51 protein-coding genes and 1 pseudogene are annotated in these 56,091 nt (G+C 60.2%); 17 read left to right on the top strand and 35 right to left on the bottom strand.

Annotation, left to right across the window (positions count from 1 at the left end):
• Window positions 1-49 precede the first annotated feature (49 nt).
• Both trxB and BW43_RS28910 read right to left on the bottom strand, forming a co-directional pair.
• Window positions 50-1,012, bottom strand: coding sequence for a thioredoxin-disulfide reductase (gene trxB, locus BW43_RS19730; RefSeq protein ID WP_010206474.1), 963 nt, complete (start codon window positions 1,010-1,012; stop codon window positions 50-52).
• A gap of 142 nt (window positions 1,013-1,154) precedes the next feature.
• On the bottom strand, window positions 1,155-1,295 hold the full coding sequence (locus BW43_RS28910; RefSeq protein ID WP_163033189.1) for a hypothetical protein: 141 nt from the start codon (window positions 1,293-1,295) through the stop codon (window positions 1,155-1,157).
• Between BW43_RS28910 and cysZ the strand changes: the two genes are divergently transcribed.
• Together cysZ and BW43_RS19740 are read left to right on the top strand one after the other, a co-directional pair.
• Window positions 1,294-2,058 (top strand): sulfate transporter CysZ, encoded by a 765-nt coding sequence (gene cysZ / locus BW43_RS19735; protein WP_032885600.1) that lies wholly within the window; start codon window positions 1,294-1,296, stop codon window positions 2,056-2,058. The two genes, BW43_RS28910 and cysZ, sit on opposite strands and share 2 nt — an antisense overlap.
• A gap of 54 nt (window positions 2,059-2,112) precedes the next feature.
• Window positions 2,113-3,315, top strand: a complete 1,203-nt coding sequence (locus BW43_RS19740; protein ID WP_032885599.1) for a glycosyltransferase family 1 protein — start codon at window positions 2,113-2,115, stop codon at window positions 3,313-3,315.
• Here the strand turns inward: BW43_RS19740 and BW43_RS19745 are convergent.
• The 7 genes from BW43_RS19745 to rplU form a co-directional block, all read right to left on the bottom strand.
• Complete coding sequence (locus BW43_RS19745; RefSeq protein ID WP_032885598.1) at window positions 3,284-4,387, bottom strand: NADH:flavin oxidoreductase; 1,104 nt, start codon at window positions 4,385-4,387, stop codon at window positions 3,284-3,286. The two genes, BW43_RS19740 and BW43_RS19745, sit on opposite strands and share 32 nt — an antisense overlap.
• Window positions 4,388-4,551: 164 nt before the next feature.
• Entirely contained in the window at window positions 4,552-5,034 is a 483-nt protein-coding gene (locus BW43_RS19750; RefSeq protein ID WP_032885597.1) for a glutathione peroxidase, read from the bottom strand.
• 101 nt (window positions 5,035-5,135) lie between these two features.
• Complete coding sequence (locus BW43_RS19755) at window positions 5,136-5,600, bottom strand: CreA family protein (protein WP_032885596.1); 465 nt, start codon at window positions 5,598-5,600, stop codon at window positions 5,136-5,138.
• A gap of 15 nt (window positions 5,601-5,615) precedes the next feature.
• Window positions 5,616-6,734, bottom strand: a complete 1,119-nt coding sequence (proB, locus tag BW43_RS19760) for a glutamate 5-kinase (RefSeq protein ID WP_026013771.1) — start codon at window positions 6,732-6,734, stop codon at window positions 5,616-5,618.
• A gap of 124 nt (window positions 6,735-6,858) precedes the next feature.
• Complete coding sequence (cgtA, locus tag BW43_RS19765; protein ID WP_015885843.1) at window positions 6,859-8,082, bottom strand: Obg family GTPase CgtA; 1,224 nt, start codon at window positions 8,080-8,082, stop codon at window positions 6,859-6,861.
• A 193-nt stretch (window positions 8,083-8,275) separates the two neighbouring features.
• Window positions 8,276-8,533, bottom strand: coding sequence for a 50S ribosomal protein L27 (gene rpmA, locus BW43_RS19770; RefSeq protein WP_003176049.1), 258 nt, complete (start codon window positions 8,531-8,533; stop codon window positions 8,276-8,278).
• Window positions 8,534-8,567: 34 nt separating this feature from the next.
• The gene (gene rplU, locus BW43_RS19775; protein WP_003176051.1) at window positions 8,568-8,882 is read right to left on the bottom strand and encodes a 50S ribosomal protein L21; all 315 of its coding nucleotides are present in this window, start codon (window positions 8,880-8,882) and stop codon (window positions 8,568-8,570) included.
• 239 nt (window positions 8,883-9,121) lie between these two features.
• On the opposite strand from rplU, the gene BW43_RS19780 reads away from it, so the two are divergent.
• The 3 genes from BW43_RS19780 to BW43_RS19790 all read left to right on the top strand — a co-directional run bounded on the left by BW43_RS19780 (window position 9,122) and on the right by BW43_RS19790 (window position 11,040).
• Window positions 9,122-10,090 carry a polyprenyl synthetase family protein gene (locus BW43_RS19780; RefSeq protein ID WP_032885595.1) on the top strand — a complete coding sequence of 323 codons (969 nt, stop codon included), beginning with the start codon at window positions 9,122-9,124 and terminating at the stop codon, window positions 10,088-10,090.
• A gap of 192 nt (window positions 10,091-10,282) precedes the next feature.
• Complete coding sequence (locus BW43_RS19785) at window positions 10,283-10,624, top strand: zinc ribbon domain-containing protein YjdM (RefSeq protein ID WP_003230858.1); 342 nt, start codon at window positions 10,283-10,285, stop codon at window positions 10,622-10,624.
• Between the two features lie 158 nt (window positions 10,625-10,782).
• Window positions 10,783-11,040 (top strand): hypothetical protein, encoded by a 258-nt coding sequence (locus BW43_RS19790; RefSeq protein ID WP_003194088.1) that lies wholly within the window; start codon window positions 10,783-10,785, stop codon window positions 11,038-11,040.
• Between the two features lie 60 nt (window positions 11,041-11,100).
• Here the strand turns inward: BW43_RS19790 and BW43_RS19795 are convergent, their stop codons facing one another.
• A complete protein-coding gene (locus BW43_RS19795; protein WP_032885594.1) occupies window positions 11,101-11,718 on the bottom strand; it encodes an FKBP-type peptidyl-prolyl cis-trans isomerase in 618 nt (205 codons plus the stop codon).
• A 249-nt stretch (window positions 11,719-11,967) separates the two neighbouring features.
• Between BW43_RS19795 and BW43_RS29535 the strand changes: the two are divergent.
• Window positions 11,968-13,032: pseudogene (locus BW43_RS29535) on the top strand (methyl-accepting chemotaxis protein); the annotation flags it as partial.
• On the top strand, window positions 13,024-13,887 hold the full coding sequence (locus BW43_RS29530) for a methyl-accepting chemotaxis protein (protein ID WP_371260691.1): 864 nt from the start codon (window positions 13,024-13,026) through the stop codon (window positions 13,885-13,887). The pseudogene BW43_RS29535 and the gene BW43_RS29530, both read left to right, overlap by 9 nt.
• Before the next feature lie 110 nt (window positions 13,888-13,997).
• On the opposite strand, the gene BW43_RS19805 is transcribed toward BW43_RS29530, so the two are convergent.
• The 4 genes from BW43_RS19805 to BW43_RS19820 are packed head-to-tail and all read right to left on the bottom strand — an operon-like array spanning window position 13,998 to window position 18,137.
• Window positions 13,998-14,366: a glyoxalase superfamily protein gene (locus tag BW43_RS19805; protein WP_032885592.1), complete on the bottom strand. Its 369-nt coding sequence runs from the start codon at window positions 14,364-14,366 to the stop codon at window positions 13,998-14,000.
• Between the two features lie 29 nt (window positions 14,367-14,395).
• Window positions 14,396-15,859 (bottom strand): amidohydrolase family protein, encoded by a 1,464-nt coding sequence (locus tag BW43_RS19810; protein WP_032885591.1) that lies wholly within the window; start codon window positions 15,857-15,859, stop codon window positions 14,396-14,398.
• A 1-nt stretch (window position 15,860) separates the two neighbouring features.
• On the bottom strand, window positions 15,861-16,721 hold the full coding sequence (locus tag BW43_RS19815; RefSeq protein WP_032885590.1) for a MurR/RpiR family transcriptional regulator: 861 nt from the start codon (window positions 16,719-16,721) through the stop codon (window positions 15,861-15,863).
• Between the two features lie 12 nt (window positions 16,722-16,733).
• Entirely contained in the window at window positions 16,734-18,137 is a 1,404-nt protein-coding gene (locus tag BW43_RS19820; protein ID WP_032885589.1) for a gluconate:H+ symporter, read from the bottom strand.
• 193 nt (window positions 18,138-18,330) lie between these two features.
• On the opposite strand from BW43_RS19820, the gene BW43_RS19825 reads away from it, so the two are divergent.
• Window positions 18,331-18,711 (top strand): lysozyme inhibitor LprI family protein, encoded by a 381-nt coding sequence (locus BW43_RS19825; protein ID WP_032885588.1) that lies wholly within the window; start codon window positions 18,331-18,333, stop codon window positions 18,709-18,711.
• A gap of 84 nt (window positions 18,712-18,795) precedes the next feature.
• Here the strand turns inward: BW43_RS19825 and BW43_RS19830 are convergent, their stop codons facing one another.
• The 5 genes from BW43_RS19830 to BW43_RS19850 form a co-directional block, all read right to left on the bottom strand.
• A complete protein-coding gene (locus BW43_RS19830; protein WP_032885587.1) occupies window positions 18,796-20,241 on the bottom strand; it encodes a SulP family inorganic anion transporter in 1,446 nt (481 codons plus the stop codon).
• Between the two features lie 193 nt (window positions 20,242-20,434).
• A complete protein-coding gene (locus BW43_RS19835) occupies window positions 20,435-21,328 on the bottom strand; it encodes an NAD-dependent epimerase/dehydratase family protein (protein ID WP_032885586.1) in 894 nt (297 codons plus the stop codon).
• Between the two features lie 103 nt (window positions 21,329-21,431).
• On the bottom strand, window positions 21,432-22,328 hold the full coding sequence (locus BW43_RS19840) for a LysR family transcriptional regulator (RefSeq protein WP_032885585.1): 897 nt from the start codon (window positions 22,326-22,328) through the stop codon (window positions 21,432-21,434).
• Window positions 22,329-22,361: 33 nt separating this feature from the next.
• A complete protein-coding gene (locus BW43_RS19845) occupies window positions 22,362-22,952 on the bottom strand; it encodes an NAD(P)H-dependent oxidoreductase (protein ID WP_032885584.1) in 591 nt (196 codons plus the stop codon).
• Window positions 22,953-23,071: 119 nt separating this feature from the next.
• Window positions 23,072-23,836: a sulfite exporter TauE/SafE family protein gene (locus tag BW43_RS19850; protein WP_032885583.1), complete on the bottom strand. Its 765-nt coding sequence runs from the start codon at window positions 23,834-23,836 to the stop codon at window positions 23,072-23,074.
• Between the two features lie 188 nt (window positions 23,837-24,024).
• Between BW43_RS19850 and BW43_RS19855 the strand changes: the two genes are divergently transcribed.
• A complete protein-coding gene (locus tag BW43_RS19855; RefSeq protein WP_032885582.1) occupies window positions 24,025-24,921 on the top strand; it encodes a LysR substrate-binding domain-containing protein in 897 nt (298 codons plus the stop codon).
• Here BW43_RS19855 and BW43_RS19860 read toward each other — a convergent pair.
• Complete coding sequence (locus BW43_RS19860) at window positions 24,867-26,273, bottom strand: amino acid permease (RefSeq protein WP_032885581.1); 1,407 nt, start codon at window positions 26,271-26,273, stop codon at window positions 24,867-24,869. The two genes, BW43_RS19855 and BW43_RS19860, sit on opposite strands and share 55 nt — an antisense overlap.
• A gap of 215 nt (window positions 26,274-26,488) precedes the next feature.
• On the bottom strand, window positions 26,489-27,739 hold the full coding sequence (kynU, locus tag BW43_RS19865) for a kynureninase (RefSeq protein ID WP_032885580.1): 1,251 nt from the start codon (window positions 27,737-27,739) through the stop codon (window positions 26,489-26,491).
• 144 nt (window positions 27,740-27,883) lie between these two features.
• Here kynU and BW43_RS19870 point away from each other — a divergent pair, with 144 nt between their 5' ends.
• Window positions 27,884-28,357, top strand: coding sequence for an Lrp/AsnC family transcriptional regulator (locus BW43_RS19870; RefSeq protein WP_032885579.1), 474 nt, complete (start codon window positions 27,884-27,886; stop codon window positions 28,355-28,357).
• Window positions 28,358-28,480: 123 nt separating this feature from the next.
• Here BW43_RS19870 and catA read toward each other — a convergent pair whose 3' ends face one another.
• From catA to BW43_RS19885, 3 genes are read right to left on the bottom strand one after another with little or no spacing between them, the layout of a single operon-like run.
• The gene (gene catA / locus BW43_RS19875; RefSeq protein WP_032885578.1) at window positions 28,481-29,410 is read right to left on the bottom strand and encodes a catechol 1,2-dioxygenase; all 930 of its coding nucleotides are present in this window, start codon (window positions 29,408-29,410) and stop codon (window positions 28,481-28,483) included.
• Between the two features lie 41 nt (window positions 29,411-29,451).
• Window positions 29,452-29,742 carry a muconolactone Delta-isomerase gene (gene catC, locus BW43_RS19880; RefSeq protein ID WP_032885577.1) on the bottom strand — a complete coding sequence of 97 codons (291 nt, stop codon included), beginning with the start codon at window positions 29,740-29,742 and terminating at the stop codon, window positions 29,452-29,454.
• 12 nt (window positions 29,743-29,754) lie between these two features.
• Window positions 29,755-30,882, bottom strand: coding sequence for a muconate cycloisomerase family protein (locus tag BW43_RS19885; protein ID WP_032885576.1), 1,128 nt, complete (start codon window positions 30,880-30,882; stop codon window positions 29,755-29,757).
• Between the two features lie 114 nt (window positions 30,883-30,996).
• Here BW43_RS19885 and BW43_RS19890 point away from each other — a divergent pair, with 114 nt between their 5' ends.
• Entirely contained in the window at window positions 30,997-31,872 is an 876-nt protein-coding gene (locus BW43_RS19890) for a LysR family transcriptional regulator (protein ID WP_032885575.1), read from the top strand.
• Window positions 31,873-32,005: 133 nt separating this feature from the next.
• Here BW43_RS19890 and BW43_RS19895 read toward each other — a convergent pair whose 3' ends face one another.
• Entirely contained in the window at window positions 32,006-32,998 is a 993-nt protein-coding gene (locus BW43_RS19895) for a helix-turn-helix domain-containing protein (RefSeq protein WP_032885652.1), read from the bottom strand.
• Window positions 32,999-33,313: 315 nt separating this feature from the next.
• Here BW43_RS19895 and antA point away from each other — a divergent pair, with 315 nt between their 5' ends.
• The 4 genes from antA (at window position 33,314) to BW43_RS19915 (ending at window position 37,876) form a co-directional block, all read left to right on the top strand.
• Window positions 33,314-34,705 carry an anthranilate 1,2-dioxygenase large subunit gene (gene antA, locus BW43_RS19900; protein ID WP_032885574.1) on the top strand — a complete coding sequence of 464 codons (1,392 nt, stop codon included), beginning with the start codon at window positions 33,314-33,316 and terminating at the stop codon, window positions 34,703-34,705.
• Window positions 34,705-35,196, top strand: a complete 492-nt coding sequence (gene antB / locus BW43_RS19905; protein WP_032885573.1) for an anthranilate 1,2-dioxygenase small subunit — start codon at window positions 34,705-34,707, stop codon at window positions 35,194-35,196. Before antA ends, antB begins: the two co-directional genes overlap by 1 nt.
• Before the next feature lie 196 nt (window positions 35,197-35,392).
• A complete protein-coding gene (gene antC, locus BW43_RS19910; RefSeq protein ID WP_032885572.1) occupies window positions 35,393-36,400 on the top strand; it encodes an anthranilate 1,2-dioxygenase electron transfer component AntC in 1,008 nt (335 codons plus the stop codon).
• A gap of 72 nt (window positions 36,401-36,472) precedes the next feature.
• Entirely contained in the window at window positions 36,473-37,876 is a 1,404-nt protein-coding gene (locus BW43_RS19915) for an amino acid permease (protein WP_032885571.1), read from the top strand.
• A gap of 143 nt (window positions 37,877-38,019) precedes the next feature.
• Here the strand turns inward: BW43_RS19915 and kynA are convergent, their stop codons facing one another.
• Entirely contained in the window at window positions 38,020-38,877 is an 858-nt protein-coding gene (kynA, locus tag BW43_RS19920) for a tryptophan 2,3-dioxygenase (RefSeq protein WP_032885570.1), read from the bottom strand.
• Window positions 38,874-39,524 carry an arylformamidase gene (gene kynB / locus BW43_RS19925; RefSeq protein ID WP_032885569.1) on the bottom strand — a complete coding sequence of 217 codons (651 nt, stop codon included), beginning with the start codon at window positions 39,522-39,524 and terminating at the stop codon, window positions 38,874-38,876. Before kynB ends, kynA begins: the two co-directional genes overlap by 4 nt.
• A 385-nt stretch (window positions 39,525-39,909) precedes the next feature.
• On the opposite strand from kynB, the gene BW43_RS19930 reads away from it, so the two are divergent.
• Window positions 39,910-40,254, top strand: coding sequence for a cupin domain-containing protein (locus BW43_RS19930; protein WP_032885568.1), 345 nt, complete (start codon window positions 39,910-39,912; stop codon window positions 40,252-40,254).
• 195 nt (window positions 40,255-40,449) lie between these two features.
• On the opposite strand, the gene mmsB is transcribed toward BW43_RS19930, so the two are convergent.
• Both mmsB and BW43_RS19940 read right to left on the bottom strand, forming a co-directional pair.
• A complete protein-coding gene (mmsB, locus tag BW43_RS19935; protein ID WP_032885567.1) occupies window positions 40,450-41,337 on the bottom strand; it encodes a 3-hydroxyisobutyrate dehydrogenase in 888 nt (295 codons plus the stop codon).
• A 14-nt stretch (window positions 41,338-41,351) separates the two neighbouring features.
• The gene (locus BW43_RS19940) at window positions 41,352-42,869 is read right to left on the bottom strand and encodes a CoA-acylating methylmalonate-semialdehyde dehydrogenase (protein WP_032885566.1); all 1,518 of its coding nucleotides are present in this window, start codon (window positions 42,867-42,869) and stop codon (window positions 41,352-41,354) included.
• A gap of 133 nt (window positions 42,870-43,002) precedes the next feature.
• On the opposite strand from BW43_RS19940, the gene BW43_RS19945 reads away from it, so the two are divergent.
• On the top strand, window positions 43,003-43,950 hold the full coding sequence (locus tag BW43_RS19945) for a LysR family transcriptional regulator (protein WP_032885565.1): 948 nt from the start codon (window positions 43,003-43,005) through the stop codon (window positions 43,948-43,950).
• Window positions 43,951-44,365: 415 nt separating this feature from the next.
• Here BW43_RS19945 and BW43_RS19950 read toward each other — a convergent pair whose 3' ends face one another.
• From BW43_RS19950 to recC, 6 genes are read right to left on the bottom strand one after another with little or no spacing between them, the layout of a single operon-like run.
• Window positions 44,366-44,857, bottom strand: coding sequence for an OmpA family protein (locus BW43_RS19950; protein ID WP_032885564.1), 492 nt, complete (start codon window positions 44,855-44,857; stop codon window positions 44,366-44,368).
• Between the two features lie 4 nt (window positions 44,858-44,861).
• On the bottom strand, window positions 44,862-46,124 hold the full coding sequence (locus BW43_RS19955) for a diguanylate cyclase domain-containing protein (RefSeq protein WP_032885563.1): 1,263 nt from the start codon (window positions 46,122-46,124) through the stop codon (window positions 44,862-44,864).
• Entirely contained in the window at window positions 46,121-46,687 is a 567-nt protein-coding gene (locus BW43_RS19960) for a YfiR family protein (protein WP_032885562.1), read from the bottom strand. The genes BW43_RS19955 and BW43_RS19960 overlap by 4 nt, the downstream gene beginning before the upstream one ends.
• A gap of 12 nt (window positions 46,688-46,699) precedes the next feature.
• Window positions 46,700-48,805, bottom strand: coding sequence for an exodeoxyribonuclease V subunit alpha (gene recD / locus BW43_RS19965; RefSeq protein ID WP_032885561.1), 2,106 nt, complete (start codon window positions 48,803-48,805; stop codon window positions 46,700-46,702).
• Window positions 48,802-52,476 (bottom strand): exodeoxyribonuclease V subunit beta, encoded by a 3,675-nt coding sequence (gene recB / locus BW43_RS19970; RefSeq protein ID WP_032885560.1) that lies wholly within the window; start codon window positions 52,474-52,476, stop codon window positions 48,802-48,804. The genes recD and recB overlap by 4 nt, the downstream gene beginning before the upstream one ends.
• Window positions 52,473-55,925: an exodeoxyribonuclease V subunit gamma gene (gene recC, locus BW43_RS19975; RefSeq protein WP_032885559.1), complete on the bottom strand. Its 3,453-nt coding sequence runs from the start codon at window positions 55,923-55,925 to the stop codon at window positions 52,473-52,475. The genes recB and recC overlap by 4 nt, the downstream gene beginning before the upstream one ends.
• Window positions 55,926-56,091 lie beyond the last annotated feature (166 nt).

Raw genomic sequence — 56,091 nt, 5'->3', positions numbered from 1 at the left:
GCACTCATAAAAAAACCGGCCTCGCAGCCGGTTTTTTTATTCCAACGATTTAGAACGAAGCGTCCTTCAAACCGTCGAGGTAACGCTCGGCATCCAGTGCTGCCATGCAACCGGCACCAGCCGAGGTAATGGCCTGGCGGTACACGTGGTCAGCCACATCACCGGCAGCAAAGATGCCTTCGATATTGGTGGCAGTCGCATTGCCTTCACGGCCGCCCTGCACCACCAGATAACCGTCTTTGGCTTCCAGCACGCCTTCGAACAACGAGGTGTTCGGAGTGTGGCCGATGGCGATGAACACGCCGTCGACTTTCAGCTCGTCGAAGCTGCCGTCGTTGTTTTTCAGGCGAGCACCGGTCACGCCCATGTTGTCGCCCAGGACTTCGTCCAGGGTGGCGTTGAGCTTGAGGATGATCTTGCCTTCAGCGACACGGGCGTGCAGCTTGTCGATCAGGATCTTCTCGGCGCGGAAAGTCTCGCGGCGGTGAACCAGGGTCACGGTACTGGCGATGTTGGCCAGGTACAGCGCCTCTTCAACGGCAGTGTTACCGCCGCCGACTACAGCGACCGGCTTATTGCGGTAGAAGAAACCGTCGCAGGTCGCGCAGGCGGAAACGCCCTTGCCCATGAACGCTTCTTCCGATGGCAGGCCCAGGTAACGGGCGCTGGCGCCAGTGGCGATGATCAGCGCGTCACAGGTGTAGACGCCGCTGTCGCCGGTCAGGCTGTAAGGCTTTTTCGAGAAGTCGACTTGGTTGATGTGATCAAAAACGATCTCGGTTTCAAAGCGCTCGGCGTGTTCTTTCATACGCTCCATCAGCACCGGGCCAGTCAGGCCGTGGACGTCGCCAGGCCAGTTGTCGACTTCCGTGGTGGTGGTCAACTGACCGCCCGCCTGCATGCCGGTGATCAGCAGCGGCTTGAGGTTGGCCCGGGCAGCATAGACAGCAGCGCTGTAACCGGCAGGGCCGGAACCGAGAATAATCACTCGCGAATGACGGGTATCAGACATGACTCACTCCTATCGACCGCCCGGACTACAAGGCGGCTGGAATAAAAAAGGACTGCGAAGCACTTGGGGAAGGCTTTAACTCGCAGATCCTGAAAATAATGGGTGCAGCGTATATAGGGGGGCAAGATTAAGGAAATACGGTTTAACAATCCAGCTCATAGGCGGTCTCTATGCTGTCAGCCCAGCTAATCGAGGCGTTTGTTACTGTTGATGTCGCCGCTTTCGCCTCGGATACAAAGTCGGTAAGGTCGGCGCGTTCGTCATCCTGCTCGGAGTTCTCCATGCCTGCCCCTGTTCTTTCCGGCCCGCAATACCTGCGTGAAGGCCTCAAACTGGTGTTGAGCCCTGGCCTACGCCTGTTTGTGCTGCTGCCGCTGATGATCAACCTGGTGCTGTTCGTCGGATTGATTTACTTCGCCGGCCACCAGTTCAGCTTGTGGGTCGAGCACTTAATGCCGACGCTGCCGAGTTGGCTGAGCTTTTTGAATTACCTGCTATGGCCGCTCTTTGTAGTGCTGGTGGTGCTGATGGTGTTTTTCACCTTCACCATGCTCGCCAATATCATCGCGGCGCCGTTCAATGGCTTTCTCTCAGAGAAGGTAGAAGTGGTGGTGCGCGGTACCGATGACTTCCCGGCCTTCAGTTGGGGCGAGTTGATCGCCATGGTCCCCCGCACCCTGGCCCGAGAAATGCGCAAGCTCGGCTACTTCCTGCCACGGGCGATCGGCCTGTTTATCCTTTCGTTTATTCCCGTGGTCAACCTGATCGCCGCGCCACTGTGGCTGCTGTTTGGCGTATGGATGATGGCAATCCAATACATCGACTACCCGGCAGACAACCACAAACTGGGCTGGAACGAAATGCTCGCCTGGTTACGCCAGAAACGCTGGCAGAGCATGAGCTTTGGCGGGATCGTCTATCTGGTGCTGCTGGTGCCGGTGGTCAACCTGCTGATGATGCCGGCAGCGGTGGCTGGCGCCACCTTGTTCTGGGTGCGCGAGCAAGGCGCCGAGGCGATGGCGAACCCCAAGGTCACCAAGTCATAAATCCATCATCTGGATGACACAATGGCGACATGGCCCACACGGACACTGTGGGTCATGACGACAGCCTCGCTTCATATCACCCTCATCACCGAAACCTTCCCGCCAGAGATCAACGGGGTGGCCAATACCCTTGGTCGCCTGTGCGAGGGTTTGCGCGCGCGCGGCCATCAAGTCGAACTGGTACGCCCACGCCAAGGCGTCGATCAGAGCCGGCTCAGCGACGACGAACTCCTGCTGTGCCGCGGCTGGCCACTGCCGGGTTATCCGGGCCTGCAGTGGGGTCAGTCGTCGATGCACAAGTTGCTGCGCCGCTGGACACGCCAACGCCCGGACGTGCTCTACATCGCCACTGAAGGCCCGCTGGGCTTGTCGGCACTGCGTGCAGCACGGCGCCTGGGCATCAGTGTGGTCAGCGGCTTTCACACCAATTTCCAACAGTATTCGAACCAGTACGGCTTGAGCCTGCTCAGCCGAATGGTCACGCATTACCTGCGCTGGTTTCACAACCGTTCGACATTGACCCTGGTGCCCAGCGCCAGCCAACGCCTGGAGTTGGAGCGTCGGCATTTCGAGCGTTTGGGAATGTTGTCGCGGGGTGTCGACAGCCAGTTATTCCACCCGACCAAGCGTGACAATGCACTGCGTGAAAGCTGGGGTTTAGAGAACGACGATATCGCTGTGCTGCACGTTGGCCGCCTGGCCCAGGAGAAAAACCTCGGGCTGCTCAAGCGCTGCTTTGATGCGCTACAGAAAACCTACCCATCCCGCCCAATGAAGCTGATTGTCGTCGGGGACGGCCCGCAACGGGCGCTGCTGGAGCACGACCTGCCCGAAGCAGTATTCTGCGGCACCCAACGCGGTGAAGAGTTGGCACGGCATTACGCGTCGGGAGACCTGTTTCTGTTTCCCAGCCTGACGGAGACCTTCGGCAATGTAGTGCTGGAAGCCATGGCCTCAGGCCTTGGTGTGGTGGCGTACGACCAGGCTGCCGCAAGCCAGCACCTGCGGCACGGCTATAGCGGCGCACTGGCGATGCCGGGGGATGAGGAGGCGTTTTGCGATGCAGCCATCTGGCTGCTGGAAGAACGCGAAACGTTGCGCAGGGCCCGCCTGAATGCTCGTCAACATGCCAGTCGCCAGGGTTGGCCAGCGATTATCGAGCAGTTCGAACGCCAGTTGCGCGGTGTGTGCGAGGACGGGCACCTGGAGCCCGCCCTGACGCCACTTACACCAGAGTCGTCAACGCCTCACGACTGAATGGCAGGATGTCACCCTCACGTCCTTCACGCACCTTCACGGCCCAATCCGGGTCAACCAACAACGCACGACCTACGGCAACCAGATCAAACTCGTCGTTGTTCAGGCGCTCAAGCAGTTTTTCCAGGCTGGCCGGCTGCGCGACTTTGTCGGTGTTGACCATAAACTGCAGGAACTCGCCATCCAGGCCGACACTGCCCACGGTAATAGTTGGTTTGCCGGTGAGTTGGCGCGCCCAACCGGCCAGATTGAGGTCGGAACCTTCGAATTCCGGCTCCCAGAAACGTCGGGTTGAGCAGTGGAAAATATCCACGCCGGCGTCGGACAGCGGCTTGAGGAATTCACCCAACGCCTCAGGGGTTTGTACCAGACGCGCGGTGTAGTCCTGCTGCTTCCACTGGGAGAAACGGAAGATGATCGGGAAGTTCGGGCCGACAGCGGCGCGCGTAGCCTGGATCAGCTCGATGGCAAAACGCGAGCGGTTGGCCAGGCTACCGCCGTACTCGTCGGTACGCTGGTTGCTGCCTTCCCAGAAGAACTGATCGACCAGATAACCGTGGGCGCCATGGATTTCAACGCCGTCCATGCCGATGCTTTGGGCGTCTTTGGCGGCTTGGGCGAAAGCGTTGATCACGTCCTTGATATCCTGGGCGGTCATGCCGTGGACCACCACGTTGCCGTCCTTGAGTTTCTCCATCGGACCATAGGCCGGCACGCTGGCATCAGGCTCAGTGCCGATACGGCGCACGCTGCCGACATGCCACAACTGAGGGACAATCTTGCCGCCTTCGGCGTGCACGGCATCGACCACTTTCTTCCACCCGGCCAGGGCCGCTTCACCGTAGAAATGCGGGACATTCGGGTAGCCATTAGAGGCCTGGTGACCGACCACGGTGCCTTCAGTGATGATCAAGCCCACGCCAGCGGCCGCACGGCGACGGTAGTATTCGATGACGTTGGAATTAGGTACACCACCCGGAGAAAACGAGCGGGTCATCGGCGCCATGACCACGCGGGTCGACAGTTGCAGTGCACCGAGCTGGAAGGGTTTGAACAAGGCTTGGACGGGCATGGAGCACTCCACGGGAGACTGGGTTTATGATGCAGATAATATGAGGAGTGGAACGCGCCCGGTAGCACTATTGATTTTGGTGATTAAGGGGTAAAAGCGGTGGGGTATTTGGGCTGCTACGCAGCCCATGGCGGGAAAGGTCCGCTCACCACAAGAGAAGTGATTTAGCTCAAGGCTTTTTCGATGGCCTGGACGATCGAAGGGTCTTCCGGCGGGGTACGCGGTGAGAATCGAGCGAGGACCCTCCCATCTTTACCCAGCAGGAACTTCTCAAAATTCCAGGTGATATCGCCGGGAAATTCGGCCCCCTCACCCGCCAGCAACCGGTAGAGCTGGTGACGCTCAGGGCCATTGACATCGAGCTTGCTGCCTAAGGGAAAGGTCACGCCGTAGTTCAGGCTGCAGAACTCGCGGATTTCGTCCTCAGTGCCCGGTTCCTGGCCGGCAAACTGGTTGCACGGCAGGCCCAGCACAGTAAACCCTTGGTCCTTGTACTGCTGATAGAGGTTCTCCAACGCCGCATATTGCGGGGTCAGGCCACATTTGGAGGCTACATTGACCACCAGCACTACTTGCCCCTTGAAGGGCGCCAGTGGCAACTCTTGTCCGTCCAAAGCTTTGAGTTTCAGGTCGTGGAAAGCACTCATGACGAACTCCAGATATCCCATGTTCTTAGCAAAGCGGCGCCTTGAGGTTACAACCCGCAAGCCTGCAATCATAGACGCCGATTACAAAACCCGCCTGCGGATTACTGAGCGGTCGGCCACGGCAAAATCGGAATTGCGGTCACGGCGTTCTGCGGGCTGCCCTCGATCAGGCGGTCGCTGTAGACCAGGTACACCAGGGTGTTGCGCTTCTTGTCGAGGAAACGCACCACTTGCATGGTTTTGAACACCAGCGAGGTGCGTTCCTTGAACACTTCGTCGCCGTCCTTCAGTTCGCCCTTGAAGCGGATCGGGCCGACCTGACGGCAGGCAATCGATGCTTCAGCGCGATCTTCGGCCAGGCCCAGGCCGCCTTTGACGCCACCGGTCTTGGCGCGGGACAAGTAGCAGGTCACGCCGTCGACCTTGGGGTCGTCAAACGCTTCGACGACAATTCGGTCGTTGGGGCCGACGAATTTAAACACCGTCGACACCTGGCCAACCTCTTCGGCGCTGGCCAGCAACGGCGTCAGCAACAGCAGGCCCAACGCAAACTTCACTAAACGCATCGTATATTCCTTTGGTTAGACCAGGATCAGGTTGTCGCGGTGAACCAGTTCAGGTTCGGCCATGTAACCTAATAGTCCGACAATCGCGTCAGACGATTGTCCAATAATTTTCTGTGCTTCCAGGGCACTGTAATTGGCCAGGCCACGGGCGATTTCACGACCGTCGGGCGCTACGCACACCACCATTTCGCCGCGGCGGAAGCTGCCCTGTACCAGCTTGACGCCCACCGGCAGCAGGCTCTTGTTGCCCTGGGACAGTGCCGATACCGCGCCGTCGTCCAGCACCAGAGTGCCACGGGTTTGCAGATGCCCGGCCAGCCACTGCTTGCGCGCCGCCAGCATGCCGCGTTCCGGCGACAGCAACGTGCCGATGCGTTCGCCAGCCTTGAGGCGGTCCAACACGCGCTCCAGGCGCCCACCGACGATAATGGTGTGGGCACCGGAGCGTGCAGCCAGACGCGCAGCCCGCAGCTTGGTCTGCATGCCGCCACGGCCCAGGGCACCGCCGACACTGCCGGCCACGGCGTCCAGCGCCGGGTCATCGGCGCGGGCCTCATAAATAAGCTGCGCATCGGGGTTGTTGCGCGGATCGGCGTCGAACATGCCGTCGCGATCAGTGAGGATCACCAGCAAGTCGGCTTCCACCAGGTTGGCTACCAGTGCGGCCAGGGTGTCGTTGTCGCCGAAACGGATTTCGTCAGTGACCACGGTGTCGTTCTCGTTGATCACCGGGATCACCTTGAGCTCCACCAAGGCGCGCAACGTACTGCGGGCGTTGAGGTAGCGCTTGCGGTCGGACAGGTCGTCGTGAGTCAGCAGGATCTGCGCCGTGTGGCGGCCGTGCTCGGCGAAGCTGGACTCCCAGGCTTGCACCAGGCCCATCTGGCCGATGGCTGCAGCGGCTTGCAGTTCGTGCATCGCGCTGGGTCGCGCGGTCCAGCCGAGACGGCTCATCCCGGCGGCAACCGCCCCGGACGACACCAGCACCAACTCGACACCAGCCTCATGCAAGGCCACCATCTGCTCCACCCAGACGCTCATTGCTGCGCGATCCAGGCCTTTGCCATCCGCCGTCAGCAGCGCACTTCCGATCTTTACGACCCAACGCTGCGCACCTGTCACTTTGCTCCGCATCATCTTCAACCTTAGATAGAGGGCCGCGCGACCCAGCGCTGCCCATAACGTTATTCGTGGCTACGTAATACCCAGATACCAAAACGCCGCTCATGTGAGCGGCGCTTAAGTTTACTGCAACGAATCAGTCGCGCACGTAAATGATTTCTGGACCGTCTTCATCATCCACGTCTTCTTCGTCCCAATCGTCGTCGCCGATGTCGTGGACCGACTTCACGCCGCTGCGGCGCAGGGCACGCTGGTCGTCCAGAGCTTGCAGCTGGGCACGGGCTTCGTCTTCGATCTGCTGGTCGAGTTCGGCGAGTTCGGCCTTGAACACCGGGTCGGCCGCCAGGCGGTCAGCACGGTCTTCGAGGTAGCGCATGATGTCGCGGGTCAGGCGCTCGGTGCCTTCTTTGGCGATGGCCGAGATCACGTAGACCGGACCCGTCCATTCCAGGCGATCAACGATTTCCTTGACGCGCTCCTCGTGCTCTTCCTCGAGGATCTGGTCGCACTTGTTCAGCACCAACCAACGATCACGCTCGGCCAGGGCCGGGCTGAACTTGGTCAGCTCGCTGACGATCACTTCGGCGGCGTCTGGTGCACTGGTGTCATCCAATGGCGCCATGTCGACGAGGTGCAGCAGCAAACGGGTGCGGGACAAATGCTTGAGGAAGCGAATCCCCAGGCCTGCGCCGTCGGAAGCCCCTTCGATCAGGCCAGGAATATCGGCGATCACGAAGCTTTTCCAGCGGTCAACGCTGACCACGCCCAGGTTTGGCACCAGGGTAGTGAACGGGTAGTCAGCGACTTTCGGCTTGGCGGCCGATACCGAGCGGATGAAGGTACTTTTGCCTGCGTTCGGCAAGCCCAGCAGACCCACGTCTGCCAGTACTTTCATTTCCAGCTTGAGGTCACGCTGCTCGCCAGGCTTGCCCGGCGTGGTCTGGCGCGGTGCACGGTTGGTACTGGACTTGAATCGGGTGTTACCCAGACCGTGCCAGCCACCCTGCACAACCATCAGTTTCTGGCCGGCCTTGGTCAGGTCGCCAATCACTTCCTGGGTCGCGGAATCGATGATCGTGGTGCCAACCGGTACGCGCAGTACCAGGTCTTCGCCTTTTTTACCGGTGCAGTCGGTACTGCCGCCGTTGGAGCCACGCTCGGCATCAAAGTGCCGGGTGTAACGGTAGTCGACCAGGGTGTTGAGGTTTTCGTCGGCCATCATGTAGATGGAACCGCCGTCACCGCCGTCACCGCCGTTGGGGCCACCGTTTTCGATGAATTTTTCGCGACGGAAACTCATGCAACCGTTACCGCCGTCGCCTGCTTTTACTCGGATGGATACTTCATCAACGAACTTCATAACAAAACGCCTCTCGCCGCGTGGACGAGCTTAAGAAACCAAGACATAAGACTCTTGCAAAAATGAGCGCAGCGACCTCAATCAGCGACCGCAAATCCAGCGCCGGAGCCCATCACAAACAGCTTTGCAAGAGACTCACCCCACAAACGAAAAAGCCCCGTCGCGAGACAGGGCTTTTCCAGCGATTTCGCAATTAAGCTGCGACAACGCTCACGTAACGGCGGTTGAACGCGCCTTTTACTTCAAACTTGATCACGCCTTCGATTTTCGCGAAGAGGGTGTGATCTTTGCCCATGCCTACACCGTAACCGGCGTGGAATTGGGTGCCGCGCTGACGCACGATGATGTTGCCCGGAATGATTTTCTGGCCGCCATACATCTTAACGCCAAGGCGTTTGGCTTCTGAGTCGCGACCGTTACGGGTACTACCACCAGCTTTTTTGTGTGCCATGAGTCAATTCTCCTAGTGAGGAATTAGGCTGAAATTAAGCCTGAATACCGGTGATTTTGATCTCGGTGTACCACTGGCGGTGGCCCATACGCTTCATGTGGTGCTTACGACGACGGAACTTGATGATGCGGACTTTATCGTGACGACCTTGGGAGATCACTTCAGCCACAACGGTAGCGCCAGCAACAACTGGAGCGCCGATGTTCACGTCATCGCCATTGGCGACCAACAGAACGCGATCAAAAGTAACGGATTCGCCGGTAGCGATTTCCAGTTTTTCGATCTTCAGGTATTCACCTGGGGCGACCTTGTATTGCTTGCCACCAGTAACAATTACTGCGTACGACATGGTATTTCTCCGATAATCCTGCTCACCCAGCGCTTTATAAGAAGAGGTATTGGCTGGCATGGCTGCATGGGATGGACGTCCCGAATGCAATTGCGTAAGGCAGGTGCTGCCCAGGAAGTTCAGGGTGCGCGATTGTACGCAAGGTAAATGGGTGTTGCAAGTGGCCGTCCATCGCGCCTTGACACTACGGGGTCAGGGTCCTAGCATGCCGCGCAACCCTTCTGGAGCGACTGTCGCTGATGCAACCCCAAGCTTTCTACCGCGCGGTCGCGGACGATTTTAGCGCCGTCGACGGCATCATCAAGCAGCAGCTGACGTCTAAAGTGCCGCTGGTCTCCAAAATTGGCGACTATATTACGTCGGCGGGCGGTAAGCGCCTGCGTCCTTTATTAGTGTTGCTGTGCGGCAAGGCCCTGGGCCGCGAAGGCGATGACCTGCGCCTGCTGGCCGCCACCATCGAGTTCCTGCACACCGCCACCCTATTGCATGACGACGTGGTCGACATGTCCGGCATGCGCCGTGGCCGCGAGACCGCCAATGCGATGTGGGGTAACGCACCAAGTGTGCTTGTCGGCGACTTCCTGTATTCGCGCTCGTTCGAAATGATGGTCGAACTGGGCTCGATGCCGGTGATGAAGATCCTGTCCCAGGCCACGCGCATCATCGCTGAAGGCGAAGTGTTGCAGCTGTCGAAGGTCCGCGACGCCAGCACCACCGAAGAAACCTACATGGAAGTGATTCGCGGCAAGACCGCGATGCTCTTTGAAGCCTCCACCCACAGCGCCGCGGCATTGTGTGGCGCGACCGCCGAACAGGCCGAAGCACTGCGCACCTTTGGCGACCATCTGGGCGTGGCGTTCCAACTGGTAGACGACCTGCTCGACTACCGTGGCGATGCTGAAACCCTGGGCAAGAACGTCGGCGACGATCTGGCCGAGGGCAAGCCGACCTTGCCGCTGATCTACACCATGCGCGAAGGCACGCCAGAACAGGCAGCTTTGGTGCGCAAGGCGATTCAGAAAGGCGGCATAGAAGACCTCGAAAGCATCCGCGCAGCCGTGGAAGCTTCGGGCTCCCTGGACTACACCGCACAACTGGCGCGTGACTACGTGGCCCGTGCGATCAAGTGCCTGGAAGCCCTGCCTGCCAGCGAATACCGGGACGCCCTGGTTGAGCTGAGTGAGTTTGCAGTCGCTCGTACGCACTAAGCCATACCTGCAGACACAGACCAATGTGGGAGGGGGCTTGCCCCCGATGACGGTGTTCAGTCGATATATGACTGGCTGATCCACCGCTATCGGGAGCAAGCCCCTCTCACATTTGGATTTCATAGAGCCTGCAACACCACAAAACCCTATATAATGTGCGACTTTAGCCATCCTGACCTTTAAGGAGCTTTAGTGAGCACGTTGCCACCCTGCCCGAAATGCAATTCCGAATACACCTACGAAGACGGCGCCCAGCTGATCTGCCCGGAATGCGCCCATGAGTGGTCCGCCAATGGCGAGGCCGAAGTGGCCGGCGATGAAACCGTGAAGAAAGACTCTGTGGGCAACGTCCTGCAGGACGGCGACACCATCACAGTGATCAAGGACCTCAAGGTCAAAGGCACGTCTCTGGTCGTCAAGGTCGGCACCAAGGTCAAGAACATCCGCCTGTGCGATGGCGACCACGATATCGATTGCAAGATCGACGGCATCGGCCCGATGAAGCTTAAATCCGAGTTCGTGCGCAAAGTCTGAATCTGCTGTATCCATCCCGCGCCAGCCGCGGGATGGCGTTTTGCCCTCCCCCTGACCTGCCTCAATATCCACACAGAAAAACCAAGAAACCGCCAATAGACGCTTGCTATTCTACGAATAAGAATTATTCTCATTGAAACCGATCAAGGAGATGCACCATGACTTATTTGATAGATGCCTGGCTGGACCGCCCACACCCTTACCTGCGGATACTGCATCGGGAAACCGGCGAAGTCTGTGCGGTACTGGAAGAAGAAGCGTTGAATGAATTGCAGGACCAGGGCGACCTGGACGTCAATGGCCTGAGTTCAAGTGAACCCGGTGTGCTGAAAGAGGTGGTGCGTAATTTGTTTCTGTTTTGCTATGCCCGAGCGTTGCGCCCGGCGACGGAGCTCAATGGCAAGTTTCATCCATGAGCAACCCCCTAAAACACTGTGGGAGCGAGCAGGCTCGCTCCCACAGGTAATCAGCAGGTCTTACAGAACGTCGAGCAGCTCGACGTCGAATACCAGAACGCTGTGCGGCGGAATGCTGCCAACGCCTTGAGCGCCGTAAGCCAGTTCGCTCGGCACGTACAGGCGCCATTTGCTGCCAGCATTCATCAGTTGCAGGGCTTCGGTCCAACCGGCAATCACGCCACCAACCGGGAATTCTGCTGGCTGGCCACGCTCGTAGGAGCTGTCGAACACAGTGCCGTCGATCAAGGTGCCGTGGTAGTGGGTACGGACTTGGTCTTCGCGGGTCGGCTTGGCGCCTTCACCGGCAGTCAGCACTTCAAATTGCAGGCCGGAAGCCAGGGTGGTGATGCCATCACGCTTGGCGTTTTCAGCCAGGAAGGCCAGACCAGCGCCAGCAGCGGCTTCAGCCTTGGCGGCTGCTTCGGCTTGCATGACTTCACGGATCACCTTGAAGCTGGCAGCCATTTGCTCTTGGTCAACGCGGCTTGGCGAACCTGCGAACGCGTCGGTCAGGCCAGCCAGGATTGCGTCCAGGCTCACGCCCGGTGGCGGGTTGTCGCGCAGTTGGTCGCCCAACTGACGGCCGATACCGTAGCTGACGCGGGTTTCGTCGGTGGACAGATTAACTTCGGACATGAAGAGGCTCCGCTGCAGGACAACGCGATTTCCCGCGCTGCCCAAAACTAAAAGGGCCCGCAGACTAGCACACAAGACCGCCCCTTGATGAGCCCTCAGTGGTTCTGCACACCGCTGACGACCCTTCGTCGCCACTTGAAATAAAACGCCCTTCAGATTCACATCCCGCCGCCGATACAGCGCTACACCTTGGCTGGCTCAAATAACAACACCGTCCAGCAAACAGACATCACTCTTGCGGAGCATTCGATGAACAGCTGGTTCGGTAACATCAGCGTCAACCTCAAACTGGGCCTGGGCTTCGGCCTGGTGCTTGTCCTCACCTCGATCCTGGCACTCACTGGCTGGACCAGCCTGGGCGGCCTGATCGACCGCAGCAACTGGATGAGCGACATCACCCAGCTCAACGCGTCGCTGACCAAACTGCGCATCGTGCGCCTTCAATACATGCTGGCCAACGGTGACGAAGCCGTGGCGCAGAACGTGCAGACCAGCCTCGATGCCTTCGTTGCCCAGCAACAGAAACTGCTGGACAGCTTCAAGAGCCCGGAAAACCTCAAGCTGCTCAATGAGCAGAAATCGGTCATTACCGCCTACCAGCAATCCCTGAACAAAATGCGCGAGGCTTACCGTAACGGCAATGCCTCTCGCCAAGTGATGGGCGACAAGGCCGACAGCGCCAACGCCCAGATCGACGCGCTGGAAGCCAGCGTGAAGCAGATGCCTGACAGCGCGGAGCACTTTGCTCAGTTCCAGGCCGTGGCCGACGCCAAGATGCAATTCCAACTGGCCCGCTACGAAGTGCGCGGCTACACCGGCAACGTCAGCCCGGATACCGAAGCCCGCGCTGCCGCACAGATCGACAAAGCCATTGCCAGCTTGAAAGACCTCAGTGCCGCCTTTGGCGCCGGCCAGCAAAGCGCGCTGACCGCGCTGGAAACCGCTCTTGGCGCCTACCGCACGGCTGTCCAGAACTACAAGGTGGCCAACGCCAATATCGTTGCTGCTCGCGCAGAAATGACCACCCAAGGCACTGATATCGTCAGCATCAGCGACAAGCTCTACGAGATCCAGTTGGATCGCCGCGACGCCGAAAGCGCCCAGGCCCGTAGCCTGCAATTGATCAGCACCTTGCTGGCCCTGCTGGTTGGCATCATTGCCGCGCTGGTCATCACCCGCCAGATCACTCGCCCGATCCAGGAAACCCTGGCCGTGGTTGAACGCATTGCCTCCGGCGATTTGAGCCACAACATCCAGGTCACCCGCCGCGATGAGCTGGGCGTGCTGCAACAAGGCATCCAGCGCATGGGCACCACCTTGCGTGAATTGATCAGCGGTATTCGTGACGGCGTGACCCAGATCGCCAGCGCCGCCGAAGAACTATCGGCCGTGACCGAGCAGACCAGTGCCGGCGTGAACAGCCAGAAGATCGAGACCGATCAAGTCGCCACCGCGATGCATGAAATGACCGCTACCGTGCAGGAAGTCGCGCGCAATGCCGAACAGGCTTCCCTGGCCGCTGCCGATGCCGACGGCCAAGCCCGTGCAGGCGACAAAGTGGTGGCCGAAGCCATTGCCCAGATCGAACGCCTGGCCGCCGAAGTGGCGCGTTCCACCGACGCCATGAGCCATCTGCAACAAGAGAGCAACAAGATCGGCAGCGTGATGGACGTGATCAAAGCCGTGGCCGAACAAACCAACCTGCTGGCCCTCAACGCCGCCATCGAAGCAGCACGCGCCGGTGAAGCCGGTCGCGGGTTTGCCGTGGTCGCCGACGAAGTGCGCGGCCTGGCCCAACGCACGCAAAAATCCACCGAAGAAATCGAAGGTCTGGTCGCCGGTTTGCAGAACGGCACCCAGCAAGTGGCCAATGTGATGAACAACAGCCGCAGCCTCACCGACAGCAGCGTGGAGCTGACGCGCAAAGCCGGTGTATCCCTGGAGAACATCACCCGTACGGTGTCGAATATCCAGTCGATGAACCAGCAGATCGCCGCCGCCGCCGAGCAACAAAGCGCCGTGGCCGAAGAGATCAGCCGCAGCATCGTCAATGTACGTGACGTGTCGGAACAGACCGCCACCGCCAGTGACGAGACGGCCAAATCGAGTGTGGAACTGGCACGTTTGGGCAGCCAGTTGCAGCAGATGGTCAGCCATTTCCGGGTTTAAGAATCGCTGCGATACCTGACCCGCCACAGATGCAGCCCCAGCCAAAAGCTGGGGCTGCAATAAAAAACCGCCCTACTAAGGCGGTTTTTTTATTGCCTGCGATTGGCCTCTCAGCCCTCGCCTTCCTCAACAAACACCACACGATTCCCAAATGGATCCTTGATGCTCATCTCCCGCGATCCCCAAGGCGTTTCTTCAACGCTGGGCTTGGCATAACGGTAATCCTTAGCCTGCAATTGCTGCTGGTAGGCATCTACCCCTTGCGCCTGAATCCGCACCGCCGCGCCCGGCGAAGCGTCGCCATGATGCTCGGACAGATGCAGCACGCACTCGCCCAAGGATACTTGCAGGTACAACGGGTAATTCGCCTCGAAACGATGCTGCCAATCAACCTTGAACCCAAGGAACTCCACATAGAATTCCAACGCCTTGGTCTCGTCGAAAATCCGCAGGATAGGGGTGACTTTTCCTAAGTGCATGGCAACCGCTCCGTTTTTGAGATCGCCCACTATAGAGCGCTGAACCCCCGACGCAAATCTCCCTGGCGAGCCAGGAATCGTCCTGGGCGCTGACCATTGGCCTGTCCATCGCTGTAGCTCAACACGCCATTGACCCACACACCATCAATGCCCTCTGCCGCCTGCTCTGGATTTTTGAAATCCGCCACATCCCGCACCCGCAACGGGTCGAACAACACCAGGTCCGCCCAGTGCCCTTCGCGAATTTCACCCCGCTCGACCAGGCCGAAACGCGCCGCCGACAAGCCGGTCATTTTGTGCACGGCGGTATGCAACGGGAACAACCCGATATCCCGGCTGAAATGCCCCAACACACGTGGGAACGCGCCCCACAAGCGTGGATGGGGAAACGGATCTTCAGGCAAGCCATCCGACCCCACCATCGACAATGGATGCGCGAGGATGCTTCGTACATCCGCTTCATCCATCCCGTAGTACACCGCACCCGCAGGCTGCAGACGGCGGGCGGCGTCCATCAAGGAGACGTCCCATTCGCCAGCAATGTCCTGCAAATCTCGCCCGCCCATGTCCGGATGGGGCGTGGACCACGTAATGGTGATGCGAAACGCATCGGTCACTTGCTTCAAATCCAGAGTCGAAGAACTGGCTGCGTAGGGATAACAGTCACATCCCACCGGATGGGTTTTCGCCGCCTGCTCCAGAGCGGTCAGCAGCTGCGGACTGCGCCCCCAGTTACCCGCCCCGGCGCATTTGAGGTGGGAAATAATCACCGGCACCTTGGCGTGCCGGCCGATCAGAAAAGCTTCGTCCATCGCCTCCAGCACCGGCTCGAATTCGCTGCGCAGATGGGTGGTGTACACCGCACCGTAGGCCGTGAGTTCTTCACTCAGTTGCAGCACTTCATCGGTCTCGGCATTGAACGCGCTGGCGTAGGCCAGGCCTGTGGATAAACCGAGGGCGCCGGCTTCAAGACTCTCTTGTAACTGCACGCGCATGGCGGTGATTTCATCCGGTGTGGCGGTGCGATGCAGATCGTCCATGTGGTTGCTGCGCAGCGCCGTGTGGCCGATCAATGCCGCGACGTTGAGCGCTGGATGGGCGCATTCAACGGCGCTGCGATAGTCGCTGAAACGGGGATATACAAACGCCGCAGCGCTGCCCAGCAGGTTCATCGGGTCCGGCGGGTCGTTGCGCAAACTCACCGGCGAAGCGCTGATGCCACAGTTGCCGACAATCACCGTGGTCACGCCCTGACTGAGCTTGGGCAGCATCTGCGGATGACGGATCACAACGGTGTCGTCGTGGGTATGGACATCGATAAACCCCGGCGCCAACACGCGGCCGGTGGCGTCGACTTCATGCTCGGCCGTCGCAGCAGACAGATCACCGATTGTCTCGATACGCCCATCGCGCAGCCCCACATCCGCGACATAACCGGGTGTGTTGCTGCCATCGATGATCAGCGCGTGGCGAATCAGCGTGTCGTACTTCATATCAGTCTCCAAGCGGCAAGCTATCGGGGCCGCCGCGATAATCGTCCAGGGCCAGTTTGATCCGGCGCAGGCGTTCCTGGTTGTCGTCCGGCAGGGCCAGCGCCAACTCGGTAGCGAGCAGGTCGATGGCCAGCAGCAGGCCGTAGCGCGCTGCGGTGGGTTTGTAGATAAAGCTGGTTTCGGCTGGTTGCAGCGGTAACAGGACATCCGCCAATCGCGCCAGGGGGGAATCGGCCAAGGTGATAGCGATGATGCGGGCGTCGTAGTTGCGCGCCAGGTCCACCACGTCCAGCAGTTCCGGCGTAATACCGGTCAGCGAACAGACGATCAGCGCATGTTCCGGCCCCAAGGTGGCGGCCGTGACGCGCATCATCACCGGGTCATGGCAAGCGGCAATCGGGTAGCCCAGGCGGACAAGGCGCACCTGTAACTCGTCGCTGCACAGACTCGACGGGCCGCCCATGCCGAACGCGTGGATCATCCGGGCCTTGCTCAGCAGGCTGACCGCATCGGCGAAACTCGCCTGGTTGAACCCCGACAAGTGCTGACGCAACGTCGCCTCGATATCACCGAGAATCTGCCGGTGAAACGCCGACTGTTCGGGCAACCCCGCCGGGTCCAGGAAACGGCTGCCGACGCCGCTGGCTTGGGCCAGTTGCAGGCGCAAATCGCGTAGATCGCGGCAACCGACGCTGCGTGCAAACCGCGACAAGGTCGCCGTACTGACTTCAGCCCGTTGGGACAACTCATCCAGGCTGGCCGACGCCGCAAAACCCACATCATCGAGCATCAGCTTGGCGATACGTCCTTCGCCGGCGCTGAAAGAAGCCTGGCGGGCGCGGATCTGGTAGAGGATGTCCATGGGGGCTCCGGGTTACAAAATACAGGACAGACCGTAAGTCAGACCGAAGGCAACCACAGAGATCAGAGTCTCCAATACGGTCCAGGTCTTGAAGGTCTGGATTACCGTCATATTGAAGTATTCCTTGATCAGCCAGAAGCCGCCGTCATTCACATGGGAAAAGATCACCGAGCCCGCACCGGTGGCCAGCACCAGTAATTCAGGGTGTGGATAACCCAACCCCATGGCGACTGGCGCGACCACGCCGGACGCCGTCGTCATGGCCACCGTGGCCGAGCCGGTCGCAATGCGCATCAACGCCGCGAACAGCCAGCCCATCACCAGGGGCGACAGTTGGAACGCATTGGCAAGGCCGAGAATTTCATTGGTCACCCCAGCGTCCACCAGGATGCGATTCAAACCGCCGCCCGCCCCGACCAGCAAGGTGATGCTGGCCGTCGGCGCCAGGCATTCGTTGGTGAACTTGAGGATCGATTCGCGGTTGAAGCCTTGGGCCAGCCCCAAGGTCCAGAAGCTCACCAAGGTCGCCACCAGCAACGCGATGACCGAGTTGCCGATAAACAAGAGGAACTGGTTGAAACCGGTCCCCGGCGTAGAGATTACGTTGGCCCATCCGCCGATCATCATCAGCACCACCGGCAGCAGGATGGTGCCCATGGTCAGGGCAAAACTCGGCAAACGGGTGCGCGGTTCACGCTCGATAAATTGGCGTTCCAGCGGGTTTTCTGCCGGCAGGTGGATGTGCGGCACGATGAACTTGGCGTAGACGGGCCCTGCAATGATCGCCGTGGGGATACCGATCAGAATCGCATACAGCACCGTCTGCCCCACCGACGCGTTATACGCCAGCACGGCCATCATCGCCGCCGGATGCGGCGGCACCAGCGCGTGTACCACCGACAAACCGGCGACCATCGGCAAGCCGACCATCAAAATCGACACGCCTACGCGTCGGGCGACGGTAAAGGCGATGGGCACCAGCAACACAAAACCCACCTCGAAAAACAGCGGCAACCCCACCAGAAAGGCAATGCACACCATCGCCCAATGGGCGTTGCGCTCGCCAAAACGATTGATCAGCGTGCGCGCCACCTGCTCGGCGCCACCGGACTCGGCCATCATCTTGCCGAGCATGGTGCCCAGCGCCACAACGAGCGCGATGTGCCCAAGGGTCTTGCCAACACCCGCCTCGTAGGAGCCCATGATGGTGTCCGCCGGCATCCCGGCCATCAGCGCCAGGCCGATGGATACCAGGGTGATGACGATAAACGGGTTGAGTCGGTAACGTGCAATCAGCACGATCAAAGCAATGATGGCGATGGCAGCGTATGCCAACAGCCCGAAGCCCGGTGATGCGGCCATGCGGTACTCCTCGGAAAGGGTCACGTCGAATTGGTTGTGAAACTCATAAATCATTACCGAGGAGCATTTTCAAATTTTATGAAAGTAAGTTTCGCCCACAGACAAGCGCTGTCGCGTTGGGACATGCCCTACACCTGCGTATGAAAATTGGGGGGCTGTTCTTACATGAAGATCAGAAAAGACCGGAAACTCAGCCCAGCGGGCTGAGTCATAGAATGCACACCCACTGTTGCCAGGAAAATCGAGCATGATTCGCACCACATTCGCCGCTGGCGTCCTGCTTCTCGCCGTATGCGGCACTGCCGCCGCTGCCGACAACCCGGCGCTGAAAAAATGCATGGACGGCGCCAACACCACTGCCGATATGGTCAGCTGCAACGTCAAGGAAACCAAGGTGCAAGACACGCGCCTGAACAAAGCCTACAAGACCGCCATCGCCGCCCTGGAAGGCACGCGCCAGCAGCAACTGCAGGACCTGCAGCGCCTGTGGATCAAATACCGTGACGCCAATTGCGCCTTCGCCGGCTCCGCCACCGGCGGCACCATCGACCAAGTCAACGGTTCCGGCTGCGTGCTGGACATGACCCAGACCCGCGCCCAGGAATTGGAAGACCTAGTCGGGCCGTAATGTTGTGGCGAGAGAGCTTGCTCCCGTTGGGCTGCGCAGCGGTCGCAAATCTTGGTAATGAGCTCCCTCGCCAAAGAGGCTCAATTAGTCGTGATGCACCCGCGCACGCTTGAGCAACTTCTTGCAGCGCTCAGACAAATGCAAGACCCGCAGATGCTTGCCGGCCTTGGTATAACGCTCGCGCAAGGTCATCAGCGCGGCAATCGCTGAGTAGTCGACAAAGCTCAGGTGACGACAATCCAGCGTCACCTGATCCGGGTCATTGGACGGGTCGAACTGGTTTAAAAACGGCGTGGTCGAGGCAAAGAACAACGTGCCGTGCAGGCGATAGAGCTTGCTACCGTCGGCTTCCAGGTGCTCATCCGCGTACAACTCGCGGGCCTGTTGCCAGGCGAAGTTGAGCGCGGCGATCACGATACCGCACAGCACGGCAGTGGCCAGGTCGGTAAATACCGTGATCACCGTCACCGCTATAATCACCAGCACATCATTGAGCGGCACTTTGTTGATCACCCGCAGCGACGCCCAGGCGAAGGTCTGCTGGGACACCACGAACATCACCCCCACCAGCGCCGCCAGCGGGATCCGCTCAATCAGCGGTGACAGAAACAGAATGAACAACAGAATCATCACCCCGGCAAACACCCCGGAGAAGCGCCCACGTCCGCCGGAGCTTAGGTTGATCACGGTTTGCCCGATCATCGCGCAACCGCCCATGCCGCCGAAGAGGCCCGAGACCATATTCGCCGCACCCAACGCCACGCTTTCGCGATCAGGATAGCCGCGGGTTTCGGTGATTTCGTCGGTAAGGTTCAGGGTCAGCAGGGTTTCCAGCAGGCCGACCATGGCCATCAGGAAAGCGTAGGGCGCGATGATGCCGAGGGTTTCCAGGGTCCAGGGGATCTGCGGCAACGCGAAGGTCGGCAGGCCACCGGCGATGTGGGCCATGTCGCCGAGGGTGCGGGTTGGCAGACCGAGCAGGTACACCGCCAGGCCCACGCCGAGGATCGCCACCAAGGCCGGCGGTACCGCGCGGGTGAGGCGCGGCAGCAGGTAGACAATGGCCATGGTCGCCGCCACCAGCCCGGTCATCACATACAACGGCGTGCCGCTGAGCCAGGTTTCACCACTCTTGAAATGCTCCAACTGCGCCAGGGCAATGATGATCGCCAGGCCGTTGACGAACCCGAGCATCACCGAATGCGGCACCATGCGCACCAGCTTGCCCAGGCGCAGCAGGCCGAAAGCGACCATGATCAACCCGCCCAGCAGCACCGTTGCCAGCAAATATTCCACGCCGTGCTGCACCACCAACGCGACGATCACCACCGCCATCGAGCCCGCCGCGCCGGAGACCATACCGGGCCGACCGCCGAACAAGGCCGTCAGGGTGCAGATGATAAAGGCGCCGTATAGGCCCATCAGCGGATTAAGGTGAGCCACCAGAGCAAAGGCGATGCATTCGGGCAGCAGCGCGAAAGACGTGGTGAGGCCGGCCAGGGCATCGGCGCGCAGACGGGTGAGGTTCATGAGGTACCAGGGAGTTGCGGGGGATAAGGCGGGGAATGGTACGGAAATGAGCGGGGTGGGGCTAGTCTGGAAGACCGAGTGGTCGCCATCGGGGGCAAGCCCCCTCCCACACTTGGCCGTGTTCCAGTTTTGGAACGCATTCTAATGTGGGAGGTGGCTTGCTCCCGATGGCCGACTCGGTCTCAAGCGAACATCACACCATTTCGTGACGAATCCACTCAACCACCGACGTGCGCTTCGGTGCCCAGCCCAGCAGTTCGCGGGCATGCTTGCCGCGCACCCGGCTGTTCGAACCCAGGCCGTAGTTGGCCATTTCATAACCCCACTCGGCTTCAGCCTCGGCCAATGGCCAGTCCTGCGGCTTGCCCAGCTTCAGCGCGTCAGCGATGGCCGTGGTCATGTCGACAAACGCCGCTTCGCTGCTTTCCACAAAGTAGAACGTGCCCGGTACGTTCTTCGTCAGCGCCAGCAGGTACAACGCAACCACGTCTTCGATGTGCACGTTGGACCAGATGTTCTGCCCTGTGCCCACATGGCGCACCACCCCACTCTTGCGTGCCTGCTTGAGCAAGCGCGGCAATTGCACGCTATCACGCTGTACGCCCAGGCTGTGGCCGTAGATCAGGGTGTTGCAGATCACCGCCGAATTCACGCCGTCCTGGGCAGCAGCCAGGATCAGGTTGTCGATGGCCACACGCGCGGCCTTGTCGACGGTCGGCTCCGGCAGGTTGTCTTCGAAATAGATCACGTCGCTGGCCTTACCGCCCGATGCATCGCCCACGATGCTCGAACCGCTGGTGTGCAGGAACGGCTTGTTTGATCCCTGCAAGGCGGTCAACAGCGTTTCTACCGCAGCACGATGGTCGCTGCTGGCGGCGTTGATCACCGCATCGGCCTTGTGCGCTTGCTCGGTAAGCACGGCAGCGTCATCGAGGCTGCCGATCACCGGAGCGATGCCCAGGGCCGTCAGCTCAGCCGCTTGCTCAGCGCTGCGTACCAGGCCGGTGACGTGATGGCCGGCCTTGACCAGGCCGGTGGCAATCGAACCGCCGATAAAACCTGCGGCGCCGGTAACGAATACGTTCATGGAGGTTTCTCCTGACTGGGTAAGTGATAGGCCCAGTATCCCGGCTCCACCCTTACCAAATAAGCCCCTGACGCCCAATTCAATCTTGCGTGGCAGTCACGAATCAGCAGGCATACCGCGCCAGTTTGGCCTGGATAAAGTCCAGGAAGCACTGGATGCGCAACGCCAACTGCGAGTTACGGTAGAAGACCGCGTGGATCGGCTGGCGATAACCGCTGTTGAAGGCTTCCAGCACCGGCACCAGGCGGCCGGCATCGATGTCGGCGCTGGTCATGAAGTTCGACAGGCAACAAATACCCTGCCCTTCCAGCGCCAACTGGCGCAGGGTTTCGCCGCTGGAGGCAGCGATGCTCGGCTGAATCAGCCAGCGGTCACCCTCCACATGGCGCAGCGGCCAGTGGTTGAGGGTTTCGGTCTGACTGAAGCCGAGCAACGTGTGGTCAGCCAACTCGGCCACCGTGGTGGGCGCGCCGTATTGCTTAAGGTATTCAGGGCTGACCAGGATATGCAGCGGCGTACAACCGAGGGAACGCGCATGCAAGGTCGAGTCGGCCAGGGCGCCGATGCGAATGGCGATGTCGGTGCTCTGTTCCAGCAGGTCGATGATCAAGTCATCGCTGTTCAACTCCAACTGGATCTGCGGGTACAAGCTGCGAAACTCGGCAATGTACGGCACGATCCCATGCAGCATGAACGGCACGGCCGCGTTGATACGCAGCCGCCCGGCAGGGTTCTTCTGACGTGACGACAGGCGCTCTTCCAGCTCATCCATCTGCGCCAGGATCAGCTTGGCCTGTTCGAAGAAATACTTGCCCTCTTCGGTCAGGTCCATGCGTCGCGTGGTGCGGTTGATCAGCGTGGTGTCGAGCTTGGCTTCCAGGCGCGACAAGGTACGGCTGACCGCCGACGGCGTCTGCCCGACCTGCTCCGCCGCTGCGGAAATCGAGCCGCACTCGATGACGCTGACGAAGATCTGTAGCTCATCGGATCGGGCTTTCACGGACGGTCCTCGTTATCGGTTCAGTGCAGCTTATTACACCGAGAGCTTGAACACCTGCGCCAGATGCTGCTCATAGCGCGCCACGTCTGCCTCGATGGCTGGGCGTTTCATCACGTCCACGCACAGGAACGTGGGCAGGCCGGTCATGCCGAGGAATTCGTGGGCCTTGTGGAATGGGAAGTACACCGCGTCCACGCCCTTGGCTTCGAAGAAATCGCTCGGGTCGTCGAAGGCTTGCTGCGGTGCGTTCCAGGTCAGGGACAGCATGTACTGCTTGCCCTGGATCAGGCCGCCACTGCCGTATTTCTGCGAGGCATCGGAACGGGTGCGACCGTCGCTGGCGTACAGGCTGCCATGGCCTTCGGTGAAGACTTCGTCGATGTACTTCTTGACGATCCACGGCGCCCCCATCCACCAACCGGGCATCTGGTAGATGATCACGTCGGCCCAGAGGAACTTGGCCACCTCTTCGGCCACGTCGTAGCCTTCGTCGATATGGGTGACTTTAACGTCGATACCGCCTCGATCCAGCACAGCCAGGGCGGTTTCATGCAAGGTGGTGTTGTAGCGGCCATCGGAGTGGGCGAATTTTTTGCCGCCGTTGAGCAGGAGTACTTTTTTCATGGGAGGGGATCCAGAAGGTTGAAAATGTCTGGACGCAGACTATCGGCCCCGACCCTTCGGAATAAGCCGTCACCCGGCAAAATACCTTTGATCAAAAAGCACGAATGCCCATGAGATTGTTAACCACTGATCAGTAGATGACCGCCCAACAGGGCCATGCCGATGAAAAATACCCGCTTGAATAACACCGCACTGATGCGCTGGCGCAGCGCTTGGCCCAGCCACATGCCCAGCAGCGCCGGCACCAGCGCGAGCAGCGAGGCACTCACTTCACCGCCACCCAAGGTGCCACGCCAAGCCAATCCCGCCGCCAGCGCCAGCGTCGACACGGTGAACGACAGGCCGAGGGCTTGTACCAACTGATCGCGACTCAGGCCCAAGGCTTGCAAATACGGCACCGCAGGAATCACAAACACGCCAGTGGCCGAGGTGATCAAGCCGGTGATCAGCCCACACAACGGGCCCAACCAGCGTTCGGTCTGCGGCTTGACCTTGAAGGTGGGCAAAAACAACCCGCTCAACGCATACACCAGCAACGCCGCGCCCAGCGCGCGCACCACCCAGTGCCGACCTTCCATGCCAAGCCACACCGTACCCAGCCCGGTGCCGAGGAAAATCAGCACGAGCATCGGCCAAAGGCGTTTGAGCAAGCCACTCAGGTGCCCGCCGAATGCCAGTTGCCAAAGGTTGGTGACCGTTGAAGGAATGATCAGCAACGCCGCAGCCTGCGCCGGCAACATAGCCAAGCCGAGCATGCCCATGGCGACTGTCGGTAAGCCGAGGCCGATTACTCCTTTGACGGTGCCCGCCAGCAGGAACGTGCCAATCACCAGCAAAGTAACGGCGGGACCGAGGTTTTGGTAGAACGCAAGGAAGGTAATCATGGGCAGAGTGTGCAACTTTTCGATGCGTTCTGAAATTCGCCATATACTGAGGCAGCCTCTTGTTTAGCAAGAGCCTTGGAGCCTCATCGGGGGCAAGTCCCCTCCCACTTAGACTGTGTTCACCCATCCAAATGTGGGAGGGAGCTTGCCCCCGATGCGGCCAGTAGAGCCATCCGAGAACCCTACCCATGCACGTTGACCTGATCGATCTGCGCCTCTACCTGCATACCCTGGACACCGGCAACATCACCGCCGGCGCCAGCCGCAGCCATTTATCCCTGGCAGCCGCGAGCGCACGCATCCGCGCTATGGAAGCATCGCTGGGCATCGAATTGCTTGAGCGGGGCCGTCGGGGTGTTACGCCGACACCTGCAGGTAAAGCCCTCGCGCGCCACGCTCGCCTGCTGCTGCAACAGGCCGACCATCTGCAACAGGACCTCGCCGAATACGCCAACGGCATCAAAGGCCAAGTGCGCCTGCTGTGCAACACCACTGCGCTCAGCGAATACCTGCCGGAACTGCTCGCGGACTTTCTACGCGAACACCCCAACCTCGATATCGACCTGCAGGAGTTGCCCAGCCTGCGCATCATCCAGGCCCTGCGTCAGGGCACGGCCGACCTGGGGATCATCTCCGATGCAGTAGACACCCACGGTTTGCAGACCCTGCCCTTTCGCGATGACCCGCTGGTGCTGATCATGCCCCTGGATCATCCCCTGGCAGCGAGCCCGGTGAGTTTTATCGACAGCCTGCAACACGATTACGTCGGCCTCGCGGCCCACAGCGCACTGTCGGTGTACCTGGAAGAACAAGCGCTGCACGCAGGGTTCCGCTTACAGACGCGCATCCGCGCCGAGGGCTTTGATGGGGTGATTCGGATGGTCGCAAGAGGTGCTGGCCTGGGCATCGTGCCCCAGGCCGCGTTGGATCGCTGGCCCTTGGCGCGCCACTTCAAGGCCCAGCCTCTGGGAGAAGACTGGGCCCGCCGACAGCTGTTGCTTTGCGCACGTTCGTTCGAGCAACTGCCGGGTTACGCCAAAGCCTTGTTCAACGCCTTGGCCCTGCCCTTGCGGAAGAACCCGTAATACACCGCCGACAGAATCAACAGGAACGGCACGCCAAACACCAACGTCATCTTGAACGCCTCGGTGAAATACGTGGTGATCATCACCGCGCCCATCAGCACCAGACCCAGCAATGTGCTGTAGGGAAACAGTCGCAGTTGGAATGACAACTTCGCCCCGCCGTGACGCTTGCGATAGCGACGGAAAAACAGGTGCGTGAGGAAGATCATGAACCAGGTGAAGATCGCGCCAAACATCGAGATCGCCATCATCAGGGTGAACGAGCTTTCCGGGTACACCACATTCAACAAGGTCGCCAGGGCAATGCCCGAACTGGACAGCAGCAGTGCATTCAGCGGAATGCCGCTTTTGCTCAACGCGCCCATGGACTTGGGTGCGAAGCCCGCGCGGGACAGGCTGAACATCATGCGTGTAGTGATGTAGAGCTGGCTGTTCATCGCTGACAATGCGGCGATCAGGATCACGAAATTCATCACCCCGGTGGCACCGGGAATGCCGATGGTCTGCATCACTGTGACGAACGGGCTTTGAGTCTGCCCGGCCTGATTCCACGGCACGATGGCCAGCATCAGCGCCAGGGTCAGCAGGTAAAACACCACCAGGCGCACGATGGTCGCGCGAAAGGCCTTCTTCACCGCCTGCTCCGGGTCGGCGGCTTCACCGGCAGCCACAGCGATCATCTCGACGCTCAGGTAACTGAAGATCGACACAATCACGGCAATCCACATGCCGCTCAAGCCATGGGGGAAAAAACCGCCGTGTGCGGTGTAATTCTGCACGCCATACTCCGGGTTGCCGGAGCCGAACACCACATACACGGCCAGGATGATGAAGCCGACGATGGCGCTGATCTTGATGGTGGAGAACCAGTATTCAAAGTTGCCAAACGTCTTCACGCTGATCGCATTAAGCAGGATCAGCACACTGGAAAACGACACAATCCACACCCACTCCGGCACGTTGGCGAACCAGTACTTCATGTACATCGCCACCGCCGTGACCTCGGCGCCCACCGCCAGCACAATCGCCGCCCAATAGGCATAACGCACCAGAAACCCAGCCAGCGGGCTGATGTAGAACTCGGCATAGGCGCCGAAGGAACCCGAGGTGGAGTGCGCAACGGTCATCTCCGCCAGGCAGCCCATCAACAGCAAGGTGATCAGTGCACCAATGGCGTAGCTCACCAGCACGCTCGGCCCGGCATAACCGATGGCATAGGCGCTGCCCATGAACAACCCGGTGCCGATGGCGCCACCGATGGCGATCATGCTCATCTGGCCGGAAGTAAGCTGGCGCCGAAGGCCCAGTTCGCGTTGGGTGATCTCGGCAAAGCCGGTGTCTGGCGTAGTCACGTGGGGTGCCCCTTTATTATTGTGGTTGCACTATTTGTCTGTTGCCGCAAATCCCCTGTGGGAGGGGGCTTGCTCCCTATGGAGGTGTATCAGCTTGCCAATCCGGCGACTGACACACTGCCATCGGGAGCAAGCCCCCTCCCACATGAGGTCTTTGGTGTTTATCCATTGTGTATCTGATGCAAGCCCTCTCCCATAATGTTGTCTGCGTTTAATCAGGTGACGCTGTGGCGGACTTTGAATTGCGGCTGGTCCCAGGTGTTCTCGTCGAGAATCTCACCGAGGATTTCCACAGCGTCCCAGACCTCAGTAAAGCTCGTGTACAGCGGCGTAAACCCAAACCGCATAATCCGCGGCTCGCGGTAATCGCCGATCACGCCACGGGCAATCAGAGCCTGAATCACTGCATAACCTTCGGGGTGCTCAAAACTCACATGGCTACCGCGCCGGGCATGCTCACGCGGGGTGATCAACACCAGGCCATGAGCCGCGCAACGGGCTTCAACCAACTCGATAAACAGATCCGTCAACGCCAGGGATTTAGTGCGCAGGCTGGCCATATCAGTCTGCTCAAAAATCGCCAGCCCACACTCCACCATCGCCAGCGAGGTGATCGGTTGGGTGCCGCACAAGTAGCGGGCAATACCGGCGCTCGGCGCATAGTTGGCTTCCATGGCGAACTGCCGGGTATGCCCGAACCAGCCCGAAAGCGGCTGGCGTACGAGGTCGACCAACGCCGGATTGACCCACACAAACGCCTGGGAGCCCGGGCCGCCGTTGAGGTATTTATAAGTGCAGCCAATCGCGTAATCGGCCCCGGCGTTATGCAGATCGATGGGCACCGCGCCCGCCGAGTGCGCCAAATCCCAGATACTCAGCGCGCCACATTCATGGCTCAAGGCAGTAAGCGCCTGCATGTCGTACATGTAGCCGGTCTTGTAGTTGACGTGGGTGAGCAGCACCACCGCCACGTCGGCGTCGATGGCCTGGGGCAGTTCGTCCGGGCTGTTCACCAGACGCAGGGAGTAACCCTGTTGCAGCAATTCAGCCAAGCCTTCGGCGATGTACAGGTCGGTGGGAAAGTTGCTTGCTTCGCTGACGATTACCTTGCGCTCTGCTGCGCGTTGGCGCTGCACCGTCAGTGCAGCGCTGAGCACTTTGAACAGGTTAATGGAGGTGGTATCGGTGATCACCACTTCGCCGTCCCGCGCACCGATCAGCGGCGCAAGGCGATTGCCCAGGCGCTGGGACAAGTCTGCCCAACCGGCGCTGTTCCAACTGCGGATCAAGCCATTGCCCCACTCCTCGGCAATCACCTGTTGCGCCCGCGCCAGCGATGCCACCGGACGCGCGCCAAGGGAGTTACCGTCGAGGTAGATCACACCCTCCGGCAAGGAAAATTGATTGCGCAACGGCGCCAGCGGGTCCTGGGCGTCGAGAGTTTGGCAATGGCTTCGGGTGGTCATGGAGAGTCCTGGTTTTTATAGGTGGGAATGAACCAAATAATGAACGAAGCTTTAGAGAATTTTCGTGCAAAGTGGTGGGTAACAGGCTAATTAAGCAGTAGGAAATTCGAATTTAACCCCTAAACACGCGGATTTATTCAAACCATGATTCTTGACGCCACCGACCTGCGCCTCCTGCATTTCCTGCAACAGGATGGCCGTATCAGCAACCAGGAACTGGCGGAAAAAGTCGCACTGTCGCCCTCCGCCTGCCTGCGCCGTTTGCGTCTGCTGGAGAGTGAAGGAATCATCAGCGGCTACCGCGCGGTGCTGAATGCCGAACAATTGGGGATCGAGCTGGAAGCCATCGTCCACCTGTCGTTGCGCCAGGATGTGGAGGATTGGCATGAGACGTTTATCAAGAAGGTGCAAGGCTGGCCGGAAGTGGCCAGCGCCTATGTGATCACCGGCGCCAGCAACTATGTGCTGCGGGTGCAGGCGCGCAACCTCAAGCACTTTTCGGACTTTATCGTGAACCACCTGAACCGCACGGCGGGGGTGATGGATATACGCTCGGAAATCGTGCTGCAGAAGATCAAGGATAAGGATGAGGTGCTTGATCTCGTCGTACGCAAATAGTCAGCCACGCCTCAGTTCAAATGTGGGAGGGGGCTTGCCCCCGATGGCGGTGTGTCAGTCACTTAAATGTTGACTGATCCGCCGCTATCGGGAGCAAGCCCCCTCCCACATTTTTGACCGAATTTAGTCTTCGAGGGCGCGGACTCGCTGCATGCGTTTCTGTTCTACCGGCGCATCAGCCGTCTGCAACTCAAAATCAAAATCAATCTGTGCAAACCGCCCTTCCACCCCAAACTCCCGCGCCAGTTGCTGATCGTCGCTGAAGCGAATCTCGGCAATTAATTCATCCCGCGTCGCGTAGGCAAAGTCATCGTGCAGGTACGGGTCATCCGACAGGTTGATCTGTGTCGTCAGGTGTCGATGCCCCGGCGCCGAGATGAAGAAGTGGATATGTGCCGGCCGCTGCCCGTGGCGCCCCAACTGATCGAGCAGTTGCTGGGTCGGCCCAGTCGGCGGGCAGCCGTAGCCCGACGGCACGATGCTGCGAAAACGGTAGTTACCCTGGGCGTCGGTCTCTATGCGTCGGCGCAGGTTAAATTCCGACTGGGTGTTATCGAACCAGGAATAAGTGCCGCCCGTGTTGGCCTGCCACACATCCACAATCGCCCCAGCCAACGGTTTACCGTTGGTGTCGCGCACTTGTCCGCGCATGAACAGCGGCACTGCGGCATCCTTCCCGTCATCCAGCCGCGCTTCGTACTTGGACAGCGGCGCACCGGCCACGTACAGCGGGCCTTCGATGGTGCGTGGCGTGCCGGCGGATTTGCCGGCTTCTTCATCGGCGGCGTCCATCAACATGTCCAGGTAGTGCTCCAGGCCCAACCCGGCGGCAAGCAGTCCGGCTTCCTGGTTTTTGCCCAGTTCGTTTAGGTAGTTGACCGCCTTCCAGAACTCTTCCGGCGTCACGTCCAGGTCTTCGATGATGTTCACGGTGTCGCGCAAAATCCGGTAGATCAGCGCTTTGGTGCGCGGGTTACCGCCGTCATTAAGGTTGCCGCTGGCTTCTTCGAGAAACTGTTGGGCGTGGGCAGTCTGGGACAGTCGGATGGACATGGTGCGATCCTCATCTTGTAATTGTTAGGTGTAGAACAGGCTTAACGGTCGTCCTCATGGATCGACGAAGGGTGCCGGCACAGGGCGTTCACTTCGATGGCCATGTAGGGATAAAGCGGCAGTTGCATCAGCAGGTCGTGCAGCTCTTGCACGCTGTCGACATCGAACACGCTGTAGTTGGCGTAAAGCCCGGCGATGCGCCACAGGTGGCGCCATTTGCCTTGCTCTTGTAAACGTCGAGCCAGGGCTTTTTCGTCGGCCTTGAGGCGGGCGGCGCGCTCAGGGTTCATGTCGACGGGCAGATTCACGGTCATTTTTACGTGGAACAACATGGCAAGCGCCTCTTAGTGTTTGTCACGACGGAAGAACGCCAGACGCTCTTCATCGATGGCCAGGCCCAGGCCCGGCGCAGTGGAGACATGCAACTGAAAATCGCGGTACACCGGCGGTTCGGTAAGAATGTCTTCGGTGAGCAGCAGCGGACCGAACAGTTCGGTGTCCCACGCCAGCTTGTTCAAGGTCAGGAACGCATGGGCCGAGGCCAGGGTGCCGATGCCGCCTTCGAGCATGGTGCCACCGTACAGGCCGATACCCGCCGCTTCAGCAATCGCGGCCGTGCGCAAAACCGCACGCGGGCCGCCGTTCTTGGCGATCTTCAGGGCGAACACTGACGCCGCACCTTCACGGGCGAGGTTGAAGGCATCCTCGACACATTCGATGGATTCATCCGCCATGATCGGCGCCGGGCTCGACAGGTTCAGCCGGGCCATCCCGCCACGGTTATTGCGCGAGATCGGTTGTTCGATCAGGTCGATGCCGTTGTCGCCAAGCACCTTGCACGCGCGCAGGGCGACGGCTTCATCCCAGGCCTGATTGACGTCGACACGCACACTGGCGCGCTCGCCCAAGGCCTTTTTGATCGCGATCACATGAGCGAGGTCGCGACCGACTTCACCGGCGCCGATCTTGAGTTTGAAGATGCGGTGGCGGCGCAGGTCGAGCATCTTTTCGGCTTCGGCGATGTCTTGTTCGGTGTTGCCGCTGGCCAAGGTCCAGGCCACCGGCAACGCGTCACGTACACGGCCGCCGAGCAGCTCGCTCACCGGCAGGTTCAGGCGCTTGCCCAATGCATCGAGCAACGCGCTTTCAATGCCGGACTTGGCAAAGGTATTGCCGCGAATACTGCGCTCCAGGCGCAACATGGCGGCGTTGATGTTGCTGGCGTCCTGGCCGATCAGCAGCGGCGCGAAGTGGCGGTCGATATTGATTTTGATGCTGTCGGGACTCTCGTTGCCGTAGCTCAGACCGCCGATGGTGGTGGACTCACCGATGCCTTCGATGCCGTCGGCGCAACGCACGCGGATGATCACCAGGGTCTGGTTCTGCATCGTGTGCATTGCCAGCTTGTGCGGGCGAATGGTGGGGAGGTCGACGATAATGGTCTCGATCGACTCAATGGCGCAAATCGGCATGGCAATACCCGCTGGGTTCTTTATAGGTCTGCGCTGATTCTGTTCCCGCTCTTTGCGTGGAGCCAATATAGAATTAGTCTCGAACAATACTCTCAAGGTATGAAAGGAGCCGTCATGGAACTGCGTCATCTGCGCTACTTCCAGGTGCTGGGCGAAACCCTCAACTTCACCCGGGCCGCCGAACGCCTGCACATCGCCCAACCACCGTTGAGCCGGCAGATCCAGCAACTGGAGGATGAGCTGGGGGTGATTCTGCTGGAACGCGGCCGCCCGCTGCGACTGACCGAAGCCGGGCGGTTTTTCTATGAACACGCCAATGTGCTGCTCGAACAGTTGAACAAGGTCTGCGACAGCACCCGGCGCATCGGCCAGGGCGAAAAGACCTGGCTGGGCATCGGCTTTGCGCCGTCGACTTTGTATGGCGTACTGCCCGAGCTGATCCGGCGGCTGCGCAGCCATGACGCGCTGGAGCTGGAATTGGGTTTGTCCGAGATGACCACTTTGCAGCAGGTCCAAGCGCTCAAGGCCGGGCGCATTGATGTCGGCTTCGGGCGTATCCGCATCGACGACCCAGCCATTGACCAGCGTGTACTGGTGGAGGATCGACTGGTGGCGGTACTGCCTGCCGGCCACCCGCTGCTGGCGGCGCCGGCCACCCTCGCCCAATTGGCCGCCGAGCCGTTTGTGCTGTACCCCGGCAACCCACGCCCCAGTTATGCCGACCATGTGATCGCGCTGTTCGATACCCACGGTTTAAGCCTCAAGGTGGCGCAGTGGACTAACGAGCTGCAGACCGCGATTGGCCTGGTCGGCGCTGGCATGGGCGTGACGCTGGTGCCTGCGTCGGTGCAGGTGCTGCATCGGGCGGATATCGGTTACACGCCGATTGTGGAAACCACCGCGACCTCGCCGATTATTCTCAGCCGAAGGGTGAATGATCAGTCGCCGGGGCTTAGTCATTGCCTGCAGTTGGTTGAAGAACTGATCTGAAATTCTCTAAACACTGCGATCTCCCTGTGGTAGGGGGCTTGCCCCCGATTGCGGTGTGCCAGTTGACGAATGGGCTGACTGATCCACCGTTATCGGGGGCAAGCCCCCTCCCACATTTTGCTCTTCATCAGGCTCAAGTACTGCGCAGGCGATTGCGCTGCAGCGTCTGGCTGGGCGACTCATCAAACAGCTTGCGATACTCCGCCGAAAACCGTCCCAAGTGAGTAAAGCCCCAGCCCAAGGCAATCTCGGAGATGGTACGAATTGAACCGTGCTCAAGGATTTCCTGGCGCACCGCGCCCAGTCGGTACTTCTTCAGGTAGGCCATCGGCGACAGGGCAAAGTACTTTCGGAAAGCGTCGAACAGCTTGAAGCGCGACACGCCTGCTGCGGCTTCCAGGTCTTCCAGGTGCAGCGCTTCGCGGGCGTTGTCGTGAATGTATTGGCGCGCGCGGATCAAGTAATGCGGCAGTTTCACGCCCAGTACGTCGCGCAGTTCTTCGGAGTAATTATTGGGCTGGGCCAGGATCAACCCCTTGATCAGCGAGCTTTCCAAATCCCGGGTAAACGCGGCCTGTTCATACAACTCGCTGCTGCGCTCCAGTTCGGCAATGAAGTAACGCGCCATGCGCCACCACGAGGCCGGGGCGCCATCCACCGCATCCATCACCGACTCAAAGCGCAGCGGTGCGTCGATGGGCCGTTGCAACAAACCTTCCAGTGACTCACTCATCGCTGCCCGCGTAATCACCACTTGCAGCTTGCGACAGTCCCCGGAAATCGCCAGCACCTGGTGCTCGTTGGGCGAGATGATCACGCCTTGGTCGCGGTTGGAACTCAGGCGCTCACCGTTCTTGCTCAACTCCTGCTCACCCACCAACGGCAGGCTGAGGCTGTAGCTGCTGAAGTGCTCGGCATCCTCGATATCGATGGTCACGTCGGTGCCGTATTCGATCACGCCCAAGGTGGTCGCGCGGGACTTGAACACATTGGCGCTGTGGTGAAAACGCAGGCGCTCCGGGGTCGTCGTCGCCAGGCGGTGCGGCCCGCAGATGCCGGACATCCAGCTGCGGGCGCCTTCGAGGTCGAAGCGTTGGATATGGATATCGCGTGTCTGGCTGCTCATCAGGGTGCACCCACGGCGGTTAGGCATTTGCGCGCTCTGACGGCGCGTCGTTATCGTTGTTGGACAGCAAGTTCTGCGCCACGCCGGTGGTAGCGCCACTGGGTGGATAGCAAGGGCCGACTATGTGGATAAGTCACCGGTTTTCATGCCCCTCGCGCCCTATGACAGTAGCGCATGACGTTACCTCGCCGCACCGTATTGGGTACTCCGCGCCCAACTTTGCGGCCCATCTTCCCCCATTAAGCGGATAGCCCACGCCCTGCCCCGCTGCCTCTAATAAACCACCGATTAGCCCCTATCAAAAAGGTGCCTCCCATGAGTGGTGCAAGAAGCGTCGAGCAGTGGAAAAGTTTTATCGAAAGCTGCCTGGATTTTCGTCCGGCAGACGAAGTGTTCCGCATCGCCCGGGACATGTTCACCGAGCCGCAACTGTTCGACCTGGAGATGGAACTGATCTTCGAAAAGAACTGGATCTACGCCTGCCACGAAAGCGAACTGGCCCATAACCATGACTTCGTGACCATGCGCGCCGGGCGCCAGCCGATGATTATCACCCGCGATGGCGAAGGCCAGCTCAATGCGCTGATCAACGCCTGCCAGCATCGCGGCACCACCCTCACCCGCGTCGGCAAGGGCAACCAGTCCACCTTTACCTGCCCGTTTCACGCCTGGTGTTACAAGAGCGATGGCCGGTTGGTGAAGGTCAAGGCGCCGGGGGAATACCCGGAAGGTTTCGACAAAGCCACCCGAGGCCTTAAAAAAGCGCGAATCGAAAGCTACAAAGGTTTTGTGTTTATCAGTCTGGACGTGAACGGCACGGACAGCCTGGAAGACTTCCTCGGCGATGCCAAAGTGTTCTTCGACATGATGGTCGCGCAATCCGCCACCGGTGAGCTGGAAGTGCTGCCGGGTAAATCCGCCTACACCTACGACGGCAACTGGAAGCTGCAGAACGAAAACGGTCTGGACGGTTATCACGTGAGCACCGTGCACTACAACTACGTGGCCACGGTGCAGCATCGCCAACAGGTGAATACCGAGAACGGCACCGGTTCCGGCACCACACTGGACTACAGCAAACTCGGTGCAGGCGACGCGAATACCGATGACGGTTGGTTCGCCTTCAACAACGGCCACAGCCTGTTGTTCAGCGACATGCCCAACCCGACCGTGCGTTCCGGCTACGCCACCATCATGCCGCGCCTGGTGGAAGAACACGGCCAGCAAAAAGCCGAATGGATGATGCACCGCCTGCGCAATCTGAACATCTATCCGAGCCTGTTCTTCCTCGATCAGATCAGCTCGCAACTGCGCATCATCCGCCCGGTGGCGTGGAACAAGACCGAGATCATCAGCCAATGCCTGGGGGTGAAAAACGAGTCCGACGCTGACCGCGAAAACCGCATTCGCCAATTCGAGGATTTCTTCAACGTATCGGGCATGGGCACGCCGGACGACCTGGTGGAATTTCGTGAAGCCCAGCGTGGTTTCCAAGGCCGCCTGGAGCGCTGGAGCGATATCTCCCGTGGCAGCCATCGCTGGGAGACCGGCCCGACACCGAACAGTGAAGCCATCGGCATCCAACCGGCCATGACCGGCACTGAATTCACCCACGAAGGGCTGTACGTCAACCAGCACCGCAACTGGCAGCAGTTCCTGCTCAACGGCCTTGATCGACAAGCGCTGACACTGCGGGAGGTGCAATGATGAATGCCCAACTGCAATACAGGATCGAGCAGTTTTTCTACCGAAAATCCGAACTCTGCGACGCCCAAGACTGGGACGCCTATGTGCAGCTGTTCGACCCGCAGAGCGAGTTCCATCTGCCGCAATGGGACTCGGAGCATGTGTACACCCGCGATCCCAAACGCGAGATGTCGTTGATCTACTACGCCAACCGCTCAGGCTTGGAAGACCGAGTCTTTCGCCTGCGCACCGGCAAGGCAGCCTCGGCCACGCCAATGCCGCGCACCTTGCACCTGATCAATAACGTGCGCATCGCAGAACAGGCGGATGGGTCGCTGGAAGTGAAGCTGAACTGGCACACGCTGTTCTATCGGCTGGCGACTTCGGAGCAGTTTTACGGACAGGCCACTTACCGCCTCAAACCTGAGGGAGACAGTTGGCTGATCACTCGCAAGCATGCGCTGCTGCTCAACGACACCATCAACTCGGTGCTGGATTTCTATCACCTCTAAAGCACCCTTGTTGTGGTGGTGAGCGGGCTTTTTGTGGTGAGCGGGCTTGCCCCGCGCAGCGGCCCCTGGTGCAAGCACTGCGGTTTGGCGGGAAAAATGCGGCGACTTTCATGGGGCTGCTTCTCAGCCCAGTGCGGGGCAAGCCCGCTCACCACAACAGGCCGTACGTACGTCATAAATATGTAGAGAACAACACATGAATCACAAAGTGGCCTTCAGTTTTGCCGACGGCAAGACCCTGTTTTTCCCAGTGGGCGCCCATGAAATCCTATTGGATGCGGCCCTGCGCAATGGCATCAAGATCCCCCTGGATTGCCGCGAAGGTGTATGCGGCACCTGCCAGGGTCGTTGCGAATCGGGCGACTACACCCAGGACTACGTGGACGACGAAGCCCTCTCAAGCCTCGACCTGCAACAACGCAAGATGCTCAGTTGCCAGACGCGGGTGAAGTCCGACGCCACCTTCTACTTCGACTTTGATTCGAGCTTGTGCAATGCACCGAACCCGGTGCAGGTGCGCGGAACGGTCAGCGAGGTGCAATTGGTGTCGGCCAGTACGGCGATCCTCAACGTGCAGTTGGACGCGCCACTGGATTTTCTACCCGGCCAATATGCACGCCTCTCGGTGCCAGGCACGGACAGTTGGCGTTCCTACTCTTTCGCCAACCTGGCGGGCAATCAGGTGCAGTTTCTGATCCGCTTGCTGCCCGATGGAGTGATGAGCAACTACCTGCGTGAGCGCTGCCAAGTCGGCGATGAACTGCTGATGGAGGCACCCCTGGGTGCGTTCTACCTTCGGCACGTCACCCAACCGCTGGTGCTGGTCGCCGGCGGCACCGGGTTGTCGGCGCTGCTGGGCATGCTCGATCAACTGGCCGCCACTGGCTGCGACCAGCCGGTGCATCTCTACTATGGCGTGCGCGGTGCCGAGGACTTATGCGAAGCAACACGCATCGCGGCCTACGCGGCGAAACTGCCGGGTTTTCGCTACACCGAAGTCCTCAGCGACCCCGCAGATGACTGGCCCGGAAAGCGCGGCTACCTCACCCAACATTTCGACTTGGCCGAATTGCGGGACGGATCGGCGGATATGTATGTCTGCGGGCCCCCTCCAATGGTCGAATCCATCCAACAATGGCTGGCGGATCAGGCACTTGATGGCGTTCAGCTGTATTACGAAAAGTTTACGCAGAGTAATATCTGACTCCTCAGCACTTCTGAGGGGCTGGTGCGGCGTGCAATCAACCCCAAGAAAAACAAGTAGAAGGGAACGTTAATGGCGGATGACATGGTTAACCCGGTGGGCCTCAAGCGTGGCCTGAAGAACCGGCATATTCAGCTGATCGCCTTGGGAGGGGCGATTGGCACGGGGTTGTTCCTCGGCTCGGCCGGGGTGCTCAAGTCGGCGGGCCCGTCGATGATCCTGGGCTACGCGATTGCGGGTTTCATTGCGTTCCTGATCATGCGCCAGCTTGGTGAAATGATCGTCGAAGAGCCGGTGGCCGGCTCGTTCAGCCACTTCGCCCACAAATACTGGGGCGGCTACGCGGGCTTCCTGGCCGGCTGGAACTACTGGGTGCTGTACGTGCTGGTGGGCATGGCCGAACTGACGGCCGTGGGCAAGTACATCCAGTTCTGGTGGCCGGAGATCCCGACCTGGGTCAGCGCGCTGGTGTTCTTTGTTGCGGTGAACCTGATCAACACCCTGAACGTGAAGTTCTTCGGTGAAACCGAGTTCTGGTTCGCAATCATCAAGGTGGTGGCGATTGTCGGCATGATCGTGCTCGGCTGCTACCTGCTGTTCAGCGGCACCGGCGGCCCGCAAGCCTCCATCAGTAACCTGTGGAGCCACGGCGGGTTCTTCCCGAATGGCGGCATGGGGCTGTTGATGTCGATGGCGTTCATCATGTTCTCGTTCGGTGGCCTGGAGCTAGTGGGTATTACCGCCGCCGAAGCCACCGAACCGCGCAAAGTGATCCCCAAAGCGATCAACCAAGTGGTCTACCGGATCCTGATCTTCTACGTCGGTGCCCTGACCGTGCTGCTGTCGCTGTACCCATGGGACCAACTGCTGCAAACCCTCGGCGCGTCGGGCGACCCCTACAGCGGCAGCCCGTTTGTGCAGATCTTCTCGCTGATCGGTAACGACACCGCCGCGCACATCCTCAACTTCGTGGTGCTGACCGCGGCGCTGTCGGTGTACAACAGCGGCGTGTACTGCAACAGCCGTATGCTGTTCGGCCTGGCCGAGCAAGGCGATGCGCCAAAAGCGCTGATGAAGCTCAACAAGCAAGGCGTACCACTGCGGGCCCTGGCGATCTCGGCGTTGGTGACGATGCTGTGCGTGGTGGTCAACTACGTGGCGCCGCAGAGTGCGCTGGAATTGCTGTTTGCGCTGGTGGTTGCGTCGCTGATGATCAACTGGGCGCTGATCAGCATCACCCACATCAAGTTCCGCAAAGCCATGGGCGAGCAAGGCGTGACGCCATCGTTCAAGACCTTCTGGTTCCCGTTCAGCAACTACCTGTGCCTGGCGTTCATGCTGATGATCATCAGCGTGATGCTGGCGATCCCGGGTATTCGCGAGTCGGTGTATGCGATGCCGATTTGGGTGGGGATTATCTATGTGGCTTACCGGTTGCGAGTGAGTAAGGCGAAAGCGGTCGCCGCTGTGCAGTAATACCCATGTGGGAGGGGGCTTGCCCCCGATAGCAGCGTGTCAGTCACTTATGTGTCCACTGACCCACCGCCATCGGGGGCAAGCCCCCTCCCACATTTGATTGCATTGCAAATGAAAAGCCCCGGTAATCCGGGGCTTTTTGTTTACAGCGTGGAGCGCACTCGCCACAACTCGGGGAACAGCACGGTGTCGAGCATCTTGCGCAGATACCCCACGCCTTCGGTGCCGCCAGTACCGGGTTGGAAACCGATGATGCGCTCAACGGTGGTCACATGCCGAAAGCGCCACTGGCGGAACGAATCCTCCAGATCGATAAACTTTTCAGCCAACTGATACAAATCCCAATAACGGCTCGGATCGCGATACACCTCGCGCCACGCGGCCTCCACCGACTCATCGTGAACGGTCGCCGCCGTCGGGTCGCGCTCGGCGCGTTGTGGATCAATCGCAAGGCCCGCCTTGGTCATCAAGTTGATCGCTTCGTCATACAGCGACGGCGTGGCAATCGCCACTTTCAACTCGTTCAACAACTCCGGCCGATGGGCGTGAGGCCGCAACAGCGCCGCGCTTTTATTGCCGAGGATAAATTCGATCTCGCGGTACTGGAACGACTGGAACCCGGACGATTGCCCCAGGAACGGACGAATCGCTTTGTATTCAGAAGGCGTCATGGTCGCCAGCACGGCCCAGGCGTGCACCAGTTGGTCAAAGATCCGCGACACCCGCGCCAGCATCTTGAACGCTGGCGGCAACTCGCCCAGTCGCACATGCTCACGGGCGGCCTTGAGTTCGTGGAGCATCAGTTTCATCCACAGCTCAGAGGTCTGGTGCTGGATGATGAAGAGCATTTCGTTGTGGTCCGGCGACAGCGGGTGCTGGGCGCTGAGGACTTTGCCCAGGTCCAGGTAGTCGCCGTAGCTCATGGACTCGGAAAAATTCAGCTCGGCGTTATGCCATTCTTCCGGCGGTTGGTAATCAGCAGAGAAGGGACATTGGCTCATCGCGTGGGCTCCTTGAGCGGACGGAGAATGGCGCGGACCGGGCTGGCGTCCAGGTTGGCAAAGCGCAGCGGCAGCGCGATCAGTTCGTAGTCGCCTTCCGCTACCTCGTCGAGCACGATGCCTTCGAGAATCGCCATCCCATGCCGGGCCACGGCGTTGTGGGAATCCATGGTCTTGGACTGTTGCGGATCCAGCGAGGGCGTGTCGATACCGATCAGGCGCACGCCCAGGCTGGCGAGCAGCTCAATGGTTTGCGGCGCGATGGCGGTGAAATTCGAATCCCATTCGGTCATCGGCGCGTGTGGATAAGTACGCAGCAGCACACGCTCCGGCAAGTTATCCACACGGCCTTCTAATTGATGCGGTTGCACCAGCGCGCCGCTGCCAAGGCAATGCAGCACCCGACACGGGCCCATGTACACATCCAACGACACTTCACCGATGGGTGCACCGTCCGCGCTGTAGTGCAGCGGCGCATCCACGTGGGCGCCGGTGTGCGGCGACAAGGTAATGCGCCCTACATTCACCGGGCACTCCGGGCCGAACTGCCACACGCGCTCTTCCTGGAACGGCGTATCACCCGGCCAGGTCGGGGTCGCCGTACTCAAGGGCGGGCTGATATCCCACCACGTTTTTATTGGGTTCATTTAAAGGCTCTCGGCGGTTACTGGGGTGAATGATACGAGGGCCAGGGCTGAATTTTCTTGCGAATTCCTGCGCCAAGCGGGAAATCTTTCGCACTTACTGCGAGGAAATTACTTATTTACGCTCAGAAGTGTCGCCTGGCCACGGTGGAGCTGCCACCAAGGATTAATGTGGGAGGGGGCTTGCCCTCGATGGCGGTGGGTCAGTTGACACAGGTGCAGGCTGACCCGGCGCCATCGGGGGCAAGCCCCCTCCCACATTGACTTCGCATGACCTGAGGAGTCGCATTCACCTGCGCTTCTGGGCATCCCGATGTCGAGTTCAGACCACTGGCGCAACGCACAAGGCCTTAGGGTGCATCTTCCCATTACCTGCCTCGGAGCCATCATGTCCACGCCCATTACCGTACTGCGCGACACCCATCCCCTGCCGGTCCTGGATGCCTGCAAATGGGAAAAACTCGAAGGCGATCCGCACACCGTCAACCTCAACGCCTACACCAGCGAAGACGGCAGCAAGATCATGGGCACCTGGATCTGCACCCCGGGCAAGTGGTACGTGGATTATGTGAAGTGGGAGTACTGCCACTTCCAGGAAGGCTACTGCATCATCACCCCTGAAGGGATGGAGCCGATTCACCTGCGGGCTGGGGATATCTTTGTGGTAGAGCCGGGGATGAAGGGGACATGGGAAGTGGTCGAGACGGTGCGCAAGTATTTTGTATTCGCCTGAGGTTTTTGTGGTGCACCGGTTTACTGAGCTGAGCCACTTATTGTGGTGAGCGGGCTTGCCCCGCGCTGGGCTGCGAAGCGGCCCTTACAACAAACGCCGCATTCTTTCTGAAAGAATGCGGCGTTTTCATTGGGCCCGCTTCGCAGCCCGGCGCGGGGCAAGCCCGCTCACTACAATTGCCGTCCCACCGGTGGGTTATTTGGGCTTGCGATAGCTGTTGATAATCGCCGAGAAGTCCTGCCCCCCTTCCCCACGCTGACTCATCGATTGATACAACTGCTGAGCCACTGCACCCAAAATCACGGGTTGTTTCGCCTGGCGAGCCGCTTCGGTAGCCAGGCCCAAATCCTTGAGCATCAGGTCGGCACCAAACCCGCCTGTGTAACCTCGGGATGACGGCGCCGTTTCGATCACGCCCGGCCATGGGTTGTAGGTGTCCGAACTCCAGCAGCGCCCGGTGGAGCTGTTGATGATCCCGGCCAGCACTTGGGTGTCGATGCCCAGTGCATCACCCAATGCCATAGCCTCGCTGACGCCAACCATGCTGATGCCCAGCAGCAGGTTGTTGCAGATCTTGGCGATTTGCCCCGTGCCCACGTCACCGCAATGCACGATGTTGCGGCCCATCTGCGCCAGCACCGGTTGCAGGGTGGCGAACAGTTCCGGGGTGGCGCCGACCATAAAGGTCAGCGTGCCCGCTTGGGCGCCGCCCGTGCCGCCGGAGACCGGTGCATCGGCCATCACCACGCCTTGCTTGGCGGCAGCAGCGGCGACATCGCGCGCGGTTTGCGGGTCGATGGTGCTGCAATCCACTGCGGGCACGCCGTTGCCGATCCCGGCCAATACACCGTCTTCATTCAGCCAGACACTGCGCACATGGGCGGCGGCCGGCAGCATGGTAATCACCAGCTCGGCGCCTTGGGCAGCGTCACGCGGCGAGTCGCTGATGCTGCCACCCAGTTCGGCGAGTTCCTTGAGTACCGTCTGGTTCAGGTCGAACAGGTTCAGCGCGTGGCCAGCCTTGATCAGGTTACGGGCCATTGGCGCGCCCATATTGCCCAAGCCGATAAATGCAATCTTCATGGTCGTCTCCCGAATCAGCGCAGGTTGATGGTGGTGTTGACGCCATCGTTGACCGTGTCGTCATCGAACCAGCGGCTGGTGACGGTTTTGGTCTGGGTGTAGAACTGCACCACTTGCTTGCCGTACGGGCCGAGGTCGCCGAGCTTGGAGCCACGGGAACCGGTGAAGCTGAAGAACGGCACCGGCACCGGAATCGGGATGTTGATGCCGACCTGGCCTACATCGATTTCACTCTGGAACTTACGCGCTGCCGCACCGCTTTGGGTGAACAGCCCGGTGCCGTTGCCAAACGGGTTGGCGTTGACCAACGCGATGGCTTCATCGAGGGTGTCGACTTCCAACACCACCAGCACCGGGCCGAAAATTTCCTGGGTGTAGATCTGCATGTCGGTAGTCACGCCCGAGAACAGGGTCGGACCGACGAAGTTGCCTTGCTCGAAGCCCGGCACCTGAATGTCGCGGCCATCCAGCTCCAGCTTGGCGCCTTCTTTCACGCCGCTTTCAATCAACTCCAGGATACGGGCCTTGGCGCGCTTGGAAATCACCGGGCCGACATCCGTGCCCGCTTCACTACCGGCGTTGACCTTGAGTTTTTGCGCCAGCGCCTTGAGATCCGGCAACCACTGCTTGGACGCCCCCACCAGCACCACCACCGAGGTGGCCATGCACCGCTGGCCCGCCGCGCCGAAACCGGCACCGACCAGAGCATTGAGGGTGTGTTCGCGGTTGGCATCCGGCAGCACCACGGCGTGGTTCTTGGCGCCCATCATCGATTGCACGCGCTTGCCGTGCTTGCCCGCCAGGTCGTAGACGTGGGTACCGACGGCCGTCGAACCGACGAAGGACACGGCCTTGATGTCTTTATGGGTGCACAGCGCATCCACCACAGCCTTTCCGCCGTGCACCACGTTCAGCACGCCAGGCGGCACACCGGCTTCCAGCGCCAGCTCCACCAGCAGTAGGGTCGACAGCGGGTCTTGTTCGGACGGCTTGAGGACGAAGGTATTACCGCAGGCGATGGCCATCGGGAACATCCACAGCGGAATCATTGCCGGGAAGTTGAACGGGGTAATGCCGGCACACACGCCGATGGGCTGACGCAGGGTGTAAGTGTCGACACCACCCGCGACGTTCTCAGCGAACTCGCCCATTTGCAGGGTGCCGATGGAGCAGGCGTGCTCCACCACTTCCAGGCCACGGAAAATGTCGCCCTCGGCATCGGCAATGGTCTTACCCTGCTCGGCGCTGAGGACTACGGCGATGCGTTTGGAATGCTCGCGGATCAAGGCTTGTAGCTTGAGCATGATGCGCATGCGCGCGCCGATCGGCGTCAGCTTCCAGGTCTGGAAGGCGCGATGGGCTGCGTCGATGGCGGCGTTGACTTCATCGGCCGTGGCGAACGGGACTTTGGCCAGCACTTGCTGGGTAGCCGGGTTGACGATGTCTTGCCACTCGGTGGTCTTGGACTCGACCCACTCGCCGTTGATCAGCAACTTGACCTGTTGCACGGAAATATCGGCAGATGCGTTCATGTGGTCTCCAAATCTTATATTTATGCTAGAGAACCAAGGCGTTGAATCGCCTTGAAGAATGAGGCGTTCGGACTGTTTTTGGAGTATAGATGTGCAAATCTCTAATAAGAACGCACATAAAAGCCGGTCCAATATGCAAAAAAACATCACATCATTGGGCTCCCTGAACTGGGACGACCTGAAGTTTTTCCTCGAAGTGGCCCGCACGCGCAAGGCCAGCGTCGCCGCCAAACGCCTGGCGGTGGACTACACCACCGTGTCGCGGCGCATCAGTTCACTGGAAGTGTCCCTCGGCACGTTGCTGTTCGAAAAATCCCGGACCAACGGCTTCGTCTTGACACTCGAAGGTCAGCGTCTGCTGGGTTACGCCGAGTCCATCGAAAGCACCCTGCACATGGCCTGCGAGCAAGTCTCGGGCTCCGGCGTTGCACTGTCCGGCCATGTGCGCATGGGCTGCACCGAAGGCTTTGGCAGCTTTTTCGTGACCCCGCAGCTGAGCCACTTTGTCGACACGTATCCCGCGATCTCGGTAGACATCCTGCCCCTGCCCCACTTCATCAGCCTGTCCAAACGCGAAGCCGACATCGTCATCGCCCTGGAACGCCCGGAACACGGACCCTACGTGTGCTGCAAACTGTGCGACTACAAGCTGCAGCTGTATGCGACCCAGGAATACCTCGACCAACACCCGCCCATCCGCAAACCCGCGGATTTGGCCGAGCATCCGTTTATCAGCTACGTGGACGACCTGGCGTTCAGCTCCGAGCTGCTTTACCTGGCCAACGTAGTGCCCGGCGCCAGCGCCAGCCTGCGCAGCACCAGCGTGATTGCGCAGTACGTGGCCGCGCAGCAGGGCCGGTCGATGGCGATCTTGCCGTGCTTTCTGGCAGCGCAAGATCCACGGTTGTTGCCCGTGCTGGGGGAGCAGATTGCGATTACGCGGCAGTTCTGGATGTATTGCCGGGAAGATTTGAGGAAGCTGAAGCGGATTACGTTGTTGTGGGATTACATCAGGGAAGTGACGGAGCAGAACCAGGGGTTGTTGATGGGGGAGACGCGGGAGATCACGTTCGCGGATTAAAGGGCCTGCGCCGAAGATTTTCTTTAAGAAGCGGTTTGCTTACTTTTGCGCTTTTCAAAAGTGAGCCGCCGTAAGGGCGCAACCCTGAGTCGCCGTTACCGCAGCAACGGGTATGTACTCGGCCAGCATCCTGGGTCGGCTATCAGGCGGCCATCAAGACATGGGTATCTACTCATCTATCACCCGGTGAGTTTCCTGTTAGAACTCAGCGGCTGGTTTTGGGGCCGCTTCGCAGCCCAGCGCGGGGCAAGCCCGCTCACCACAGAGTTAGGTGTCAGCCTTTGGGAGTTATGTGGAGGCCTATGCCCCGATAGCAGTGGATCAGTCAAAAATGCATCAACTGATACTCCCTCATCGGGGGTAAGCCCTCTCACACATTTGATTGCATCGCAAAGTGCTGTCGCGCTGAGTCCAGTCAGTCGGCGATGACTACAATCGACACCCGTCGATTCTCGGTGCGCCCCGCCGCTGTCGCGTTAGACGCGACGGGCTCAGCGCTGCCCAGCCCGCGCAGTTGGATGTTTTCTTCTTTCATGCCCACGCCTTGCAGCACCGTCGCCACGCTTTTCGCGCGGCGCAGGGACAGTTGCTGGTTGTAGGTTTCCTTGCCCGAGGTGTCGGTGTGGCCGTCAACGCGCACGCGTTCGATGCCCACGCCCAGCAAGGCCTTACCGATGCGCTGCACGATATCGGTGCTGGGTTGGTTGAGGGTTTCTACGTCGCTGCCAAACAGGACTTTGCCCGACAGGCCGAATGCCCAGCCTTCGTCGGTGAGTTCGAAACCCTGTTGTTTAAGGACTGCGACCTGCGCCGGGCTCAGGCCTTTGGGTGGGGCTGTCTGGCACCCGCCGAGGGCGAGGAAGGCCACCAACAACGAGATAAGTAAAACGCGCGCGCTAGAAAACAAGGGATCAACTCCTGTGTTGAACATTGGCGGTAGAGTGCTCCGACTCTGCCGTTTGCTGGCCGCCCTGGGAAAACCGTTTGGCCTGGTACATCGCCGCATCGGCGGCATTGAGCAAGGTGCCGGGGGTGACACCGTGTTCAGGGTAGATGGCGATACCAATACTGAGGGAGGTAAACACCTGGGTGTCGCCAGGCACGGCAATCGGTGTGTCCATGCTGGCGATGATCTTGTCGGCGATGCGCTGGGCGTCTTCGACCTTGTGCAGCGGCGCCAGCAGGATGGCGAACTCATCGCCGCCCAGGCGTGCTACCAGGTCGTCTTCTCGCAGTTGCGCACGCACGCGCTCGGCGACGGCCACGAGCACGGCATCCCCTGCCGCATGTCCAAAGCTGTCATTGATCTCTTTGAAGCGGTCGCTGTCGAGGTAAAGCACCGCCAATTGTTCCTTGGCCTTGGCAGCGCTGCGCAGGGCACGGATCAACCGGCCTTCGAAGAACGCACGGTTGGGCAAGCCGGTAAGGCTGTCATGGTTGGCCTTGTGTGCGAGGGTTTCGTTTTCGCTTTGCAGGTGGCTTTGCCAGGCTTCCATCTCGCCAAGCAAAGCATTGAAGTCGCTGCCCAGGCTATCGAGTTCGGCGATGCGCGCCGGCGGCACGCGACGGTCGAAGTCGCGTTCGCTGCGCGCGGCGTGGGCCACGGCGGCGAGGCTTTGCAGCGGCCCGGTGATGCCCTTCAGCAAACGGCGCGCGAGGTGCAGGGCAACCCAAGCGCTGAGAGCGGTACAGATCAGGATCCCCGCCAGACCACTGAGTAGAAAGCGCAGCAGGCTGCCACCGTGGCCGGTCAGGTGGATGCTGCCGATGGTCCGCCCCTGGTGCAGGATCGGCTGATTGATGGGCTGTTCAAGCAGGGTATGCGCCAGTGCCAGTTCAACCCGCGAGAGCATGCCGGTTTCCGGGCGTTCCCAATGCGCCAACAGCCTGCCGCTGGCGTCGAACACATCGGCCTGGGCCACTTCTTCAGTTGAAGCAATCAGGCTAAGGGCTTCGGTGGCCGCAGCGCGGTCGTTGAACACCACCGCCGCTTCGACGGTGTAATTGATGGAACGCGCGATCAGGTGCAGGTTGTGTTCGGCGTAGACCCGCAGCGCCAAGACGCCGAGCAGGGTCAGGGACACGCTGGCCAGGGTCACCGCTACCAGCGCCAGGATCATATGCCCGCGGCCGATAACGGAGCGCAGAGTGGGTCGCACAGTCACGGCTGTCATGAGGCCGGCGCCCGACGACGGGACAGTTGCAGCACGCTGGGGTGAATACGCACTCCGCTGCGCGCCACCGAGTCGAGGTTGACCTCAAACGACACCTGCTCATCGCCCACGCGCAGGCAGAACAGGCTGCCCACGGTGCACTGGTCACCGCCTTCGCTGATGCTGAGCACCGGATGGCCGATCAACGAGTCAAACAGGCGGCTGCGTTCGTCAGTGCTGAGTTTGCCGATGTACACGGCATCGCAGGCGTTGACGACATCGGGGTGGTCGACCAGCAGGCGTCGCACCACAACCGGACGACCGGTGGCCTGGGTGGTGCCCTTGATCAGATCGTCGGTGTATTGAGTCGGGCCGAGGATGCACAGGCGCAGTTGCTCAGGCTCCACGGGCCAGCGGGCATAACTGAGAATACCAAGTACCACTTGGGTGACCGCCTGGGCGCGCTGATCAGCCGGGCCCGGGGCTTCGGCAAATACGCGAGGTGCCAGCAAGCATAGAACCGCCATCAGCAGTAGGCGTCTCCAGCTCAAACTACGCTCAGTGGGCGAGACGGCCACGTTCATGCAGCGATACTCTCAGGTGTTATCGGGGTGATGCCGCAACGATAGCACAGCGTCAGATATTTCTGACTCCGGACCCAACTCCAGCATCAGCCCACTCAAGCGTTTGACCTTGCGCCGCACGGCCTCCTCAAACACACCGCCGCGGGGCTCGATCAGGCTGAACCAGCGTTTGGCGCGGGTGATGCCGGTGTAGATCAGTTCCTTGGTCAGCACCGGGTTCAAGGCGTCCGGCAGGATCAGCGCGGTGTGGGTGAATTCCGAGCCTTGGGATTTGTGCACGGTCATGGCGTATACGGTTTCCACATCATTCAGACGGCTGGGCAATACAAATCGCACGCCGCCTTGGCCGTCGTTACGTGGGAAAGCGACGCGCAGCACCTGAGGGCCGCCGTCACTTTCGGGCAGCTTCAGGGCGATACCGATGTCGCCGTTCATCAAGCCCAGGCCGTAATCGTTGCGTGTCATCAGCACCGGGCGACCTTCGTACCATTGCTCGTCACCCTCGATCAGCCGCACTTTGCGCAAGGCTGCAGTGATGCGCACGTTCAGCCCTTCCACACCCCAAGGGCCCTTGCGCACGGCGCAGAGCAGTTGGAACGCATCGAAGGCTTGCAGCAGTTGTTGCGCCCACTGGGTCCAGGCGAGATCGTCGCGCGGGGTTTCGAGGGCCGGACGCGTGCTGTGCAGCAAGTTGAGGTAATAGCGATAACCCTGGGCGCCATCGCCCTGCCCATCCAGCACCAGCCGCTCCAGGGCGTGGTCATGCTCACCTTTAAGGCCGACGCAGAACAGGTCGTTATGGCTACGCGCGGCCAGTAACTTGCGGGCCTCTTCGGCGTTTTGCTGGTTGACCCAGCGCGCCAATTGGCCGATGCCGCTGCCTTCGCCGAAACGCCGCGAGTAACGCAGCATCACCACTTGCTGGGCCAGAGGATGGCTGCCGTCGAGGTCCTCCAGCAGGCCGCTGGCGTCGAGGTCTTCACCGCTGACGGCTTGCAGCCATTGACGAGTCTGAGGGCTGTACCAGCCGGCTTCGGCGTCGCGGCACAAATCACCCAGTACGGCGCCGGCCTCTACCGAGGCGAGTTGGTCCTTGTCGCCTAGCAACACCAAGCGGGCATGGGGCGGTAACGCGTCCAGCAGATTGGCCATCATTTCCAGGTCGATCATCGAGGCTTCGTCCACCACCAGCACATCCAGGGGCAACGGGTTACCAAGGTGATGGCGAAAGTGCCGAGTGCCCGGACGGCTACCCAGCAAACGGTGAACCGTGGTGACCTGGGTCGGAATCTTTTCCTTCACACTTTGCGGCACTGTCAGCGACAGCACTTGCTGGCTGATGGATTCGGTCAAGCGCGCGGCGGCTTTACCGGTGGGCGCGGCCAAGCGGATACGCAACGGGCTGCCGGTTTCTACCGCTGGCGCTTGCAAGAGTGCGAGCAGGCGCACCACGGTGGTGGTCTTGCCGGTGCCGGGGCCGCCGGTGACGATGCTGAAGGCACCGCGGGTAGCCAGGGCGCAGGCGAGTTTTTGCCAGTCGATCACGCCGTCGGGCGGCGGCTGGTCAAACAAGCCATTCAAGCGCTGGGGCAAATCAGCGGCGACGCTTTCCTGGGTGGCGAGACGCAAGCGCAATGCGGTGTCGATGCGCCGTTCGTAGGTCCAGTAGCGGCGCAGGTACAGGCGTGTGCCCGACAGTACCAGGGGACGACTGTGTGCCGATTCGCTGCCGTCCACCGCCAGGGCGACCAACGGGCTGGCTGCCAATGCGTGACACCAGTGGGCGCCGTCGAGGCCGTCGAGCAACTGCGACGGCAGCAGCATGGCGCCGGTTTGCAGGTCGCCTTCGGGCGGCAAGGACAATGCAAAGTCTGGCGCTTTGAGGGTTTCGAACAGATCCAGGCACACATGGCCGTGGCCCAGTTGATGGCTGGTCAGCGCCGCGGCCAGTAACACCAAAGGGTCGGCGTGTGGGTCGAGTTCGTGCAGGAAACCGACGAAGGCTTTGTCCAATGCGCGCAGCCAACCGCGGTCAACCCAACGCTCCAGCAACTGCACCAGGTCGGCGGCGCGGCTCAGGGGTTCCAGCGCCTCAAGCGGTGATGGCAACAGGCTCATAACAACACTCCTTGTTCCCAGGCGGGCTCAACCTTGGGCGGGATGGGCTTGCCCTGGAACAGCAGGTCCAGGCCTTCGATCAGCTCACGCGGCGGCCGGGTGAAAAACGCTCCTCGGCTGACGGCTTGGGTGCCCCGCAAGAACACATACAGCGCGCCACCGACGTGGCGGTCGTAGTCGTAGTCCGGCAGACGCGCCTTGAGCTGGCGATGCAGCGCCAGCAGGTAAAGGACGTATTGCAGGTCATATCGATGCTCAAGGATCGACTGCTCCATGGCCGCTTGGGTGTAGGCCAAGTCGTCAGGGCCGAGCCAGTTGGATTTGTAGTCAGCCACGTAGTAGCGGCCATCGTATTCGAAGGTCAGGTCGATAAAACCTTTGAACATGCCGTTGAGCAGCACCGGCTCGGCAGCGACACGGGAGACACCGTTATGGGTGTACTGGCAGACCAGCTTGTCGAGGGCAAGCACGTCGACTTTGTGGCTGGCGAACCAGAACTCCATTTCGATCTGATACTGCTGCAGGCTGCTCAAGCTGACGTGGTCGTTATCCACAGGCAATGGCGTGTGCAGCAAGTGACCCAGCCAATCGCTGAGGGTGATGATCCAGCCTTCCCAGTTGCGGCGATTGCAGCGCGCACCTACAGCGTTCTCGATGGCTTGCGACGTCGCGTTGAAACCTTCTTCGCCGGCCCACTCCAGCAGGCCGTGAAGGAAGGTGCCTGGGTTAGGACCGCGTGGGAAACGGTGAATATCGCCGCCGGAAGCCGCTACTTCACGCGGTGCGTCGGGGTCGAGGCGTTCGTCATCAAACAGCTTTTGCGCTTGTGGGCTTTCTGGCGCTTCGAGGTTGGCGACGCTCATGCTTTCACCCATTCGCAAGGCGCTGTAGGACGCGATCCACCAGTTTTCGGCAGCTTTGCGCTTAGGCAGCAACGGTGCGAGCAAAGTCGCTTGGTTGCGCGGCGGGTGAAACATGATCTCTTGGGCATCGGGCACGTGGGCATAGTGGACGGCCGGGCAGCCCTCCTGCAGATCCAGCAGCCAGCGCGCCAGTCCCGCAGACTCGCCCAACGAAGCTCCAGCGCCGAGCAAGTAGCCCAGCGCCGACAGGTGCAATACCGAGCTGTTGCTGTTGCCGCGCTTGAGGTCGGCAACGCCAAGCCAGCAGGCATGTTTGGCGCGGGTCAGGGCCACATAGAGCAAACGTAAGTCTTCGGCCAAGCGCTCGTCATCGGCCTGGGCGATTAACTCAGGCGTAGGACGCAGGCTGACTTGGGACTTGCCGTGTTCATCGTGGTAATGCAGCGGCAGGCGACTGCCGTCGACCGGCTTGGCCGAACAGATGAAGGGCAGGAAGACCAGGTCGTATTCCAGGCCCTTGGATTTGTGAATGGTCACGACCTTGACCAGTTGCTCATCACTTTCCAGGCGCAGAATTTGCTCTTCCCCAGCTTGACCGGACAACGCGAGGTGTTCGGCCAGGTGGCGGATCAACGCCTGTTCACCGTCAAGTTCCGACGCGGCTTGTTGCAACAACTCGCTGAGGTGCAACAGGTTGGTCAGCACACGTTCGCCGTCGCTGCGGGCAATCAGGGTTTGCGGCAGTTTGAAGTCGTGCAGCAGACGACGCAGCATCGGCAGCACGCCTTGGGTTCGCCAGATCACGCGGTAGCCACGGAACTGCATCACGCGGCGTTCCCACGCCAGTTCGTCCTGGTTCAGACGCTCCAGTTCGGGCAGTGATAGGTTCAAGGTGACGCAAGCCAGGGCAGCCCGTAGCGGCCGCTCGACGTCCGGCTCGGCACAGGCCTTGAGCCAGGCCAGCAAGTCGTGAGCTTCCTGGGCGGCGAACACCGAATCCTTGTCGGACAGGTATACGCTGCGCACACCACGGGCGGCCAACTCGGCGCGCACCGCTTGGGCTTCCTTGCCGTCGCGCACGAGGATGGCGATGTCTGACGGCAGTACGCCTTTGAAGCTGTCATCCGGCCTTAGAAAACCGGCCGTGCCTTGCTGGCCGCCGTTGAGCAACTCGACAATCTGGGTAGCACAGGCGGCGGCCAGTTGTTGGCGGTACACCGCGTTGGACACCGGCTGGTCGGTGGGCAGGTGCCAAAGGTGCATGGCCGGTAGCGTTTGGCCGTCGACCTGCAGTTTTTCCTTGCGGCCTTGGGATAACACCGGCTGGAACGGCACCGGGTTATCGCCATTCGGCTCGCGGAACAGGAACGCGCCCCGGCCCGTTTCTGCGCGCTGGAACACATGGTTCACCGCCTCGACCATCGCATGGCTGGAACGGAAGTTGGTACCCAAGGTGTGGTGGCGGCCGGTGGTGGATTGGCGGGCGCGCAGGTAGGTGTAGATGTCGGCGCCACGGAACGCATAGATCGCTTGCTTGGGGTCGCCGATCAGGAACAGGCCACTGTCGAGGTGGTTCTCTTCGATGCGGTAAATGCTGTCGAAGATGCTGTACTGCACCGGGTCGGTGTCTTGGAACTCGTCGATCAGCGCCACCGGGAATTGCTCGCGGATCACGCTGGCCAAGCGTTCGCCACCCTCTGCCTGCAGAGCGGCATTCAGGCGGATCAGCATGTCGTCGAAGCCCATTTCTGCGCGACGGCGTTTTTCTTCTTCGAAGCGTTTACCCACCCAACCGGCAGCGTGTTGCAACACGGCGGCGTCAGGGGTTGGTAAGGCGTCGAGAGCTGCTTTGAGGCCGGCCATGGCTTCAATGCCGGGGTGCTGCGGCGGGTCGCCCTTCCATGCTTCGGCCATGCCGTCGGGGGTGAGGCGGGTGAAGCCGGTGCCGATGTCCAGTTGTTCCAAGGTTTCATCAGCGGCCCAGGCGCTGATTTTTTCGAACCAGGGCTCGAAGTAACGCGCTTGCATCTTGCGCCCGTCAACGGCTTTCGCGGCCACGGCTTGCAGGCAGATTTCACGCAGCTCTGCGGCCCATTGCTGCCAGGGCGCCTTGAGTTCTATCAGGGCTTCTCGGCGCTCCCGCAAGCAGGCATTGATCAGCTCCGCGGGTTCGCGGGTTTCATCGGTGGGCCTTTCGCTGCCGAACAGTGCGCGCACCCGAGGCATCAAGGCGGCAGGACCGCCCCAGTTGTTGCGCACCCAGTTGAGCGCATCGTCACGCATTGGGTAGCAAAACAGCCGCCAGTAGTCGCGCAGCACTTCGCCGAGCAGGTCGCTGTGGTCGGTTTCAAGGGTTTGGGTGAACAAGCTACCGCTGTCAAACGCGTGCTCGCGCAGCATGCGCTGGCACCAGCTGTGAATCGTGGAAACCGCTGCTTCATCCATCCATTGCGCGGCGATGTCCAGGCGGTTGGCGCAGGCGGGCCATTGCTCCGGGAGGTATTGCGCGCGCAGGTCAGCGATCAGCGCGTCGGGTTGTTCGATCTCATCGCGGAAGAAACGAGCGGCTTCGGCCAGACGAATGCGGATACGCTCGCGCAGTTCTTTGGTGGCGGCATCGGTAAAGGTGACGACGAGGATTTGCGGTGGCAGCAACTCGCGACCGAACCCGGCTTCATCACCACCATGACCCAGCACCAGACGCAGATACAAGGCAGAAATAGTGAAGGTCTTGCCGGTACCGGCGCTGGCTTCGATCAGTTGGCTGCCACTCAGCGGGAAGGCCAGGGCCAAGGGTTTGCTGCTCATGCGCCGGCCTCTTCGCCTGTGAGTGATCGCCATGGGGCGTTGATCAGCGGTCGATACAAGGTTTCGCACCAGCCTTCGAATTCTTCGCTGGCAATCAAGGCTGCGTAATCGGGGAACTGCCGGGTAAGCGCCGGAGTTTCGCGGCGTTCGCCGTCGGTGGTCAGGCCGTCACCTTCATAGGCTTTGCTCGCTGCCGCCTGCGCTTTGGCCGGGTCGGTTTGGCTAAGCCAGGCGAAGGCCGTTTTTACGGCTACCGGCAGCGGTTTTCTCATTCCACTGTGCCAGGCCAGCAGTAGGTTGCAGAGGAGTTCCTGGGCGGCGGACTTATCCAGCGGGGCCAGTAGCAACGTATCGTCACTGGCCACCAGACCCGTGCTCAACGGTAGGCCACAGGCGCACGCCACCACATGGTTGACCCAAGGGCGGATCAGTCGATGCCACTTGCGTGCCTTGATCGATCCAATGCTATTGGGGATGGTGGTGACGCTAAGCAATCCGCCATCACTGCGTCGGTGCAGGCCGCTGATCCAGCCTTCCAATGCAATGCCTTGATGCTCAAAACTGATCGGTTCGGCACCGATGTGTGGAGTGGGCCAGAGGGCCAGTAATTGTTGGTAGCGTTGCAGCAAACCCGGCAGGGGCTCGATCAATTCGTTGCGCAGGCACTCGCCAAAACCGACCATGGGCAGTAAGCCACTTCCTTGCAAACGCAGGGCCTGGGCGTTGAGGGCTTGGTCCAGGTGATCGGGTTGGGACAGCGCCGCATTCAACAGGCTATCGCTCAGGCTGTAACGTTGCAGCGCATCGAGAACGAAGGGTTCCTCATCGGCCAGCGGCACTTCGGCGGCCTCGAAGAACACTTTCAGACGCTGACTGAAGAAGTGTTTGACCGGGTTGCGTAGGAAATCTTGCAACTGGCCGAGGCTCAGGGGTTCTTCCTGATGGTGTTGTGCCAGATCATCTTGCTCAGGTGCGGCCACCTGCGCTTCGTGCAGCAACTGCCATTCGCGGGCGTAGCTGAACAGCGGATCGCCTTCGTGGAAGTAGCGGGCGCTGAAGGGTTGGAGTGGGTGTTCCTGAGTCATCGCGTCCAGCAGTGGCTTTTCTGGTTCTGCGTTATGCCAGCCGCTGGCGATATGGTCGCGCAGTTGGCCGATCAAAACAGACGCAGGACGCTCGCTGTTATCGCGGATGCTTCGGCCGACCCAACTGATGTAAAGCTGGTCTCGGGCCGATAGCAGTGCTTCAAGTAGTAGGTAACGGTCGTCTTCGCGGCGCGAACGGTCGCCTGGGCGATAGTCGCTGCCCATCAGGTCGAAATCCAAGGGTGGTTGGGCTCGCGGGTAGTCGCCGTCGTTCATACCAAGCAGGCAAACCAGCTTGAACGGAATCGCGCGCATAGGCATCAAGGTGCAAAAATTGACAGCACCGGCAAGGAATCGCTGGGAAAGACGACCTTGGTCCAGGCCGGCGAGCCATGCTTCACGGACTACGGTAAGCGGTAACTCATCCTGTAGGCCTACTGACTCGCAGGTTACCAGCCAGGTTTCCCTTAGTTGCTCAAGCTGACCCAGCAGGTAATCGTCGTGCTCACTACTGGGCAGGAAAAACAGTTGCATCAGGCGTTGCAAACGTTCGCCCCACTCGTGGGGAGCTGCGGGTTGGGACAGCGCCTGATGGGCATCGCCGAGTGCGTCGAGTAAAGCCACCAGCGGGCCGATTAATGCCGCATCGAGTCCGCCAATTTCGTCGTAAGGTTCAATGCCGTTACAGGCAGCACCGGTGCCGACGGCGTAACCCAGCAGCATACGGCGAAGGCCGAAACTCCAGCTGTTTTGTTCCAGCTCACTTGGCAGACCGAGGCCGGCCCGTTGTTCCGCGTTGAGCCCCCAACGGATACCGGCACCTTCGATCCAGCGGTGCAATGTGGGCAGGTCGCGCTCCTTGATGGCAAAGCGTTCACGCAAGGCCGGGACGTCCAGCAGATCAAGAATCTCGCTGACGGGAAAGCGACTGTCGGGGAGTTTGAGCAGGTGTTCGACGGCGATCAGCAGAGGGTCGCGGCCACGTTGACCTTGGTCGGTCAGGGTAAAGGGGATGAAGCGTGAATCACTTCTTTCCAACTGGCCGAAGACCGCACGAATATGCGGTGCGTAGCTGTCGACGTCGGGGACCATGACAATGATGTCCCTTGGACGAAGCGTGGGGTCGGCGCTGAAGCGTTGGAGCAGTTGATCGTGAAGGATTTCCACTTCGCGCTGGGCGCTGTGGGCAATGTGGAAGCGAACTGAGGTGTCACGCTCCAGATAGACTGCGGGCCATAGGTCGCGGGTTTCGTTGAGTGGGCGCAGTTCGAGGATATCGTCCTGGAGTTGGTTAAGCAGTGTCGTGGGTTCGCTGTCACTGAACAGGTCGATGCGGCCATCACGAAAGGCTGCACGGTAGCTGTTCGGGTCGTCGTAACTGTCCAGCAGGCTGATGTAGTCGCGGCCTTGTTTACCCCAGGCGGCCAGCAGCGGATGGGCGTGCTGGTGCAAGGTTTGTGGGTCGATGGTGACCGGCATACCGGCTTTGCGTGATTGACGCTTGTATTCGTTACGCAGTAGATCTTTGTCGGCGACGATGTCGGACCAGTGGTGGCGACAAGGATTGTGCACGCACAGCAAGACTTGGCTGAAACGGGCAAGGCCAGCCAACGCTTCGAGCGCTTGGGCAGGCAAGGAAGAAATCCCGAAAACAATCACCCGAGAAGGCAAGCCCTTCGGCGCTTCCTCAAGAGCATTGATACGTTCGATAAAGCGTTGGTGGACGCCGGCGCGACTTTCGGCCATCCCCTCTTCCCCGACGTCCAACAGCAGTGCGCGCCATAACTCGGCTTGCCAGCAATTGGCGGGGTTAAGAGGCTTGGATTCCCCTCGACCGTTGCGCAATTGGTGGCGGCCGGCGGCCCAGTCCTCCAGCCAGTCGGCACGATAGACCTGGTATTGGTCGAACAAGTCAGCCAGGCGTTCCGCGAGCTGGTAGCGTTTACGCAAGTCCGCGTCGTTCGTCAGAAAGCGCTGCAATGGCTCGAAGTGCGGCTGATCAATGAGCTCAGGAAGCAAGCGCATCAGGCGCCAAGTGAGTGGGGCTTTATCGAGCAGGGACGTGGGGGGGATTTCGTCACGACCCAAGACCATGCGATAGAGCTGCCACATGAAGCTGCCGGGGAGCTGAACATCGATCGCGGCAGCGATTCCGCAGCCGCCCATGTCGCCGTCTTCTGGGTCTTCCGCCAGGGCCAGTTTGAGCCACTGGGCAATGCCGTTGCTCTGTACCAGGGCAATTTCGTTTTCCAGGGGAGCCAGTGGGTAACGGCGCATCCAGCTCACCACCAGGCTGCGTAGTTCGTCCAGGCGATTGCCATGAACCACCATAAATCCAGCGCTGGGGGACGTCGCATCCGGCATAACGGCTTCCTTGGGAAAAGCAAAATCGAGGCATGGACTTTAGCACTGAAGATTGCTCGGATGAGCGTCTTCGCACTTTCCGATCGCCCAAAACAAAACCCCATCTGCTTTCGCAAATGGGGTTTCGGAATTTAATCTTGACGATGACCTACTCTCACATGGGGAA

Source organism: Pseudomonas sp. RIT357, assembly GCF_000632245.1.
GTDB lineage: Bacteria > Pseudomonadota > Gammaproteobacteria > Pseudomonadales > Pseudomonadaceae > Aquipseudomonas > Aquipseudomonas sivasensis.
The sequence above is the reverse complement of the archived record's forward strand: the minus strand, read 5'-3'. Positions and strand labels throughout refer to the sequence as shown.

What these genes read in the sequence shown, in the direction of transcription:
- trxB (WP_010206474.1), bottom strand. Translation starts at nt 1,012, where the DNA reads ATGTCTGATACCCGTCATTCGCGAGTGATTATTCTCGGTTCCGGCCCT.
- cysZ (WP_032885600.1), top strand. Translation starts at nt 1,294, where the DNA reads ATGCCTGCCCCTGTTCTTTCCGGCCCGCAATACCTGCGTGAAGGCCTC.
- BW43_RS28910 (WP_163033189.1), bottom strand. Translation starts at nt 1,295, where the DNA reads ATGGAGAACTCCGAGCAGGATGACGAACGCGCCGACCTTACCGACTTT.
- BW43_RS19740 (WP_032885599.1), top strand. Translation starts at nt 2,113, where the DNA reads ATGACGACAGCCTCGCTTCATATCACCCTCATCACCGAAACCTTCCCG.
- BW43_RS19745 (WP_032885598.1), bottom strand. Translation starts at nt 4,387, where the DNA reads ATGCCCGTCCAAGCCTTGTTCAAACCCTTCCAGCTCGGTGCACTGCAA.
- BW43_RS19750 (WP_032885597.1), bottom strand. Translation starts at nt 5,034, where the DNA reads ATGAGTGCTTTCCACGACCTGAAACTCAAAGCTTTGGACGGACAAGAG.
- BW43_RS19755 (WP_032885596.1), bottom strand. Translation starts at nt 5,600, where the DNA reads ATGCGTTTAGTGAAGTTTGCGTTGGGCCTGCTGTTGCTGACGCCGTTG.
- proB (WP_026013771.1), bottom strand. Translation starts at nt 6,734, where the DNA reads ATGCGGAGCAAAGTGACAGGTGCGCAGCGTTGGGTCGTAAAGATCGGA.
- cgtA (WP_015885843.1), bottom strand. Translation starts at nt 8,082, where the DNA reads ATGAAGTTCGTTGATGAAGTATCCATCCGAGTAAAAGCAGGCGACGGC.
- rpmA (WP_003176049.1), bottom strand. Translation starts at nt 8,533, where the DNA reads ATGGCACACAAAAAAGCTGGTGGTAGTACCCGTAACGGTCGCGACTCA.
- rplU (WP_003176051.1), bottom strand. Translation starts at nt 8,882, where the DNA reads ATGTCGTACGCAGTAATTGTTACTGGTGGCAAGCAATACAAGGTCGCC.
- BW43_RS19780 (WP_032885595.1), top strand. Translation starts at nt 9,122, where the DNA reads ATGCAACCCCAAGCTTTCTACCGCGCGGTCGCGGACGATTTTAGCGCC.
- BW43_RS19790 (WP_003194088.1), top strand. Translation starts at nt 10,783, where the DNA reads ATGACTTATTTGATAGATGCCTGGCTGGACCGCCCACACCCTTACCTG.
- BW43_RS19795 (WP_032885594.1), bottom strand. Translation starts at nt 11,718, where the DNA reads ATGTCCGAAGTTAATCTGTCCACCGACGAAACCCGCGTCAGCTACGGT.
- BW43_RS29530 (WP_371260691.1), top strand. Translation starts at nt 13,024, where the DNA reads ATGGGCACCACCTTGCGTGAATTGATCAGCGGTATTCGTGACGGCGTG.
- BW43_RS19805 (WP_032885592.1), bottom strand. Translation starts at nt 14,366, where the DNA reads ATGCACTTAGGAAAAGTCACCCCTATCCTGCGGATTTTCGACGAGACC.
- BW43_RS19810 (WP_032885591.1), bottom strand. Translation starts at nt 15,859, where the DNA reads ATGAAGTACGACACGCTGATTCGCCACGCGCTGATCATCGATGGCAGC.
- BW43_RS19815 (WP_032885590.1), bottom strand. Translation starts at nt 16,721, where the DNA reads ATGGACATCCTCTACCAGATCCGCGCCCGCCAGGCTTCTTTCAGCGCC.
- BW43_RS19820 (WP_032885589.1), bottom strand. Translation starts at nt 18,137, where the DNA reads ATGATTTATGAGTTTCACAACCAATTCGACGTGACCCTTTCCGAGGAG.
- BW43_RS19825 (WP_032885588.1), top strand. Translation starts at nt 18,331, where the DNA reads ATGATTCGCACCACATTCGCCGCTGGCGTCCTGCTTCTCGCCGTATGC.
- BW43_RS19830 (WP_032885587.1), bottom strand. Translation starts at nt 20,241, where the DNA reads ATGAACCTCACCCGTCTGCGCGCCGATGCCCTGGCCGGCCTCACCACG.
- BW43_RS19835 (WP_032885586.1), bottom strand. Translation starts at nt 21,328, where the DNA reads ATGAACGTATTCGTTACCGGCGCCGCAGGTTTTATCGGCGGTTCGATT.
- BW43_RS19845 (WP_032885584.1), bottom strand. Translation starts at nt 22,952, where the DNA reads ATGAAAAAAGTACTCCTGCTCAACGGCGGCAAAAAATTCGCCCACTCC.
- BW43_RS19850 (WP_032885583.1), bottom strand. Translation starts at nt 23,836, where the DNA reads ATGATTACCTTCCTTGCGTTCTACCAAAACCTCGGTCCCGCCGTTACT.
- BW43_RS19855 (WP_032885582.1), top strand. Translation starts at nt 24,025, where the DNA reads ATGCACGTTGACCTGATCGATCTGCGCCTCTACCTGCATACCCTGGAC.
- kynU (WP_032885580.1), bottom strand. Translation starts at nt 27,739, where the DNA reads ATGACCACCCGAAGCCATTGCCAAACTCTCGACGCCCAGGACCCGCTG.
- BW43_RS19870 (WP_032885579.1), top strand. Translation starts at nt 27,884, where the DNA reads ATGATTCTTGACGCCACCGACCTGCGCCTCCTGCATTTCCTGCAACAG.
- catA (WP_032885578.1), bottom strand. Translation starts at nt 29,410, where the DNA reads ATGTCCATCCGACTGTCCCAGACTGCCCACGCCCAACAGTTTCTCGAA.
- catC (WP_032885577.1), bottom strand. Translation starts at nt 29,742, where the DNA reads ATGTTGTTCCACGTAAAAATGACCGTGAATCTGCCCGTCGACATGAAC.
- BW43_RS19885 (WP_032885576.1), bottom strand. Translation starts at nt 30,882, where the DNA reads ATGCCGATTTGCGCCATTGAGTCGATCGAGACCATTATCGTCGACCTC.
- BW43_RS19890 (WP_032885575.1), top strand. Translation starts at nt 30,997, where the DNA reads ATGGAACTGCGTCATCTGCGCTACTTCCAGGTGCTGGGCGAAACCCTC.
- BW43_RS19895 (WP_032885652.1), bottom strand. Translation starts at nt 32,998, where the DNA reads ATGAGCAGCCAGACACGCGATATCCATATCCAACGCTTCGACCTCGAA.
- antA (WP_032885574.1), top strand. Translation starts at nt 33,314, where the DNA reads ATGAGTGGTGCAAGAAGCGTCGAGCAGTGGAAAAGTTTTATCGAAAGC.
- antB (WP_032885573.1), top strand. Translation starts at nt 34,705, where the DNA reads ATGAATGCCCAACTGCAATACAGGATCGAGCAGTTTTTCTACCGAAAA.
- antC (WP_032885572.1), top strand. Translation starts at nt 35,393, where the DNA reads ATGAATCACAAAGTGGCCTTCAGTTTTGCCGACGGCAAGACCCTGTTT.
- BW43_RS19915 (WP_032885571.1), top strand. Translation starts at nt 36,473, where the DNA reads ATGGCGGATGACATGGTTAACCCGGTGGGCCTCAAGCGTGGCCTGAAG.
- kynA (WP_032885570.1), bottom strand. Translation starts at nt 38,877, where the DNA reads ATGAGCCAATGTCCCTTCTCTGCTGATTACCAACCGCCGGAAGAATGG.
- kynB (WP_032885569.1), bottom strand. Translation starts at nt 39,524, where the DNA reads ATGAACCCAATAAAAACGTGGTGGGATATCAGCCCGCCCTTGAGTACG.
- BW43_RS19930 (WP_032885568.1), top strand. Translation starts at nt 39,910, where the DNA reads ATGTCCACGCCCATTACCGTACTGCGCGACACCCATCCCCTGCCGGTC.
- mmsB (WP_032885567.1), bottom strand. Translation starts at nt 41,337, where the DNA reads ATGAAGATTGCATTTATCGGCTTGGGCAATATGGGCGCGCCAATGGCC.
- BW43_RS19940 (WP_032885566.1), bottom strand. Translation starts at nt 42,869, where the DNA reads ATGAACGCATCTGCCGATATTTCCGTGCAACAGGTCAAGTTGCTGATC.
- BW43_RS19945 (WP_032885565.1), top strand. Translation starts at nt 43,003, where the DNA reads ATGCAAAAAAACATCACATCATTGGGCTCCCTGAACTGGGACGACCTG.
- BW43_RS19955 (WP_032885563.1), bottom strand. Translation starts at nt 46,124, where the DNA reads ATGACAGCCGTGACTGTGCGACCCACTCTGCGCTCCGTTATCGGCCGC.
- BW43_RS19960 (WP_032885562.1), bottom strand. Translation starts at nt 46,687, where the DNA reads ATGAACGTGGCCGTCTCGCCCACTGAGCGTAGTTTGAGCTGGAGACGC.
- recD (WP_032885561.1), bottom strand. Translation starts at nt 48,805, where the DNA reads ATGAGCCTGTTGCCATCACCGCTTGAGGCGCTGGAACCCCTGAGCCGC.
- recB (WP_032885560.1), bottom strand. Translation starts at nt 52,476, where the DNA reads ATGAGCAGCAAACCCTTGGCCCTGGCCTTCCCGCTGAGTGGCAGCCAA.
- recC (WP_032885559.1), bottom strand. Translation starts at nt 55,925, where the DNA reads ATGCCGGATGCGACGTCCCCCAGCGCTGGATTTATGGTGGTTCATGGC.